General features: G+C 60.9%; 59 protein-coding genes and 1 pseudogene (1 of these 60 cut by a window edge). 42 read left to right on the top strand and 18 right to left on the bottom strand.

What is annotated here, in order from left to right; translation table 11 throughout:
- Window positions 1-209, bottom strand: partial view of a nuclear transport factor 2 family protein gene (locus ELH03_RS23960; RefSeq protein ID WP_128404260.1) — the 5' portion only. 175 nt of this gene lie to the left of the window's left edge; 209 of the gene's 384 nt are visible here — the first part of the coding sequence; the start codon lies at window positions 207-209; the stop codon falls past the left edge of the window.
- 263 nt (window positions 210-472) lie between these two features.
- Between ELH03_RS23960 and ELH03_RS23955 the strand changes: the two genes are divergently transcribed.
- The 9 genes from ELH03_RS23955 to ELH03_RS23915 all read left to right on the top strand — a co-directional run bounded on the left by ELH03_RS23955 (window position 473) and on the right by ELH03_RS23915 (window position 9041).
- Window positions 473-775 carry a hypothetical protein gene (locus ELH03_RS23955; protein ID WP_128404261.1) on the top strand — a complete coding sequence of 101 codons (303 nt, stop codon included), beginning with the start codon at window positions 473-475 and terminating at the stop codon, window positions 773-775.
- 188 nt (window positions 776-963) lie between these two features.
- Window positions 964-1722 carry a FadR/GntR family transcriptional regulator gene (locus ELH03_RS23950; protein WP_128404262.1) on the top strand — a complete coding sequence of 253 codons (759 nt, stop codon included), beginning with the start codon at window positions 964-966 and terminating at the stop codon, window positions 1720-1722.
- 23 nt (window positions 1723-1745) lie between these two features.
- On the top strand, window positions 1746-2720 hold the full coding sequence (locus ELH03_RS23945) for a sialic acid TRAP transporter substrate-binding protein SiaP (RefSeq protein WP_130806811.1): 975 nt from the start codon (window positions 1746-1748) through the stop codon (window positions 2718-2720).
- A 79-nt stretch (window positions 2721-2799) separates the two neighbouring features.
- The gene (locus ELH03_RS23940; protein WP_128404264.1) at window positions 2800-3372 is read left to right on the top strand and encodes a TRAP transporter small permease; all 573 of its coding nucleotides are present in this window, start codon (window positions 2800-2802) and stop codon (window positions 3370-3372) included.
- Between the two features lie 4 nt (window positions 3373-3376).
- Window positions 3377-4783 carry a TRAP transporter large permease gene (locus ELH03_RS23935; RefSeq protein WP_130766759.1) on the top strand — a complete coding sequence of 469 codons (1407 nt, stop codon included), beginning with the start codon at window positions 3377-3379 and terminating at the stop codon, window positions 4781-4783.
- Between the two features lie 10 nt (window positions 4784-4793).
- Window positions 4794-5828 carry an L-idonate 5-dehydrogenase gene (locus ELH03_RS23930; protein WP_130660280.1) on the top strand — a complete coding sequence of 345 codons (1035 nt, stop codon included), beginning with the start codon at window positions 4794-4796 and terminating at the stop codon, window positions 5826-5828.
- Window positions 5829-6049: 221 nt separating this feature from the next.
- Window positions 6050-6757, top strand: coding sequence for a GntR family transcriptional regulator (locus tag ELH03_RS23925; protein WP_130660279.1), 708 nt, complete (start codon window positions 6050-6052; stop codon window positions 6755-6757).
- Between the two features lie 48 nt (window positions 6758-6805).
- Window positions 6806-7693, top strand: a complete 888-nt coding sequence (locus ELH03_RS23920; RefSeq protein WP_130660278.1) for a dihydrodipicolinate synthase family protein — start codon at window positions 6806-6808, stop codon at window positions 7691-7693.
- A 1-nt stretch (window position 7694) separates the two neighbouring features.
- Complete coding sequence (locus ELH03_RS23915; RefSeq protein ID WP_130766758.1) at window positions 7695-9041, top strand: NAD(P)/FAD-dependent oxidoreductase; 1347 nt, start codon at window positions 7695-7697, stop codon at window positions 9039-9041.
- 94 nt (window positions 9042-9135) lie between these two features.
- Here ELH03_RS23915 and ELH03_RS23910 read toward each other — a convergent pair whose 3' ends face one another.
- Window positions 9136-9600, bottom strand: a complete 465-nt coding sequence (locus ELH03_RS23910) for an Lrp/AsnC family transcriptional regulator (RefSeq protein ID WP_003550368.1) — start codon at window positions 9598-9600, stop codon at window positions 9136-9138.
- Window positions 9601-9726: 126 nt separating this feature from the next.
- On the opposite strand from ELH03_RS23910, the gene alr reads away from it, so the two are divergent.
- The 3 genes from alr (at window position 9727) to ELH03_RS23895 (ending at window position 13240) form a co-directional block, all read left to right on the top strand.
- Window positions 9727-10860: an alanine racemase gene (gene alr / locus ELH03_RS23905; RefSeq protein WP_130660276.1), complete on the top strand. Its 1134-nt coding sequence runs from the start codon at window positions 9727-9729 to the stop codon at window positions 10858-10860.
- Window positions 10861-10889: 29 nt separating this feature from the next.
- On the top strand, window positions 10890-12140 hold the full coding sequence (locus tag ELH03_RS23900; protein WP_105008577.1) for a D-amino acid dehydrogenase: 1251 nt from the start codon (window positions 10890-10892) through the stop codon (window positions 12138-12140).
- A gap of 77 nt (window positions 12141-12217) precedes the next feature.
- The gene (locus ELH03_RS23895) at window positions 12218-13240 is read left to right on the top strand and encodes a helix-turn-helix transcriptional regulator (protein WP_130766955.1); all 1023 of its coding nucleotides are present in this window, start codon (window positions 12218-12220) and stop codon (window positions 13238-13240) included.
- A gap of 21 nt (window positions 13241-13261) precedes the next feature.
- On the opposite strand, the gene ELH03_RS23890 is transcribed toward ELH03_RS23895, so the two are convergent.
- Genes ELH03_RS23890 through ELH03_RS23880 form a run of 3 tightly spaced genes read right to left on the bottom strand, consistent with a single transcriptional unit; the run spans window position 13262 to window position 16874 of the window.
- On the bottom strand, window positions 13262-14422 hold the full coding sequence (locus tag ELH03_RS23890) for a M20 aminoacylase family protein (protein ID WP_130766757.1): 1161 nt from the start codon (window positions 14420-14422) through the stop codon (window positions 13262-13264).
- On the bottom strand, window positions 14419-15666 hold the full coding sequence (locus ELH03_RS23885; protein ID WP_130766756.1) for a Zn-dependent hydrolase: 1248 nt from the start codon (window positions 15664-15666) through the stop codon (window positions 14419-14421). The genes ELH03_RS23890 and ELH03_RS23885 overlap by 4 nt, the downstream gene beginning before the upstream one ends.
- Entirely contained in the window at window positions 15663-16874 is a 1212-nt protein-coding gene (locus tag ELH03_RS23880) for a diaminopropionate ammonia-lyase (RefSeq protein ID WP_130766755.1), read from the bottom strand. Before ELH03_RS23880 ends, ELH03_RS23885 begins: the two co-directional genes overlap by 4 nt.
- Before the next feature lie 105 nt (window positions 16875-16979).
- Here ELH03_RS23880 and ELH03_RS23875 point away from each other — a divergent pair, with 105 nt between their 5' ends.
- Window positions 16980-17462 (top strand): Lrp/AsnC family transcriptional regulator, encoded by a 483-nt coding sequence (locus tag ELH03_RS23875; RefSeq protein WP_033183003.1) that lies wholly within the window; start codon window positions 16980-16982, stop codon window positions 17460-17462.
- A gap of 41 nt (window positions 17463-17503) precedes the next feature.
- Here ELH03_RS23875 and aptA read toward each other — a convergent pair whose 3' ends face one another.
- A complete protein-coding gene (gene aptA / locus ELH03_RS23870) occupies window positions 17504-18838 on the bottom strand; it encodes an omega-aminotransferase AptA (protein WP_130660272.1) in 1335 nt (444 codons plus the stop codon).
- A 143-nt stretch (window positions 18839-18981) separates the two neighbouring features.
- Here aptA and ELH03_RS23865 point away from each other — a divergent pair, with 143 nt between their 5' ends.
- Window positions 18982-19530, top strand: a complete 549-nt coding sequence (locus ELH03_RS23865) for a cupin domain-containing protein (RefSeq protein WP_018245416.1) — start codon at window positions 18982-18984, stop codon at window positions 19528-19530.
- Here the strand turns inward: ELH03_RS23865 and ELH03_RS23860 are convergent.
- Both ELH03_RS23860 and ELH03_RS23855 read right to left on the bottom strand, forming a co-directional pair.
- Window positions 19527-20309: a pyrroline-5-carboxylate reductase gene (locus tag ELH03_RS23860; protein WP_130660271.1), complete on the bottom strand. Its 783-nt coding sequence runs from the start codon at window positions 20307-20309 to the stop codon at window positions 19527-19529. The two genes, ELH03_RS23865 and ELH03_RS23860, sit on opposite strands and share 4 nt — an antisense overlap.
- 4 nt (window positions 20310-20313) lie before the next feature.
- The gene (locus ELH03_RS23855; protein WP_064250419.1) at window positions 20314-21033 is read right to left on the bottom strand and encodes a GntR family transcriptional regulator; all 720 of its coding nucleotides are present in this window, start codon (window positions 21031-21033) and stop codon (window positions 20314-20316) included.
- Between the two features lie 198 nt (window positions 21034-21231).
- Here ELH03_RS23855 and ELH03_RS23850 point away from each other — a divergent pair, with 198 nt between their 5' ends.
- From ELH03_RS23850 to ELH03_RS23805, 10 genes are all read left to right on the top strand, one after another.
- Window positions 21232-22065, top strand: coding sequence for a substrate-binding periplasmic protein (locus ELH03_RS23850; protein WP_128404277.1), 834 nt, complete (start codon window positions 21232-21234; stop codon window positions 22063-22065).
- A gap of 62 nt (window positions 22066-22127) precedes the next feature.
- The gene (locus ELH03_RS23845) at window positions 22128-22910 is read left to right on the top strand and encodes an amino acid ABC transporter ATP-binding protein (protein WP_130660269.1); all 783 of its coding nucleotides are present in this window, start codon (window positions 22128-22130) and stop codon (window positions 22908-22910) included.
- A 27-nt stretch (window positions 22911-22937) separates the two neighbouring features.
- Entirely contained in the window at window positions 22938-23600 is a 663-nt protein-coding gene (locus ELH03_RS23840; RefSeq protein WP_130660268.1) for an amino acid ABC transporter permease, read from the top strand.
- A 9-nt stretch (window positions 23601-23609) separates the two neighbouring features.
- Window positions 23610-24275, top strand: coding sequence for an amino acid ABC transporter permease (locus tag ELH03_RS23835; protein WP_130660267.1), 666 nt, complete (start codon window positions 23610-23612; stop codon window positions 24273-24275).
- Window positions 24276-24306: 31 nt separating this feature from the next.
- Window positions 24307-25185 carry a 4-hydroxy-tetrahydrodipicolinate synthase gene (gene dapA, locus ELH03_RS23830; protein WP_130660266.1) on the top strand — a complete coding sequence of 293 codons (879 nt, stop codon included), beginning with the start codon at window positions 24307-24309 and terminating at the stop codon, window positions 25183-25185.
- A gap of 70 nt (window positions 25186-25255) precedes the next feature.
- Window positions 25256-26494, top strand: a complete 1239-nt coding sequence (locus ELH03_RS23825; protein ID WP_165420531.1) for an NAD(P)/FAD-dependent oxidoreductase — start codon at window positions 25256-25258, stop codon at window positions 26492-26494.
- 33 nt (window positions 26495-26527) lie between these two features.
- Entirely contained in the window at window positions 26528-28018 is a 1491-nt protein-coding gene (locus tag ELH03_RS23820) for an aldehyde dehydrogenase family protein (RefSeq protein WP_130766954.1), read from the top strand.
- On the top strand, window positions 28015-29049 hold the full coding sequence (locus ELH03_RS23815; RefSeq protein ID WP_130766753.1) for a proline racemase family protein: 1035 nt from the start codon (window positions 28015-28017) through the stop codon (window positions 29047-29049). Before ELH03_RS23820 ends, ELH03_RS23815 begins: the two co-directional genes overlap by 4 nt.
- Before the next feature lie 9 nt (window positions 29050-29058).
- Window positions 29059-29823 carry an SDR family NAD(P)-dependent oxidoreductase gene (locus tag ELH03_RS23810; RefSeq protein WP_130766752.1) on the top strand — a complete coding sequence of 255 codons (765 nt, stop codon included), beginning with the start codon at window positions 29059-29061 and terminating at the stop codon, window positions 29821-29823.
- A 71-nt stretch (window positions 29824-29894) separates the two neighbouring features.
- Complete coding sequence (locus tag ELH03_RS23805; RefSeq protein ID WP_130766751.1) at window positions 29895-30650, top strand: SDR family NAD(P)-dependent oxidoreductase; 756 nt, start codon at window positions 29895-29897, stop codon at window positions 30648-30650.
- Window positions 30651-30753: 103 nt separating this feature from the next.
- Here the strand turns inward: ELH03_RS23805 and ELH03_RS23800 are convergent, their stop codons facing one another.
- Genes ELH03_RS23800 through ELH03_RS23790 form a run of 3 tightly spaced genes read right to left on the bottom strand, consistent with a single transcriptional unit; the run spans window position 30754 to window position 33225 of the window.
- The gene (locus ELH03_RS23800) at window positions 30754-31338 is read right to left on the bottom strand and encodes a TadE/TadG family type IV pilus assembly protein (RefSeq protein WP_130766750.1); all 585 of its coding nucleotides are present in this window, start codon (window positions 31336-31338) and stop codon (window positions 30754-30756) included.
- Between the two features lies 1 nt (window position 31339).
- The gene (locus ELH03_RS23795; RefSeq protein ID WP_128404284.1) at window positions 31340-31867 is read right to left on the bottom strand and encodes a TadE/TadG family type IV pilus assembly protein; all 528 of its coding nucleotides are present in this window, start codon (window positions 31865-31867) and stop codon (window positions 31340-31342) included.
- On the bottom strand, window positions 31864-33225 hold the full coding sequence (locus ELH03_RS23790; RefSeq protein WP_128404285.1) for a TadE/TadG family type IV pilus assembly protein: 1362 nt from the start codon (window positions 33223-33225) through the stop codon (window positions 31864-31866). The genes ELH03_RS23795 and ELH03_RS23790 overlap by 4 nt, the downstream gene beginning before the upstream one ends.
- Before the next feature lie 548 nt (window positions 33226-33773).
- On the opposite strand from ELH03_RS23790, the gene ELH03_RS23780 reads away from it, so the two are divergent.
- Complete coding sequence (locus ELH03_RS23780; protein ID WP_130766748.1) at window positions 33774-34772, top strand: ABC transporter substrate-binding protein; 999 nt, start codon at window positions 33774-33776, stop codon at window positions 34770-34772.
- Window positions 34756-36531: an adenylate/guanylate cyclase domain-containing protein gene (locus tag ELH03_RS23775; protein ID WP_245504888.1), complete on the top strand. Its 1776-nt coding sequence runs from the start codon at window positions 34756-34758 to the stop codon at window positions 36529-36531. The genes ELH03_RS23780 and ELH03_RS23775 overlap by 17 nt, the downstream gene beginning before the upstream one ends.
- Before the next feature lie 175 nt (window positions 36532-36706).
- Here the strand turns inward: ELH03_RS23775 and ELH03_RS23770 are convergent, their stop codons facing one another.
- The gene (locus ELH03_RS23770; protein ID WP_128404288.1) at window positions 36707-37060 is read right to left on the bottom strand and encodes a MarR family transcriptional regulator; all 354 of its coding nucleotides are present in this window, start codon (window positions 37058-37060) and stop codon (window positions 36707-36709) included.
- 91 nt (window positions 37061-37151) lie between these two features.
- Between ELH03_RS23770 and ELH03_RS38020 the strand changes: the two genes are divergently transcribed.
- The 13 genes from ELH03_RS38020 to virB11 are packed head-to-tail and all read left to right on the top strand — an operon-like array spanning window position 37152 to window position 47251.
- Entirely contained in the window at window positions 37152-37691 is a 540-nt protein-coding gene (locus ELH03_RS38020) for a hypothetical protein (protein WP_130766747.1), read from the top strand.
- On the top strand, window positions 37691-38353 hold the full coding sequence (locus ELH03_RS23760; protein WP_130766746.1) for a lytic transglycosylase domain-containing protein: 663 nt from the start codon (window positions 37691-37693) through the stop codon (window positions 38351-38353). The genes ELH03_RS38020 and ELH03_RS23760 overlap by 1 nt, the downstream gene beginning before the upstream one ends.
- The gene (locus ELH03_RS23755; protein ID WP_130766745.1) at window positions 38350-38649 is read left to right on the top strand and encodes a TrbC/VirB2 family protein; all 300 of its coding nucleotides are present in this window, start codon (window positions 38350-38352) and stop codon (window positions 38647-38649) included. The genes ELH03_RS23760 and ELH03_RS23755 overlap by 4 nt, the downstream gene beginning before the upstream one ends.
- Window positions 38650-38654: 5 nt before the next feature.
- A complete protein-coding gene (locus ELH03_RS23750) occupies window positions 38655-38993 on the top strand; it encodes a VirB3 family type IV secretion system protein (protein WP_130766744.1) in 339 nt (112 codons plus the stop codon).
- On the top strand, window positions 38986-41352 hold the full coding sequence (locus ELH03_RS23745) for a VirB4 family type IV secretion/conjugal transfer ATPase (RefSeq protein ID WP_130766743.1): 2367 nt from the start codon (window positions 38986-38988) through the stop codon (window positions 41350-41352). Before ELH03_RS23750 ends, ELH03_RS23745 begins: the two co-directional genes overlap by 8 nt.
- Window positions 41352-42050, top strand: a complete 699-nt coding sequence (virB5, locus tag ELH03_RS23740; RefSeq protein ID WP_130766742.1) for a P-type DNA transfer protein VirB5 — start codon at window positions 41352-41354, stop codon at window positions 42048-42050. Before ELH03_RS23745 ends, virB5 begins: the two co-directional genes overlap by 1 nt.
- Window positions 42047-42280 carry an EexN family lipoprotein gene (locus ELH03_RS23735; protein WP_130666525.1) on the top strand — a complete coding sequence of 78 codons (234 nt, stop codon included), beginning with the start codon at window positions 42047-42049 and terminating at the stop codon, window positions 42278-42280. The genes virB5 and ELH03_RS23735 overlap by 4 nt, the downstream gene beginning before the upstream one ends.
- 3 nt (window positions 42281-42283) lie before the next feature.
- Window positions 42284-43204, top strand: a complete 921-nt coding sequence (locus tag ELH03_RS23730; RefSeq protein WP_130766741.1) for a TrbL/VirB6 family protein — start codon at window positions 42284-42286, stop codon at window positions 43202-43204.
- A gap of 52 nt (window positions 43205-43256) precedes the next feature.
- Window positions 43257-43541, top strand: coding sequence for a hypothetical protein (locus ELH03_RS23725; protein ID WP_130666527.1), 285 nt, complete (start codon window positions 43257-43259; stop codon window positions 43539-43541).
- 1 nt (window position 43542) lies between these two features.
- Window positions 43543-44214: a VirB8 family type IV secretion system protein gene (locus tag ELH03_RS23720; RefSeq protein ID WP_130766740.1), complete on the top strand. Its 672-nt coding sequence runs from the start codon at window positions 43543-43545 to the stop codon at window positions 44212-44214.
- Window positions 44211-45065 (top strand): P-type conjugative transfer protein VirB9, encoded by an 855-nt coding sequence (gene virB9 / locus ELH03_RS23715; protein WP_130766739.1) that lies wholly within the window; start codon window positions 44211-44213, stop codon window positions 45063-45065. Before ELH03_RS23720 ends, virB9 begins: the two co-directional genes overlap by 4 nt.
- A 9-nt stretch (window positions 45066-45074) precedes the next feature.
- Window positions 45075-46247, top strand: coding sequence for a type IV secretion system protein VirB10 (gene virB10 / locus ELH03_RS23710; RefSeq protein WP_130766738.1), 1173 nt, complete (start codon window positions 45075-45077; stop codon window positions 46245-46247).
- Window positions 46248-46255: 8 nt separating this feature from the next.
- Window positions 46256-47251 carry a P-type DNA transfer ATPase VirB11 gene (gene virB11 / locus ELH03_RS23705; RefSeq protein WP_130766737.1) on the top strand — a complete coding sequence of 332 codons (996 nt, stop codon included), beginning with the start codon at window positions 46256-46258 and terminating at the stop codon, window positions 47249-47251.
- A gap of 714 nt (window positions 47252-47965) precedes the next feature.
- Here the strand turns inward: virB11 and ELH03_RS23695 are convergent.
- Together ELH03_RS23695 and ELH03_RS23690 are read right to left on the bottom strand one after the other, a co-directional pair.
- Window positions 47966-48181, bottom strand: a complete 216-nt coding sequence (locus ELH03_RS23695) for a DUF3072 domain-containing protein (protein ID WP_130766736.1) — start codon at window positions 48179-48181, stop codon at window positions 47966-47968.
- A gap of 247 nt (window positions 48182-48428) precedes the next feature.
- Window positions 48429-48698, bottom strand: coding sequence for a LysR substrate-binding domain-containing protein (locus ELH03_RS23690; RefSeq protein ID WP_246798814.1), 270 nt, complete (start codon window positions 48696-48698; stop codon window positions 48429-48431).
- Between the two features lie 69 nt (window positions 48699-48767).
- On the opposite strand from ELH03_RS23690, the pseudogene ELH03_RS38015 reads away from it, so the two are divergent.
- A pseudogene (locus ELH03_RS38015) lies at window positions 48768-48854 on the top strand (SDR family oxidoreductase); the annotation flags it as partial.
- 219 nt (window positions 48855-49073) lie between these two features.
- On the opposite strand, the gene ELH03_RS23680 reads toward ELH03_RS38015, so the two are convergent.
- Window positions 49074-49982, bottom strand: a complete 909-nt coding sequence (locus ELH03_RS23680; protein WP_130766952.1) for a nucleotidyltransferase and HEPN domain-containing protein — start codon at window positions 49980-49982, stop codon at window positions 49074-49076.
- Between the two features lie 343 nt (window positions 49983-50325).
- Between ELH03_RS23680 and ELH03_RS23675 the strand changes: the two genes are divergently transcribed.
- Window positions 50326-50742 carry a UPF0158 family protein gene (locus tag ELH03_RS23675; RefSeq protein ID WP_130660238.1) on the top strand — a complete coding sequence of 139 codons (417 nt, stop codon included), beginning with the start codon at window positions 50326-50328 and terminating at the stop codon, window positions 50740-50742.
- 413 nt (window positions 50743-51155) lie between these two features.
- Here the strand turns inward: ELH03_RS23675 and ELH03_RS23670 are convergent, their stop codons facing one another.
- A complete protein-coding gene (locus ELH03_RS23670) occupies window positions 51156-52829 on the bottom strand; it encodes an IS66 family transposase (RefSeq protein ID WP_130766735.1) in 1674 nt (557 codons plus the stop codon).
- Between the two features lie 14 nt (window positions 52830-52843).
- Here ELH03_RS23670 and ELH03_RS23665 point away from each other — a divergent pair, with 14 nt between their 5' ends.
- Window positions 52844-53989 carry an RHE_PE00001 family protein gene (locus tag ELH03_RS23665; RefSeq protein ID WP_130766734.1) on the top strand — a complete coding sequence of 382 codons (1146 nt, stop codon included), beginning with the start codon at window positions 52844-52846 and terminating at the stop codon, window positions 53987-53989.
- Between the two features lie 215 nt (window positions 53990-54204).
- Here ELH03_RS23665 and istB read toward each other — a convergent pair whose 3' ends face one another.
- Both istB and ELH03_RS23655 read right to left on the bottom strand, forming a co-directional pair.
- Window positions 54205-55017 carry an IS21-like element helper ATPase IstB gene (gene istB / locus ELH03_RS23660; RefSeq protein WP_130660431.1) on the bottom strand — a complete coding sequence of 271 codons (813 nt, stop codon included), beginning with the start codon at window positions 55015-55017 and terminating at the stop codon, window positions 54205-54207.
- Window positions 55007-55942: Mu transposase domain-containing protein (locus ELH03_RS23655; protein ID WP_130766733.1), on the bottom strand; the 936-nt coding region annotated here is incomplete at its 5' end. The genes istB and ELH03_RS23655, both read right to left, overlap by 11 nt.

The following is a 55942-nucleotide window of genomic DNA, read 5'->3' as shown; positions in this document are numbered from 1 at the left end:
GCGAGAATGTTCACGCTTTTGATCATGCGCGCGAAGCCCTCGTGGAAGCGGCGAAACGCTTGCGTACCGCTCACTTTGCCGATCGGCGACGTGCAGATGACATCCTCGGCTGAGACTTCAAGAATAGTGTCGATGTCTTTGCTTGCGATCGCTTCGACATAGGTGCAGGCAATTGCTGTCGCGCGCCCGGTGTGTTCAGCCATGGTCATGTCCTTTCGTTGGTGATGTTTGGCTGAAACGGTCCTAGCAAGCACTGGTGACACCACATGTCAGCATTAGACGCTGCCCAGTAGAAACTAGATATCTTACCAGCAATACGTGTAATTGAAGCTGCTGCTGGCGTACTCACGCCCAGTTTGTCGCTGGTCGCGTTTGGTATCCCGCTTCGGCTATTTGTAAGCAGCAAATGCGGAACAATGACGCGCTGGCGAGGTTCTGAATGATCACGCAAAGATCCTAAGGAGGACGTCCGATGCGTATGAAACTCGTAGCAGCTTCGCTTCTCGCTATTGGCATGGCCACATCTGCTTTCGCCCAATCCAATCCGGCGCCGGCCGGGGCCACGATCGACAAGAACCACGCCGATCAGGGTGCGAAGGTCAAAACGCCGATGGGAACCGACACCACCACGACAAACTCCACGACCGGCGGCACGATGAAAACAGGCAGGACCAAGTGCCCCAACCCGGTTGACAACTCCAGCAATCTTCAAACGCAAGGCGGCACCAGCAACGCTACGCCGATGGATGAGGCCTGCGCAGCGCATAACAATTGATCACCTCTTCGCAAAGAACCCCGCTTCGGCGGGGTTTTCTGCGCCGGGCTTCGCCTATGGTCTGAACTCTCCTTCTGAGTTTATGCGGCGGATTGACGCACAACTCCAGCAATGCTATTCAGGTACTAATTGGTCAGGCCAGTTGACCAGCTGCGCGGCTTGAGGAGAAGCCGCCGGGGAGGCCCACGATGTTTTCGCCTGTTGAATCACGCCGTCTTTATAGACAGGTCGCGGATCAGATTCGCTTGATGATCGCCAGCGGTGAGCTTGCCGTCGGCCAGCGGCTGCCGGCTGAGCGCGACCTTGCGGAGCAACTGTCGGTCTCACGCCCGACCGTCCGCGAGGCGCTGATCGTCCTGGAGGTCGAAGGCCTCGTCAACATTCGCATGGGATCCGGCATCTATGTGGTGCGCCAGCATGCTGCGACCGTCACTGGGGCCGAGCGCGAGCCGGTGGAGGGGCCCTTCGAACTGCTGCAGGCGCGTGCCCTCATCGAATGCGCCATCGCCGAAGAAGCTGCCGGTCGCGCCAAGCCGGACGATATCGCTCTGCTCGATGAAGCTCTGACGCGTATGGGAGGTGTGGTCAACGATGCAATCGCAGTGCTCGATGCCGATCGCGCCTTCCACACCGGCATTGCCGCCATCATTGGGAATGCGACATTGATCCGCGTCACGGGCGAGATGTTCGACATGCGCATGACCCCTTATTTCGCAAGGCTCGCCAGCCACTTCGAGGGGCCCACGACATGGCGCAGCGCCCTGGACGAGCATCGCGCCATTCGCGACGCGATCGCCGCCGGCGATGCCGCTGGCGCCAAGGCGGCCATGCGCGCCCATCTCACAATGTCGCAGAAGAGGTTTTCCGAGAGCTTCGGGGAGGAGTTCTCGGGGGAAGAGGAGCGCGGACGCAACAAGCGGCCGTCGAAAGGAACGACCAAGACTTAACCCAAGCTCGGGAGGAGAGAGCAATGAAAAGCAGACTGGCAACGATACTTTGCACCGCGGCCGCGATCATGGCGAGCAGCGCGATCGCGTATGCCCAGACAGTGCTGAAATGGGCGCATGTCTATGAAACGTCCGAGCCGTTCCACACGGATTCCGTCTGGGCCGCAGAAGAGATCAACAAGCGCACCGACGGGCGCTACAAGATCGAGGTTTATCCGGCGTCGCAGCTTGGTAAGGAAGCCGACATCAACCAGGGCCTCAAGCTCGGGACGGTCGACATCATCATTTCGGGATCGAGCTTCGCGGCACGCGACTACAAACCGATCGGCGTGACTTATTTCCCCTATATCTTCCGCGGTCCCGATCACCTGATCGCCTACACCAAGAGCGATGTCTTCAAGCGTCTTGCCAAAGGCTATGAAGACAAGACCGGCAACCACATCGCCGCCGTCAGCTATTACGGCACGCGCCATACGACATCAAACAAGCCTATTGCCAAATGCGCCGATATGCAGGGCTTGAAGATCCGGGTGCCTGACGTTCCAGCCTATCTCGCCATGCCGCGCGCATGCGGTGCCAACACCACGCCGATCGCCTTTGCCGAAGTCTATCTCGCTTTGCAGAACGGCACGGTCGAGGCACAGGAAAACCCGCTGACGACAATCGAGGCGAAGAAGTTCTACGAAGTCCAGAAGAACATCATCCTCACCGGCCACATCGTCGATCACCTCAACACCGTGATCTCGAAGACGCGGTGGGCAAGCCTTTCCGACGAGGACAAGAAGATCTTCGGCGAGGTCATGCAGGAGGCGGCCGAGCGCACGAGCAAGACGATCGCCGGCAAGGAAAATAGCCTCATCGCGACCTTCAAGGAAAAGGGCCTGAATGTCACCGAGGTCGACAAGGCCGATTTCGAAAAGACCGTGATGGAAAAGGTCAAGTTCGAGGATTTCGGCTACGAGAAAGCCGATTGGGAAGCAATCCGCGCGATCCAGTAAACTCTGCGGCGCGGCGCTGTAACACTTTGGTTGCTGCAGACGCCGCGCTCCTTCATTCCGAACTGGAACAGGGCCGATCATGTCGCAAGAAATTCATACGCAAATCACGGCCGAAGAAATCGGTCACGAGTTCGAAGGGCACGCGCCGACCGCAAATGTCTCGGACTATGCCATCGAGGACTGGATCACGCTGCTCGTCTTCTGGCTGATGGCGGGTTGCGTCTTCCTGCAGTTCTTCACGCGCTATGTGCTGAACGACAGCTACGCATGGACCGAGGAGATCGCGATCAATTGTCTGATCGGTGTCGTCTTTCTCGGTTCAGTCATGTGCGTGCGCACGTCGCGGCATATCCAGGTGGACGTATTCTATCACTATATGCCTGCAGGCCTGGCGCGCGTGCTCGCCACTTTCGTCGATATCGTCCGCATCGGCTTCTTCGCCTATGGCTGCCATCTGATGTGGCGCTACGTCGACATCGTGGCGGACGAGCAGATGGTCACCGTCGATCTGCCGCGCAACATCGTCTTCTATGCCGTTCTCGTCGCCTTCGTGCTGATGTTGATCCGCGCGGTCGTCGTCTTCATCGCCAACATGCGCCGCGGCTACTCCGTTCTGGAGCGCCCCGAAGAATTCCAGACCATCGAGGATTGATCTGATGCTGCTGCTTCTTGGCTCGTTTCTGGTGCTGATGCTGGTCGGGGTGCCCGTTGCCATCTCTATGGCCGTCGCATCCGTGCTTTACATCGTCCTTTACGGCGTCGCGCCCGACATCATCGTCGCCCAGCGCATGATCGCCGGCGTCGAAAGCTTCCCGCTGCTCGCCGTGCCGTTCTTCATCCTCGCGGGCAACCTGATGAACTCGGCCGGTGTCACCGGCCGCATCTATTCCTTTGCTGTTGCTCTCGTCGGCTGGATGAAGGGCGGTCTCGCGCAAGTCAACATCATCGGTTCGGTGATCTTCTCCGGCATGTCGGGCACAGCGCTCGCCGACGCAGCGGGTATCGGCACGATCGAGATCAAGGCGATGAAGGATCACGGCTATCCGGTCGGGGCCGCCGTCGGCGTGACGGCGGCTTCGGCAACTCTCGGCCCGATCTTCCCGCCGTCGCTGCCTTTCGTGATCTACGGCATGATGGCGAACGTCTCGATCGGCGCCCTTTTCATGGCGGGCATCCTGCCCGGCATTGTCATGACGCTCCTGATGATGATCACCGTCGCCGCCTTTGCCTATTGGAAGCGTTGGGGCTCCGACGCGCCGTTCGATGTGAGGCAGCTGCTGTCGGCGGGGATGGAAATCGTCGTCGTCCTCGCGGTGCCGCTGACCATCTATCTGCTGATGCAGGCGGGCGTATCGATGAATGTTGCCGCGGGCATTGCCCTTGCCCTGCTTCTCGCGCTCGACTGGTATTTCCGCTTCTCCGCCGTCATGGCGCTGATGACACCGGTCATCCTGATCGGCGGCATGACGATGGGCTGGTTCACGCCGACGGAGGCCGCCGTCGCGGCCGTCCTCTGGTCTCTGTTCCTCGGTCTGGTGCGCTACCGCACGATGACGCCCTCGACGCTCGCAAAGGCAAGTTTCGATACGATCGAGACGACGGCATCCGTTCTCTTCATCGTCACCGCGGCATCGGTCTTCGCTTGGCTGCTGACGGTGAGTCAGGCGGCGCAGTTGCTGTCCGATGCGATCCTGTCGATCACCGACAATAAATGGGTTTTCCTGATCCTCGTGAACCTGCTGATGCTCTTCGTCGGCTGCTTCCTGGACACGATCGCGGCCATTACCATCCTCGTGCCGATCCTTCTGCCGATCGTCCTGAAATTCGGGATCGATCCCGTCCAGTTCGGTCTCATCATGACGCTGAACCTGATGATCGGCCTGCTGCACCCGCCGCTCGGCATGGTGCTGTTCGTGCTGTCGAGGGTCGCGAAACTCTCCGTCGAACGCACGACCATGGCGATCCTGCCCTGGCTGGTGCCGCTCTTCCTGGCGCTGATCCTGATCACCTTCGTCCCGGCGATATCGCTGTGGCTGCCGCAGCAGCTTGGACTGTTGAGATAGGATGGACACGATGCGGACACGTCTGGCACGGCTTTACAAAATGGGCGATCTCAGGATCGAGACCGATACGGTTGCGGCCCCTGGTCCCGGCGAGGTGCTTCTCAAAATGGCGGCCGCAGGTATCTGCGGTTCCGACCTGCATTACTACCAGGATGGAGGCTTCGGGCCGGTCAGGGTGCGCGAGCCGATCATACCCGGCCACGAGGCCTCGGGGACCGTCAGCCAAGTGGGCGAGGGGGTCGATCTGAAGGCCGGGACGCTAGTGGCGGTCAATCCCAGCCAACCCTGCGGGCATTGCGAATATTGTGAGAAAAACATGCCGATCCACTGCCTGGAAATGCGCTTCATGGGCAGCGCGATGCGCCTGCCGCATGAGCAGGGCATGTTCCGGGAATGGCTGGTGGTGCCGGCCAGGCAGTGCTTTGAGGTCGGAGTGGCGACAACTGCTGCAGAAGCGGCCTGCAGCGAGCCGCTATCCGTCTGCCTGCACGCGGCATCGCGCGCAGGGGATATCACAGGCAAACGCGTGCTGGTCACCGGAGCCGGCCCGATCGGCGCCCTAGCGGTTGCCGTCGCAGCTTATTATGGGGCTAGCGAGATCGTGGTGACCGATCTCGCGGATGCCGCGCTCGACAGGGCAAAAGCGATGGGCGCCACCCGCACGATCGATGTTTCCAAGCATGCCCCTGCACTTGCGGAATACGAGGCGGGAAAGGGCTATTTCGATCTCGTCTTCGAATGCTCGGCCGCCGCTCCGGCAATCCGCGGCGCAATTGCCGCTATCAGGCCACGCGGAACGATCGTGCAGGTCGGCGTCACAGGAGACGTCCCGATCCCTCTCAACGCCATCGTCGGCAAGGAGCTTCAACTCCACGGAACGCAGCGCTTCCACGAGGAGTTCGGTACCGCCGTCGACCTGATCTCCAGCCGCAAGATCGATGTGCGGCCGATCATCAGCCACAGCCTGCCGCTCGAAGAAGCCACCGCAGCCTTCATCCTCGCCGGTGACCGTACGGCGGCCTGCAAGGTGCAACTGACCTTTTAGAGCGCGTCGCCGAACTCATACCTGTTGCCCGGTGGCCCGATGGGTGATCGGAGGTCTCCGGTCGACTTGCCGACGCAGCATTCGCTGCGCCGTGCGGCAGCAACTTTTCCTGACCCGAACCTGCTTTCTCGCTGACTGGGCGAGCGGATTCGATTCCGGATCTCAAGAAATTCTTGACGTCTATCTTATGTCTACATAATGTCTTTCAAAAGGATTATGAGATGGACGATGGCATTGCCTCCGAGATCGGCAACCCCGATCGTAAAACGAATCTGAGCCTGACGCTTCGCAGACGCATCCTGACGATGGAGCTGCCGCCGGGTGCGGTGTTGGACGAAGTGGCGCTGAGCGAGGAGTTTGGACTGTCCCGTCCGCCGGTTCGCGAGCTGATGCGGCAGATGGCTGGCGAAGGTTATATCGAGCTGGAAGCCAACCGGGCGGCGCGTGTCAGTTCGATGAGTTACCAGTCGCTGCGCGACTTCTTTCTTCTTGCGCCGATGATCTACATCACCGCCAACAAGCTGGCGGCCGAGAATGGAACTCGCGGGCAGCTCGACGTGCTCAAGCGGATGCAGCAGTCATTTCGAAAGGCCGTCGACAATTGCGACGTCGAGGGGCGCGTCTTCTACAACGACCAGTTCCACCGCCAGATCGGCGAGATGGCGCACAACGTCTATCTGGTTCCGAGCCTGCGGCGCCTGCAGATCGACCACGCACGCATCGGCAAGGTCTTCTACAAGCACCCGAACACGCCTCGCATGCAGGAAGAGCTCGAACTCGCCACGCAACAACATGACGAGATGATCGACGCCATCGGGAAGCGCGATCCCGATGCAGCCGGAGAACTGGCGCGGCTTCACCTCGAGCTTTCACGACGAAACATGGCCATGTACGCGGCCCCAGAGGGTCTGGAGACGCCGACCCTCTAGGACCATTTGGCTCGACCCTTCGGCAGCGTAACGCGGGACACAAAACGAATGTCTGATTTCCAATTTGCAGGCCTAAATCTTGCCATCACGACGCCGTTCGACCATGCCGGACGCATCGACTACGGCAGGCTCGAACACAATGTCGAGCGCTACCTCGCAGCAGGCGTCAGGAGCTTCCTGTTCAGCTCTGGCACCGGCATGCACGTCTACCTTTCCAAGGACGACTCCGAGGAACTGATCCGACGCGGAGTGCGGATCGTCAATGGTCGGGCGAAGGTGATTGCACAGACTTCCGCGCTTCTGGTGGAGGACGTCGTCGAGCGTACCAGTCGCGCGCGAGACGCTGGCGCCGAAGGTGTCATGGTTCTTCCGCCCTTCTTCGAAGGGCCGACGGACGACCAAGGCATCGTCGATTTCTATAGCGAGGTTGCGAAGGCCGGTCTGCCGGTGATCGGCTACAACGTTCCCCAAGCGGTCGGCGTCGCCGTCACGCCCGAACTTCTCGACAAGCTGAGCGAAATCCCCGGCTTCTGTGCCGTGAAGGATAGCAGCGGCGATCTTGGAAAGCAGGCAGCACTTATCCGCACCGGCCGTCTCGTCATGAACGGCGCTGACCCTCTCGTTCCCTACGCGCTCTATGCCGGATGCGAGGGCCTGATCTGGGGTGGGGCGAACTTCGCTCCGAGAACCTGTGTCGCCCTCGTCGAGGCCGCCGCCAAGCACAAGTGGGACGAGGTTCGCGCGCTGTGGAAAATCTTGGAGCCGTCGATGGGGCTGATCTGGGAAGGCGATTACGTGCAGTCCGTCTATGCGGCGGCAGATCTGGTGGGCTACGGCGCCGGCGTTCCGCGAAAACCGCTGCGCGGGCTTGCCCCAGAAAAGCTTCCGGCCATCCGGCGCTCCCTCGAAACGCTCATGGAGCGTGAAGCGATCTAACGTGACCCAGGCCGCAAAAAACGTTTTCATTGCATCCAAGCATCCGAAACGCGCAGGCGTTTCGGGCTGGGTGGCCACACTTGCGCCGCGTACGCCACAGCCCGCGCTGAACGGACCGGTCATTGCGGATGTCACGATCATCGGCGGTGGTTTCGCGGGCCTTTCGGCGGCCCGGCGTATCTCACGCCTGGACCCGAACGCACGGGTCGCCGTCCTCGAAGCGGGTATCGTCGGCGAGGGGCCGGCGGGCGCGAACTCGGGCTTCATCATCGACCTCCCGCACGAGGTCTCGTCCGACGACTTCAGCGGAGAGTCGGAGGCCAAATTCAGGCAGTCCGTCCTCATACAGCGCTCGGCCATCGCTCTGGCGACCGAGATGGCGACCGAAAACGGTTGGGGCAAGGACGTGTTCGATCCCTGTGGTCGATACAGCGTCGCCATCAGCGCGGAAGGCGACAGGCACCTCGAGGACTATGCGCAGCAGCTCTCGAAAATGGGCGAAGATCATCGGCTCCTGAGCGCCAGCGAGATCGACGCCGTGACGGGGTCGCCGGTCTACACCTCCGGTCTGTTCATGCCCGGCACGGTCATCGTGCAGCCCGCCGCCTACATTCGCGGGGTCGCCGACTGCCTGAAGGAGCCGGTCACCCTTTACGAGCGGTCGCCAGCGCTCTCGTTCGAGCGCCTCGGTACGGGATGGCTCGTCAAGACGCCGCAGGGTTCCGTGCAGGCGGCAAAGATCATCATGGCAAACAACGGACATGCGGAGAGCTTCGGCTTCTTCCGTGGGCGTCTGCTCCATGTCTTCACTTATGCCTCCCTCACCGAGGAGTTCGACCCCTCGCGCCTCGGCGGAGAACGGAAGTGGGCCGCCACTCCCGCCCTGCCGATGGGAACAACTGTCCGCCGCATCAGCACCGGCGCGGGCGACCGAATCCTGGTGCGCTCGCGCTACAGCTATAATCCGAGCATCGCAGTCAGCGACGCCGCGATCCAGCGAGCCGGCCACCTCCACGACGGCAAGTTCTCCAATCGCTTTCCCACCCTTGGTGGCGTCGGGATGCAGTACCGCTGGGCCGGCGCGATGGCACTCACACGCAATCATGTTCCGGCATTCGGTGAGATCGAGCGCGGCGTATTCGCGGCATGCGGCTGCAACGGCCTTGGAGCGTCGAACTCGACAGCGTCAGGGATCGCGGCTGCGGAACTGGCGCTCGGACACGATTCCGAACTCGGCCGTGTCTACGCGCGCCTGGCTGCCCCGACGGCATTGCCGCCGCAGCCGTTCACGGCGATCGGAGCAAAGATCCACCTCGCCTATCGCGAGTGGAGTGCAGGATCCGAGTGATAGGCGGGTTCTCCAATCTGCGCCAGCGGCGCAGTTGATGATACAGCGAGGCTTGCCATGCGCGATGTGGATGGATGCGCGGGTGGTTCGCGGTTCAGCGCCTGCCCCTCGTGCGCGTCGCCAGAACATTGCGGATCGAGAAGCTGGAATGAATTCTGAGGACCCCGGGTAAGGTCGACAGTATCTCTTTGTGGATCCGCTCGAACTCGCCCGCATTGGCAACCTCCACGCGCAGCAGATAGTCGGAACCGCCCGTCATCAGAAAACATTCCCGGATCTCGGGATGCCGGCGAACCGCCGCCTCAAGGCGGTCGAGATAGTCCTCCGTTTGTCGCTCTAGGGTGATGTTGATGATCACGGCGATCATCTCATCCGCATTGCCGGTGTCGACCAGCACCGTATAGCCACGGATGACGCCTGATTTTTCCATGATCTTGATGCGCCTGAGGCAGGCCGAGGGAGAAAGACCGATCTCGGCGGCGAGCTTGGCATTGCTCATGCGGGCATCGAGGCGCAGCAGTCTCAGGATATTGCGATCGATGGCGTCGAGGGCGGGCATGAGAGATCGTTCCAAATTTTCATCGATTATGCGGATATAATACAAATCATGCAATAATAGACTACTGAATGACAGGCAATTTCGCTCATTATTTCATAAACTCCCTGAGATCGAAAAGGGGTGGACATGGATAGCGATATTTTGGTTTCCCGCACACGCACCGCTACGACCGCGCAGGGAGCCACGGGCTATCTGACGATCGATCTTGCCGCCCTCGGCCGTAACTATCGCAAGCTCGTATCTATGCTGGCATCGGTCCGCGCGGGGGCCGTCGTCAAGGCCGATGCCTATGGTCTCGGCGCCGAGCTGGTCGCGAGAACGCTTTACAGTGAAGGTTGCAGGCATTTCTTCGTCGCACAATTTGTCGAGGCCGTGAGGCTCCGACCGGCCCTTGCGCACGACGCCCAGATCTTCGTGTTGAACGGCTTACAGCCGGGAAACGAGATCGCCTGCGCCGAGATGGGCATTGTCCCGGTTCTCAATTCGCTGGCGCAGTGGCAGCAATGGTCTGCGGTTGCCCGCATTCTGAAGCGCTGCCTGCCAGCCGTCCTGCAATTCGACACCGGCATGTCGCGGCTCGGTTTTCCCAGGGAAGAGCGAGCAGAGCTGGCGGCGGCTCTTCGCGATGGCACCAATGTCGAAATCCTGTTCATCATGAGCCATCTGGCTTCGGCCGATGACATCGACAGCGAACAGAACGGCGAGCAATTTGCCGAGATGTCTCGCATTGCCAACGAATTTCCGGTCTTCGATATTTCCTTCGCCAATTCCGGCGGCGTTTTCTTGGGCGACGCCTATCACGGCGTGCTCGCCCGCCCGGGCATCGCGCTTTATGGCGGTGCTCCGAACGCCGGCGAGAAGAACCCCATGGAGCCGGTCGTCAGCCTTAATGTCGCCGTCGTGCAGACGCGCACCGTGCCGGCGGGGGCGAAGGTCGGTTATGGCGGCGCGCATGTCACGCAACGCGAAACCCGTCTAGCCACCATTGCCGCCGGCTATGCCGATGGGCTGCCGCGATGCCTGAGCGACCGCGGCGCCGTCTATTTCAAGGGCATCCGCCTGCCGATCGTCGGCCGTGTGTCGATGGACAGTGCGACCGTCGACATCACAGCCCTGCCCGAAGGCGCGCTGACCTTCGGCAGCCTTGTCGAAGTGCTTGGCCGCCATCAGACGCTCGAGGACATCGCCCGCGACGCCGGCACCATTTCTTACGAAATCCTAACCGGCCTGGGCGATCGTTACGACAGGCAATATCGCTAAGAGCCGGCGGCTCCATCATTGGGAACATCATGAAGGTCATCGTTCTAGGAGCCGGCATCGTCGGCGTCACATCCGCTTATCAACTGGCCAAGGCCGGCCATGACGTCACGGTCGTTGACCGGCAGTCGGGCCCGGCGCTGGAGACGAGCTTTGCCAATGCCGGAGAAGTCTCCTTCGGCTATTGCTCGCCATGGGCAGCGCCCGGCATTCCCATGAAGGCCATGAAGTGGCTGTTCATGAAGCACGCGCCGCTCATCCTGCGCCCGAAACTCGACATGGCCATGCTCTCCTGGATGGCAAGGATGCTGTCGAACTGCACCTCCGAGCGCTATGCGATCAACAAAAGCCGCATGCTGCGCCTTGCCGACTACAGCCGCATCGCGCTGGCCGATCTTCGCGCCGAGACCGGCATCGCCTATGACGAACGCATGCAGGGAACCCTGCAGCTGTTCCGCACGCAGCAGCAGCTCGAGTCCTCGGCAAAGGATGTCAAGGCACTGGCTGCCGACGGCATTCCCTATGAGGTGCTGGATCGGGACGGATGTGTCCGCTTCGAACCAGCATTGAGGCACGTGCGCGACAAGATTGTCGGCGGTCTGCTGACGCCGAAGGACGAAACCGGCGACTGCTTCAAGTTCACCAATGCGCTGGCGGCCAAAGCTGCGGCGCTCGGTGTCCGTTTTGCTTACGGGACGACGATCAAGGCGCTGGATGTCGAGGCCGGCCGGGTGCGCGGGGTCATCACCGATCGTGAGCGGATGAGCGCGGAGGCCGTGGTGGTCGCGCTCGGCAGCTATTCGCCACTGTTGCTCAAGCCGCTCGGCATCCGGCTGCCGGTCTATCCGGTCAAGGGCTATTCGCTCACCATCCCGATCACCGATGCGTCACGCGCGCCGGAATCGACCGTGATGGACGAGACCTACAAGATTGCGATTACCCGGCTCGGCGACCGCATTCGCGTCGGCGGCATGGCTGAAATATCAGGCTATACCAACGATCTCGGCCTGGCCCGCCGCAGCACGCTGGAACACTCGGTCACCGATCTTTTCCCCGGCGGCGATATTTCCAAGGCCTCCTTCTGGTCCGGCCTGCGGCCGATGACGCCGGATGGCACGCCGGTCATCGGCCCGACAAAGATCGCCGGCCTCTTCCTCAATACCGGTCACGGCACGCTCGGCTGGACCATGAGCACCGGTTCGGCGCGCCTCATCGGCGATCTCGTCGGCGGCCGCCAGCCGGAAATCGACGCGAGGGATCTCGCAATCAGCCGCTACGGCTGAAACACCCGGGCAAAAAGAGATGAACATGATTGCACAAATCCATTATCACTTGTGTACATCGTCTATCGAGGTCACGGATGTCCGTTAAATCTCATATACATAACAATGGCGGCCTCACCGGAAATCTGGCGGCGCAGAGCATGCTATTTCGGGAAACGGCGCACAGCGGAACAGACCCGGACGAACTCTCGGAAATATTGTCGACGCCAAACTCCCCGATCAAGGTTGCGGCGGAAGGCAATATGCCGATTGCATACCGCTGCAATTTTGTCTCCGTGGGAGAAGAGGTAACCGTAGCCGACTGCACCTACGAAGGCACAATCTTGATCAGGCGGGAGGCGCCCAGCGACAGGATGATCGTTTTTCTACCGATGGAAGGGAACGCATCCTTTGAAGGCATGCGGGAGCAAATATATTCGGTTCCCGCTCGTGGTACGATCCTTGAGGCAGGTCGTGCCGCAGGCGCCCGCCTGTTTGGGCCTCGCCGTCATTTCGGCCTGTTCGTCGATCAGGCGAAGATCGTCAGCCACCTCACGCATATGTTCGAACGAACGATCAGCGGCGACATCGATTTTCATCCTCACATCGATCTGACGACCGGTCCGGGGCTTGTATTGCAGCAACTTGTCTCGAGCCTCCATCGCGGCCTCAGCGGCAACGGACCGCTGCAACGGTCGCCGCTGGCCGCCGGGTCGCTCTGCGACGCGGCGATCTATCTGCTTCTGGAGGCCTGCCCCAATCGCTATTCGAATGAGCTTGCGCTCCCTGCTCCGACACCGGCCCCACGCCACGTGAAATGGGCGATCGACTTCATGCAGGAGCACATCGCTGAGCCGATTTCGCTCAACGATATCGCGATGGCAGCCAAGGTCAGCGTTCGGACTTTGCAACAGGGTTTCCGGCAGTTCAGGGATACGACCCCGATGGCCTATCTGCAGGAACTTCGGATGGTTGCCGCCCATCGCGATTTGCTCGAATCTGACACCAAGCAAGGCATTGCCGACGTCGCGCTGAGATGGGGCTTTACGCATCTGGGGCGATTTGCAGCCGAATACAGGAAGCGCTTCGGCCAGCTGCCGTCACAGACCTTGAAGCGCTGAGCGCTCACCGGGTCTCACAGATCAGCCTGTCTGGAGCCGTCGACGAACAATCCCTGCGTGGAAGTTTGCTCCATGCGAGAGGCCGGCGTCATTGAAGTCATAGGTCGGGTTATGGAGCGGCGGCGAGTGCTCGCCATTGCCCAGGAACACGAAACAGCCCGGCACCCGCGAGAGGAACTGCGCGAAGTCTTCGGATCCGGTCATTGGCTTGCGCGCGATGACGACATTCGAAGCACCGTAGAGATCGCGTGCCACAGTCAGGGCCTCCTCCGTCAAGACAGGGTCGTTCATGAGAGGCACGAATTCCCTGGTGTAGACGACATCGGCCTTGACGTTGTAGGTCATGGCCGTGCCCTCGGCGATCAGGCGCATCTGCTTCTCGATCGTCTCACTGATCTCCGAACGGAAGCTGCGGGCATCGCCCAGAATGCGGGCGAGGCCGGGGAGCGCATTCCTCGTGCCGTCGGTGATCAGTTCCGTGACGGACACGACGCCGATATCGGCCGGATCCAGCCGCCTGGAGACGATGGTCTGCAGGTTGGTCACGAGCGCGCAGGCCGCGACGAGCACCTCGTTGCCCCAGTGCGGTCGTGCGGCATGGCCGCCGACGCCCGTTAGCGTAATCTCGAAATTGTCCTCGGCCGACATGATCGCGTCAGGGCGCGTTTGGAAGCTGCCGACGCCGATCCCCGGCATGTTGTGGATGCCGTAGATTTCGTCGAACGGGAATCTTTCGAAGAGCCCGTCGGCGATCATCGCCAGCGCGCCTTTGCCCCATTCTTCGGCCGGTTGGAAGATGAAGCGCACGGTGCCGTCGAAACCGCCTTCACCGGCCAGGATCTTTGCTGCGCCGAGCAGCATCGTGGTGTGGCCGTCGTGACCGCAGGCATGCATGATGCCCGGATTTTGAGACCGGTGCGGGATGTTCGCCTGTTCGTTGATCCTGAGCGCGTCCATATCGGCGCGCAGGGCAACGGCGCGATTGCCGCTGCCACGCTTCAGCGTTGCGACGACTCCTGTGCCACCGACGCCCTCGACGACCTCGTCGAGCCCGAATTCCCGCAGCTTGGCGGCGACGAAGGCCGACGTCCGCTGCTCCTCGAAGCCGAACTCGGGGTGAGCGTGAAGATTGTGTCTCCACGCCGTCATTTCCGCATGAAGCGCGTGCCTGTCGATGGTCATGCCGGCAATCCTTCCGTGGCAAGCCGGCGAACGACGTCAAGCAGGATACTCGTGCCTGCGACGAGATCTTCGTCGGCGGTATATTCCTTGGGATTATGGCTGATGCCGCCGATGCTCGGCACGAAGATCATCGCCGACGGGGCGATCCTAGCGATCATCTGCGCATCGTGGCCGGCCCCGGAGGTCATCCGCCGGCAGGCGAGACCGCGGTCCCGCGCCGCCTTTTCGACCAGCCTCACGATCCTCTGATCGAACTTCACTGGCTCGAACCTGGCAAGCCTTTCCACCGATACGCCGACCTGTTCCTCGGCGGATAGCCCGGTCAGGAATGCTGCGAGCGCGGCTTCCTCTTCCTTCAGCCGCTCCTCGTCCGGGTCGCGAAGATCGACCGTGAACGTCGCCCGCGATGGGATCACGTTGATGACATCAGGTTCGAACCGCATGCAACCGACCGTCGCGACCGTCGGCGTGTTCGATGCCTGCGCCCGGTCGCGCAGGAAGGTGACGACCCGTGCGGCGGCATGGCCCGCGTCGCGGCGCATGGAGATCGGCGTCGTTCCCGCGTGATTGGCGTCCCCCGTGATGACAACCCTCTGCCAGGAAATGCCTTGCAGATGTTCCACGGCGCCGACGGGAATGCCCTCGCGCTCGAGGACCGGCCCTTGCTCGATATGCAGTTCGATATAGGCATGCGGTCTGAGGAACTCCGGTTGATGCTCGCCGGCATAGCCTATCCGCTCGAGTTCATCGCCGAGCACCGTTCCATCGGTGCCGATGGTGGCAAGCGCCGTATCGACATCCAGGCCGCCCGCATAGACCAAGGATCCCATCATATCGGGTGCGTAGCGCACGCCCTCCTCGTTCGTGAAGGCCGCAACGACGATCGGCCGGGATGGCGTCAAGCCTTCCGCCTTCAGCGTTTCGATCACTTCAAGCCCGGAAAGCGTGCTGTAGCAGCCGTCGTAAATGCCGGCGCCGATGACCGTGTCGATATGCGAGCCAAGCATGAGGGGCGCGGCGTCAACGGTACCTTCAGGCTTCCAGATGCCGAAGATATTGCCGATGCGATCGACCGCGACCTCAAGTCCTGCGCCCTCGATCCAGCCGACGAACCGGTCGCGGCCGAGCTTCTCCGTATCGGAAGCCGCCAGCCGGATCAGCCGGCCGTCGGCATCCCGGCCGATCTCGCCGAGCGTCCGGATCCGTCCGAGCAGACGCGCCGCATCGATCGATTGTCCGGTCATGTCAGCGCTCCTTCACGGTTCTTGGCAACGACTGCTGCGGGTGACAGTCCGACGATCTCTTGATATTTGCCCGGATCGGTCGCGCCTTCCGTATTCACGACGAAGATGCGGGAGCGGCCGTCGATCGACAGGGCGGCCCTGACCGCCGGGTCGGCGACGGCCTTCATGGCCCCTGCGAGGCCGACACCGCCGCTTTCGCCGGCGACGACCGCCGGATCGCCGGAGATCGGGTGGGCAAGACGCTTCATGACATCGGTTGCATCCGCCTCATCCACCGTCATGAAGGCGTCGGCGGCACGGGAAAGAATCCGCCATGCGACAAGGGAGGGTTCGTAACATTCGAGCATGGCCATGACGGTCGGTTCGCCATGGGCGATCGTGACCGGACGTCCGGCGCGCGCCGTCTCGAACAGGCATGCAGCGCGGGCGGGATCGACGACCGTGAAGAGGGGACGACTTTCGCCGAGTGCAATTGCCAGGTGGCCGGCCACCGCTGCGGCAATTCCCCCGACGCCGGACTGGATGAACACATGGGTCGGCGGCTCCGGCATCTGCCTGAGAGCTTCCCTGACGAGGGCGGTATAGCCTTGCATCACCAGACCGGGGATCCGCTCATAGCCCGGCCAGGACGTATCCGAAACGATGATCCAGCCGTTCGCCTCGGCCACGCGGGCCGCCTCCCGGACGGAGTCGTCATAGGTTCCCTGAACGCGGATCATCTCGGCACCGAGGCGGGCGATGGCGGCGACGCGTTCGTCGCTGACGCCTGAGTGTACGAAGATTGCGGCGCGCGCACCGACCAGTTGCGCGCCCTGGGCAACCGAACGGCCATGGTTGCCGTCGGTCGCACAGGCGACGGTCATCGCCTGCGCAACGGCGCGGATATCAGGTGAATGCAGCTCCGCCATGTCGACGACGCGGCCGAGCCGCTGCTCGGCCTGTTCGAGGACAAGGCGGATCACCGCATAGGCTCCTCCGAGCGCCTTGAAACTTCCAAGCCCGAGGCGATGGCCTTCGTCCTTGACATGGATCGCAGCGACGCCGATTTCGCTCGCCAATCCGGGCAAAGCCACGAGCGGCGTTACCCCATGGTCCTTCCGGAAGGCGAGGTGGCGTTCCACCTCCACGGCGGCGGAGGCGTCGAGCGTTTTCTCATCTCTCGGGTCAAGTGCCAGACCATAGTCCGCTGTGGTGTTCAAAAGAAACATCGCGCACCTTTATGTGTGGTTTCGCTGAACTCTATTGCAGCACATACGAAAAAGGCGCTGATATTTGACCGTTCATTTGCAATTTTGTTTCATTGGAGCATCGATTTGCGCAACCCCGTTCACCAGCCGCATCTCGACGATTTCGACCGGAAGATCCTCGCCATTCTCCAGCGGGACAATATGACCCCGCAGCGAACGATCGGCGATGCGGTGAACCTTTCCGCGCCGGCCGTTCAGCGACGGATCAAGCGCATGCGGGAGGAGGGGGTCATCCGGGCGGATGTTTCGATCATCGAGCCGCAGGCGGTCGGACAATCCATCACGATCTTCGTCGAGGTGGAGGTCATCAGCGAAACCGCCGAGCAGATCGAGCAGGCAAAGACTGAGTTCGCGGCCGCAGCCGAAATCCAGCAATGTTACTACGTCACCGGCGAAGCGGATTTCATTCTGGTCATCATCGTGCCGTCGATGGCCGACTACGAGGCTCTGACGCGCAGGCTGTTCTTCGGGAACAACAACGTCAAACGCTTCCGGACCTTCGTCGCGATGGATAGGGTCAAGGTCGGGCTTGGGGTGCCTGTGGGATAGGAGGATGCGGCGGCTGGTTTACCGCCGCATCGGGAGCGGGCCTATGCGGCGCGCTTCAGCGCATCACCGAGCGTTGAGACGATCGTTTCGATCTGGCTTTTCTCGATGATGAGCGGCGGCGAGAGGGCGATAATGTCGCCGGTCACCCGGATCAGCAGGCCCTTGTTGAAGCAGTCGACGAAGATTTCGTAGGCGCGGGTTCCCGGCGCGCCGTCACGAGAAGCCAGTTCGACTGCGCCGACCAGTCCGAGATTGCGGATGTCGACGACATGAGGCAGGCCTTTCAGTGAATGGAGGGCCTCCTGCCAGTACTCGGCCAAATCGGCTGCGCGGGTCAGCAGGCCTTCCTCCTCGTAGATCTCCAGAGTAGCGAGCCCGGCGGCGCAGGCGACCGGATGGCCGGAATAAGTGTAGCCATGGAAGAGTTCGATCGCGTTATCAGGTCCGACCATCAGGCCGTCATAGACCTTTCGGCTGGCAAAGACCGCGCCCATCGGGATCGTGCCGTTGGTGATGCCTTTTGCCGTAGTGATCAGGTCGGGCACGACGCCGAAGTAGTCGGTCGCGAAAGGGGTGCCGAGACGCCCGAAGCCGGTGATGACCTCGTCGAAGATTAGCAGAATCCCGTGCTTGTCGGCGGTTGCGCGAAGTTTCTCCAGATAGCCCTTCGGAGGCAGGACTACGCCTGCCGATCCCGACATCGGCTCGACGATGACGGCTGCGATGGTTTCGGCGCCGTGCAGCTGCACCAGGCGCTCGAGATCGTCCGCCAGTTCCACGCCGTGAGGGGGAAGGCCCTTTGAAAATGCATTGCGCCCGATGTCGAGCGTATGGCGCATATGGTCGGCCGGTATTTGCGGGAAGACCCGCCGGTTGTTGACGAGACCGCCGACGGAAATGCCGCCGAACCCGACGCCATGATATCCCTTCTCGCGCCCGATGATCCGTGTGCGGGTGCCCTGGCCGATCGCCCGCTGATAGGCGATGGCGATCTTGAGCGCCGTATCGACCGATTCCGAGCCTGAGCCGGTGAAGAAGATCCTGTCGAGCTTGGCTTGCGGGCCGCCCGGCGCATTCGCAGCCAATTTCGAGGCGAAGTCGAAGGCGATCGGATGCCCCATTTGAAAGGTCGGTGCATAGTCCAGTGTTGCAAGCTGTCGTTCGACGGCTTGGGCGATCTTCTTGCGGCCGTGGCCGGCATTGCAGCACCAGAGGCCGGCCGTGCCGTCAAGAACCTGATTTCCATCGATGTCGGTGTAATACATGCCCTCGGCTGCTGCGAGAAGCCGCGGCGTGGCCTTGAACTGCCGGTTCGCGGTGAACGGCATCCAGAAATTTTCGAGTACGGGCGCGTTCGTTTTGCTGAGCTGGTCCATCCTGGCCTCCTTTGGGATGGCGCCGAGAATGGCAATTTCTCTCTTTCAAACAAGTCCTTTTCTTTGTCGGTGCAAGCTATTGAAATTGAATGGGCGTGAAGGTATGATTTTAGATATTCTGGACAACACAAACGAACCGCGTCATGTCCGTCGATATCGGCAACCGCCTTCGCCATCTCCGCATCGCCCATAAGCTTTCCCAGCGTGAGCTCGCCAAGCGCACCGGAGTGCCCAATTCGACGATCTCGCTGATCGAATCGAACGCCTCCAATCCCTCGGTCGGGGCCTTGAAGCGAATTCTGGACGGCATCCCCATCGGCCTGGCGGAATTCTTCGCCTTCGAGCCCGAGCGTCCAAGGAAGGCCTTCTACGCGGCCGAGGAGCTGGTGGAGATCGGCAAGGGCGCCATCTCCTACAGGCAGGTTGGGGAAAACCTGTTCGGGCGCAGCCTGCAAATACTCAAGGAATGCTACCAGCCGGGCGCCGACACCGGAAAGGTTCCCCTTGTTCACGAGGGGGAAGAGGGCGGGATCGTGCTATCCGGAAGGCTCGAGGTGACGGTCGATGACGAGCGGCGCATCCTCGGGCCAGGTGACGCCTACTATTTCGAAAGCAGGCGCCCTCATCGCTTCCGTTGCGTCGGACCGGTGCCCTGCGAGGTCATCAGCGCCTGCACGCCGCCGACGTTCTAATTCCTGCCCTCGATGCGGGCAAGTACGCCGTCGAGTGCGGCAGTCAGCGCCGCAACGCCGCCCTTCTTCTCGAAGTCCGAGAAAACCTGCTCGTTCAGTCCGCCTTTGGTAGCGAATTCACGGCTCAGCGCGCTGAACGGTTCGTTGCCGGGGCTGTTCGCTTTCTGCGCGAGGCTTGCAAAGAGCGGGGCAATGTAGGCCTGTCCCTTCGCCTTTTCGAGGCCGCTTCTTTCCAGCCAGACGGCAACCTGCTCCATGATGCCGAAATAGGTCGACATCATTGCGCTCGCTGCCGCGAGAAGATCATATTCCTTCCTCGACTGGCATTGGACAGCCGTTCCGAGCGCATCGAAAAGCGCTGCGACGGCTGTATCGGGCGGATAGATGGCAGTGACGCCTTGCCGGCCTGCGACGAAGGGCAGGGGAATCGCCTGCACGAGATGCACGTCGGCGGCGATCCATTCGGAGAGGGCCTGGCGCTCCGTCGCCGCAACGAGGCTGACGACCATTTGGCCATCCCTGAACGATAGCGCGCGCACGACCTCCTCGGCGACCTGCGGCCGTATCGCCAGGAACACCATGTCGCTGCGCTCGACGACGTCCTGATTGTCCTTGGCAATTCTCACGGCGGCGAATTCGTCTGCCAGAGTCGCGGCGATATGAGCGCTTCGTGGAGACACGTGGATCTCGGAGGCATAGGCCGGCTCAGTGAGAATCCCGCGAACCATCGCTTCGGTAATCGCGCCGGTGCCGACGAATCCGATACTGTCGATTTTCATTTGCTTACTCCGCAGCCCGCAGCGGCCCCAGCGCGACATCCGTCGTGTAGTTCTCGCGCATGAAATTGATGAAATTGTCTTGGAACTGGCGCGTATGGGCGTGGGCGAGTTCGTCGGCGAGATCCACGTTCTTGTCCCTGACGGCATTGAGCATGAGCGTGTGTTCGTCGGTCAGGAGATAGCCCTCGTGCGTCCGCTCCAGATATTCGAAATGCAGGTGGAGCATGCGTTGCCCCTGCGACAGCAGCTTCTCGTAGAATGAGGCCAGATACTGGTTTTTTCCAGCATGGGCGATTGCCATGTGGAATTCCTTGTTGGCTTCCGACATGGCGAGGTGATTGCCGGTTTTAACCGCCGCTTCGAACGACTTCAGCCGCTTGGCGATGATCTTCAGGTCAGCCTCGGTCCTGAGCGCGGCGGCAAGCCGCGTATTCATGCGCTGCGCGATGTCGAGCGCCTCCACATATTTGGGAAATGTCGCCACTTCGATCGGCGCTACGATCGTGCTCCGGTTCGAAAGCGTGACGACCAGCTCGTCGGCGCCGAGCCGGATCAGGGCTTCGCGCACCGGCGAGCGCGACATGTCGAAGCGTTCGGCAAGCGTCATCTCATCGAGAAGCTGACCGGGCGGCAGAGTGAGCGCCAGGATCTCGTTGCGAAGCGTCTCGTAGACGTTCTTCCAGCCAGTCCCGCGGATTCGTTTCACTTCCGATTCATCAGACACTTAGGTCCCTTTCTCTCGACGCGGGTCACATTGGGCCAGAAAAGCAGCGTGTCGGCAATGTAATTTTTCCGCTTGACTTTGTCGACACGCTGTTGACATATCGTTCTCAGTCGACACGAAGCCGACAAGAAAAAAATAGAAACGGCTAGAGCCGACGAGTGGAACCGCGCGCTTCGCGCACAGCAAAGAGGAATGCCGATGCTTTCGAAGTTGATAACGTCCGCCTTGCGGGCGCTGCCCGCGCTCGCTCTCATGGGAGGTCTTTCCGCCACCGCTGCACAGGCTGAGACCGCTGAGGGATATTGGCAGGGTGTGCAGAAGGCGGGCGTGTTGCGCTGCGGCGCAGCCGTTGCTCCGCCCTATGTCATGCGCGATCCGGCGACCGGAGAATATTCCGGCTTCTTCGCCGATCTGTGCAAGGAATTTGCCGAAGTCCTGAAGGTGAAACCCGAATTCGTCGATACGACCTGGGACAATATCGTCGCCGGCCTGCAGGCCGGCAAATGGGACCTTTCGCTGGCGCTGAACCGGACGCCGACGCGCGCCATGGCCGTGCAGTTCTCGATCCCGGCGATGGAATACCAGATCTCGCTCGCCTATAACAAAAACAACCCGAAAATTACAGCCGGTGCTGCCTCGGTCGCCGATATCGACAAAGCAGGCGTGACCCTTGCCGTCATGTCCGGCACGGCGCAGGACAAGGCAATTTCCGCATCGGTGAAGAACGCCACGATCATGCGTCTTCCCGGCAACGACGAGACCCGCCTGGCGGTAACCTCGAAGCGTGCCGACATCCTGGTCGACGCCTCCGACACCAACCAGCTCTTCACCCAGTCGAACCCGGACTGGGCGGTGGCGATAAACCCGACGCCGGCGCTCGCCAAGCAGGGCGTCGCTTTCGGCATGCCGCACAATCTTTCGGCCGCTGACGTCGAAGTGGTCGATATCTTCCTCGAAGAAAAGGTCGCGACCGGTCACGTCGATGAGCTGATCAAGAAGGCGGTCGACGAAGTCCTCAAGGGCGCAAAGTAACCTCGCCGGGCCGGTGCGAGGATCGCGCCGGCCCTCTCCAGCTTCGATCATCGGAGATTGGCATGACCACGTCCTTCAGCCTTCCCCTCGTGAAAATGCAGGCGCTCCACAAAAGCTATGGCAACGGAGCCATTCAGGTGCTGAAAGGCATCGACATCGAAATGAAACCCGGCGAACGCGTCGTCGTCATCGGCCCGAGCGGCGGCGGTAAGAGCACGCTGCTGAGAGTGATGATGGGGCTGGAGCAGATCGACAGCGGGTCGGTCAATTTCGATGGAAAGCCTTATATTTCTTCCGAAGGCGCGCGGGGGAAGACCCAGATCGACACCAATGTCCGCCGTTCGATCGGCATGGTCTTCCAGCACTACACGCTGTTTCCGCATCTCAACGTCATTCAGAACCTGGTTCTCGCTCCCTGCAAGGTGCGTGGAGAAGCCAAGGCGAAGGCTGTGGCCCGAGCCCAGGCGCTGCTTGAGCGGTTCGGGCTTGGCGCCAAGTCCAATGCCTATCCGGCTCAGCTTTCCGGCGGACAGAAGCAGCGCGTCGCGATCGCCCGCGCGCTGATGCTCGACCCGAAGCTGATGCTGTTCGACGAGGTCACTTCGGCTCTGGACCCGGAACTTGTCAGCGAGGTGGAGCAGGTCATCCTGCAGCTCGCCGCCCAGGACATGCCGATGATGATCGTGACGCATGACATGTGGTTTGCCAAGAACATCGCCTCCCGCGTCATCTTCTGCGCGGGCGGCGTGGTCGTCGAGGACGGCCCTCCCGAGCAGGTGCTCGGCGCCCCACGCGAGGAGCGGACGAAGGAATTCATCGACCGCGTCTTCCACATCAAGCAGTAGGCCACATCCAGCAGCAGGGAGTGCATCGTGAACTATACGTTCGACTTCAATGCAGTATCCATCGCTCCGCTTCTGCAGGGGCTGTGGGTTTCGCTGGAGCTGACGGCTGCGGCGAACGTCATCGGCATCGTCTTCGGCTTCGTGCTCGCCCTTCTGATCATGAGCCCCTACCGGGTGGTGCGGCTGCCGTTCATGCTGTTCGTCGAATTCTTCCGCTGCACGCCGGCCATCGTCCAGATCGTCTGGATATTCTATTGCGTGCCGATGTTGTTCGACGTCTTCCTCGACCCCGTGACGATGGGCATCCTGGCGCTCGGGCTCAATCTGATGGCGTTCAACGCCGAGGCCTACCGGGCGTCCATCCAGGCGGTTCCGCGCGAACAGCTCGACGCCGGCATCGCGCTCGGCCTCAATCCGCTGCAGCGGGTACTCTACATCGTGTTCCCGACGGCGTTCCGCGCATCGATCCCCGTGCTTCTGACCAACGGTATCGTCATCTTCCAGCAGAGCGCGCTGGTTGCGATCGTGGCCATTCAGGACCTGATGTACCAGGGCAAGACGCTGGCCACCGAGACCTATCGGCCGATCGAGACCTTTACGGTCGTCGCTCTCATCTATTTCGCCGTGTCCTTCCCGATAACCCAGATCGTCGGCCTGCTCGAGCGCCGCCGTCAAATCCTTGTCAGCTAGGAGGCCAGAATGACACTCGACTTCTCGATCCTGCTGCGCTTCGAGCACGCACTTCTGCTCGGCCTGTGGATGACGATCAAGCTGACGGTCATCTGCATCGTGCTCGGATGCACTCTCGGCTTTCTCGTCGGCCTGATGAGGACGTCGCGCAACCTCGCACTTCGCGCGATCTCCAGCATCTACGTCGAATTCTTCCGCGGCACGCCGGTGCTAATCCAGCTCTTCTGGATATTCTTCTGCCTGCCGCTCATCCTTGGTGTCGAACTCTCGAACCTGGCGTCGGGGGTCATCGCACTGACGCTCTATATGGGCGCGATCACCAGCGAGACCTTCCGGGCGAGCCTCAAGTCCATCGGCCAGGAGCAGTTGGACGCCTGCGTCGCCCTCGGCCTGCCGCGCAGGAGCCAGGTGGTGAACGTCGTGCTGCCGCAGGCCGTGCTGCGCGCAATCCCGACGCTGCTGTCGAACTGCGTCAGCCTCTTCAAGGAGAGCGCCCTGGTCTCTGCCGTCGGCATGGCGGATCTGATGTTCGTCGGCCAGAACATCTCCAACAACACGGCCCGTCCCGTCGAAGTGCTGACGGTCGTCGCCCTCATTTACTTCGTGATCGCCTTTCCTCTGACGCGAGCCGTCTCGCTCGTGGAAGGCCGGATCCTGAAGAAACTCGCAATCTGAAGATAGTCGTTCCCAGACAGGAGAATTCCCCATGAAACTTTCCGGCGTCATGCCCGCGCTCATCACTCCCTTCGACGCGAATAACAAGATCGACTTCAAGGCGTTCGAAAAGCACCTGACGGCGCTGCGTGCGGCAGGCGTCACGGGCTGGGTGCCGATGGGTTCGACCGGCGAATACTTCTCCCTCTCGAACGAGGAGCGCGACCAGGTGCTCAAGTTCGTCAAGGACTTCGCCAATGACGACGAGATACTGATCGCCGGCACCAACGCGCCGGCCACCCGCGAGGTGATCGAGAACACGGCGCGCGCCAGGGAGATCGGCTATGACACGGTTCTGCTCGCCACCCCCTTCTACACACGTCCGACGCAGGACGAACTCCTCGCACACTACCGCGCCGTGCTTGACGCTACGGGTGTCAATCTCATCCTCTACAACTATCCTCCGAAGGACGGCATCGAGATCTCTTTTGACTTGATGGATGCGCTCGCCGACGATCCGCGGGTGATCGGCATCAAGGAGAGCTCGGGCGTTCTGCAGCGCGCCGTCGACATCCATTCGCGCTATAGGGGTCGCATCGACCTCGTCTCGGGTTCCGATGATATCGCGCTGGACTTCATGTTCTGGGGCGCGGATTCCTGGATCTGCGGTCCGGCCAACTGCATGGCGAAAGCGTGCTGCGACCTCGACCGGACGTTCCGTTCCGGCGACCTCGAAAAGGCCCGCGAGATGATGACGGTTCTCTACAGAGCGCTGAACATCCTCGAGAGCGGCAAGTTCGTCCAGAAGATCAAATATGGCTGCGAGCTCCAGGGCACACCGGTCGGCACCTGCCGCGCGCCGCTCGGCGAACTGACCGAGCTGGAGAAGGCCGAATTCAAGGCGGCGATGCAGCCGATCCTCAACTGGTAACAGGCCTCGAATGATAACAGTTACGGGGCGGCCAAGCCGCCCCGAACCCACTGAAATTGCGAGGTTCGCCGTGTCATCCATCGTGGTCGTCGGCGCCGGCATTATCGGCACCACAATCGCCTATGAACTGCAGCGCCGGGGAAAGACCGTCACTTTGCTCGACAAGGCGGCGCCGGGCCGCGGCGCTTCCTATGGCAACATGGCAAGCATCGCCGTCACCGAATTCATGCCGGCATCGCGTCCGGGCATCTGGGCGCAGATGCCGAAATGGCTGCTCGACCCGGAGGGCCCGGTCCGCATCCGGCCAGGCTATCTGCCGACATTGGTGCCCTGGTTCGTGCGGTTCCTGGCTGCAAGCCGCCCCTCGAAGCTGAGGGAACTGGAGGCAGCCGGCGCCGTGCTTTGCCGGCGCGTCTATGAAGACCTGGACGCGCTCCTGAAGGAAACCGGCCTCGGACACATGCTGACCGCCGAGGGGTGCCTCAGCCTCTATGCCGATGACGCCGAGTTCAAAGCCGATCGGGAGCACATCGAAATCCTGGAGCGCTTCGGCTTCAGGCACGAAATCCTGGGAGGCAACGCCCTCCGGGACCTCGAGCCTGTTTTGACGACGAAGATCGGCAAAGCGGTCCTCTTTCCCGACAACCGGTCGATTACCGATCCCTACAGGCTTGTCGTCGCGCTGTCGGAAAGGTTCGGGCGGCTCGGCGGCAGGATCGTTCAGGGTGATGTCGTCGATTTCGAGCAGGGCGACGCCGGCATTTCAGCGCTTCGATTGGCAGATGGGCGCACCATTGCGGCCGACGAGGTGGTGCTTGCGGCCGGCGCCTTCACCGCAAGGCTTTCCGCCCTGTTGCGGGAGCATATCCCGCTCGAAACCGAACGCGGCTACCACACGCAGATCATGGAGCCTGGCATTTCGATGCACCATTCGATCATCTGGCCGGCGCGCGCCTTTATGGTCACGCCGACGGCGGGCGGCATCCGCGTCGGCGGCACGGTCGAGATGGCCGGTCTCGACGCGCCACCCGATTATCGGCGCGCGAAGATCTTGGTGAAGCGGGCTCAGGAGGCATTGCCGGATCTGAAGGTCCGGCAGGTGACGGAGTGGATGGGACATCGCCCGGCGCTGCCCGACACCGTCCCGGTCATGGGGCCTTCCGCCAAGCGTCGCAACGTCTGGTACGTGACCGGCCACGGGCATCTCGGCCTCACCTATGCGGCGACGACCGGCCGCCTGATGGCCGATCTCATCACGGGCGTCGAACCGCCCGTAGACATGAAACCCTATCGCGTCGACCGCTTCTGAGAGCGGCGTCGGCGCAAGGCGAAGGGAGTGACTATGCGAAGCGAACTCTATATCGACGGACAATGGGTGAAGCCGGTCAAGGGCGGAACCTGCGAGGTGATCAATCCGGCGACCGAAGAGGTGATCCACAGGATCGCCGCCGCAACGGCCGAAGACGTCGACCTCGCTGTGAAGGCCGCGCGCCGCGCCTTTGACAAGGACGGCTGGCCGAAGCTGACCGGAGCCCGGCGCGCCGGATATCTCCGGGCCATTGCGGCCGGCATCCGCGCCCGCCAGGCCGAGATCGCCCGCCTCGAAGTCCTCGACAACGGCAAGCCGTTTCCGGAGGCCGACTGGGACGTCGCCGATGCGGCGGGCTGTTTCGATTTCTATGCGGGTCTGGCCGAACAGCTCGACAACAATCCCGAGGAGGCGATCGCGCTTCCCGATGCGCGGTTCACGTCCAAGGCGGTTCGCGAGCCGATCGGTGTGGCGGGCGCGATCATTCCCTGGAACTATCCGTTGCTGATGGCGGCATGGAAGGTCGCCCCGGCGCTCGCCGCCGGCTGCACCGTCGTGCTCAAGCCCGCCGAACTGACATCGCTGACGGCGCTCGAGCTCGCGGCAATCGCAGACGAAGCCGGGCTGCCTCCAGGCGTCCTCAATATCGTAACGGGCGCTGGCTCGGTCGCCGGACAGGCAATCATCGATCACGGCCAAGTCGACAAGCTCGCATTTACCGGCTCCGGACCGGTCGGCTCGAAGATCATGGCTGCGGCTGCCCGTGACATCAAGCGCGTCAGCCTGGAGCTTGGCGGCAAGTCGCCCTTCGTCGTCTTCGAGGACGCCGATATCGACAAGGCCGTCGAGTGGATCATGTTCGGGATCTTCTGGAACCAGGGCCAGGTCTGCTCGGCGACTTCAAGAGTCCTCGTGCAGGACACCCTCTACGAACGGTTGCTCGCGCGTCTGATCGAGGAAACGAAAAAGATCAAAATCGGCAACGGCCTGGACGAGGGCGTCCTCCTGGGGCCGCTGGTTTCTAAGCGCCAGCACGAGCAGGTCGTTGCGGCGATCGAAAAGGCCCAGCAAGCCGGCGCTACGGTCGCCTGCGGCGGAGTGCGCCCTGAAGGATTCGACAAGGGCTACTACCTTCAGCCGACCGTTCTGACCGACGTTCCGCTCGACAGCGCCGCCTGGGTGGAGGAGATCTTCGGGCCTGTCGTCTGCATCCGGCCCTTCAAGACCGAAGAGGATGCGGTCGAGCTCGCCAATGACTCCCGCTTCGGCCTGGCCGCTGCCGTGATGTCGAAGGACGAGGCCCGCGCCGAACGGGTGGCAGCGGCCTTCCGCGCCGGCATCGTCTGGATCAACTGCTCGCAGCCGACATTCACCGAAGCGCCCTGGGGCGGCTACAAGGAATCCGGCATCGGCCGCGAACTCGGACGCTGGGGCCTCGACAACTATCTCGAGACCAAGCAGATCACCCGCTTCGCCAGCGAAGATTCCTGGGGCTGGTACATCAAGCCGGAGGCGGCCAAATGAACTGGAACCGGACCCTCGATCTGCTGCAGGTCCACTGCCAGGGTGAGATCGGCAAGATCATCGTGGCAGGAGCGCCTGAAATACCTGGCGCGACGATGCTGGACAAAATGAACCACCTCAACACGGTCGACGACAGTCTGCGCCGCTTCGTCACCTTCGAGCCACGCGCCAACGTCGCCATGTCCGTGAACCTGCTGGTCGCGCCGACCCGCAGCGATGCAGATGCAGGCTTCATCGTCCTCCAGGCCGACCGTGCCCACCCGATGTCCGGCAGCAACTGCATCTGCGTGGTCACAGCACTTCTCGAGAGCGGGCGGGTGCCGATGTCGGAGCCGGAGACGGTCGTCCGCCTGGACACGCCCGCAGGCCTCATCGTCGCGCGTGCCGCCTGCCGCGACGGCCAGTGCCTGTCCGTCAGCCTCGACAACGTGCCGAGCTTTGCCGAAGCGCTGGACAAGGAGGTGGAAACGCCAAAATGGGGCCGCATCAAGATCGACGTCGCCTTCGGCGGCGTCTATTACGCGCTCGTGGACGTCGGGCAGATCGGCCTCGATATTGCGCCTGCCAATGCCCGGCTGCTCGCGGAAGCCGGTATCGAGCTGAAGTCGCTTCTCGCTGGGCAGGTCTCGGTCGCCCATCCCGTGCTTGGCGGTATCGATGAGATCGCTTACGTGATGTTTCGCGGATACGAGGCCGATGGCGCGGTAAGGACCTGCACGACCCTGCAGCCCGGCCGTGTCGACCGCTCGCCGTGCGGGACCGGCAGCTCGGCGAACCTTGCCGCGCTCTATGCCCGTGGTCAGATCTCCGTCGGAGGCCGCAGGACGTCGCGGTCGATCATCGGCGGCGAGTTTCTCGCCGAGGTGATCGGCGAGACCGAGGTGGGCGGCCGCCGCGCCGTGCTGCCGAGGATAACCGGCCGCGCCTTCGTCTATGGCCGGGAGCAACTGCGCATCTCCGACGACGATCCCTTCGCTGCAGGATTCGCTCTATCCGACACCTGGGGACCCCAGGTCGGCCTGCTTGGTTAGGAGCTCAACATGTCTCTCGTTCAACCACTCACCGGTCAGACCGTCCTCGTCACCGGAGCGTCGGGCGGTATCGGCGCAGCCATCGCCGAGCGCCTGTCTGCCGAAGGAGCCCGACCCATCATCCATTACGGGCGCGACAGGCAGCGCGCAGAAGCTTTGCTTCGTAAGCTCGGCGGAAACGGCCTGATCGTCCAGGCCGATCTTTCCCGTCCGGACGGCGCCTTCGCGCTATGGCGCGAAGCGCTCGCGGCAGCGGGGCGCATCCATGCCGTCGTCAACAATGCCGGCATCCGCAGCGAGATTTCGATCGACGCTGATCCGTCCGAATGGCGGACCGCCTGGCAGAAGGAGTTCCAGGTGAACTTCTTTGCGGCGGCGGATCTCTGCAAGGAAGCGCTCTTGCATTTCAGGCAGAATGGTGGCGGGCGGATCGTCAATATGGCAAGCCGCGCCGGCCAGCGCGGCTATGCGGCCGACGCCATGCCATACGGCGCGACGAAGGCGGCACTGATCAATCTCACAAAGTCGATTGCGCGCAGCTTCGGGCGCGACGGCGTCGTCGCCGTCTCCATTGCGCCGGGCTGGGTGCGGACCGATATGGCCGAGGACTTCGTGGTGAGGCACGGAAAGGATGCGGCAGTAGGCGACATTCCGATCGGCGAGATGGCCGAGACGGGGGAGATCGCCGAGCTGGTGGGGTTCCTGCTTCGCCCTTCGCAGGCCTCGGTCAACGGGGCGACCTTCGACGTGAACGGCGGCAGCTACATCAGATAGAGCATTCCAGCAAAAGCGCGCAGCGATTTTGCGTCCGGAATTGTGTGAAGACAAAGGGAAGAGGTTCCGAGATGAAAAGATTTCTGAGCAGGGTCGCCGTCGTGACGGGCGGCGGAGGCGGCATCGGGTCGGCCATCTGCAAGCGACTGGCCGATGAGGGCGCTTTCGTCGTGGTGACGGATGCGAACGCGCAGGCGGCGAGCGAGGTTGCCTCCGGCATAGAGGCAGTCGGCGGATCGGCAACCGCCATCGGAGCCGATATCTCCCGGAAGCCGGAATGCGTCGACCTCATCGAGAAAGCCTTTGCGATCAAGGGCCGGCTGGACGTCCTGGTCAACAATGCCGGCATAAACCGGCGCGGAAACCTGCTGTCGCTCACGGATGAAGACTGGCAGACGAGCTTCGCGGTCAATCTGGATTCGATGTTCCATCTCTGCCGCGCGGCGCTGCCGCATATGATCGCTGCCGGCGGCGGTGCGATCGTCAATACCGCCTCGCAATGGGGACTTTACCCCGCGCCGAACCACATCGCCTACAACACGACCAAGGCGGCGGTTGCCGCCTTCACCCAGAACCTCGCCCGCGACTATGCGCCCGACAAGGTCCGGGTCAATGCCGTCTGCCCCGGCGAAATCCATACGCCGATGCTCGAAGCAGGCGTTACGCGCGCCGGCCGGACGATCGCCGATCTCGACAAGCTCGTCCCCTACGGTCGTATTGGCAAGCCGGAGGAGGTGGCGGCGCTCGTTGCGTTCCTCGCATCGGATGAAGCGGCCTTCATGTGCGGCTCGCTCGTGGAAATCACTGGCGCGCAACCCGTGGCTTGAAAGCGCCGGTCGAGCTCGGTGACGGCATGTCGGACGCACAATCCTGCGTTCGTTTCGGATTTCATCCGTTTACGAGGCGAGAAGGCTGTGAACGATCTCCGGCTTACTTGTAAGTTATCGTGTCGCCGACCCGCGGGCGATTGAAGTAATGGCGATCGAAGCTATAGCCATTCTGCCCGGTGAAGTTTGAAAAGAATGCCGAGACCGGCGTCGTCAATGTGTACTGCACCCTGGTCAGCACCACCTGCACGCCGTCATCCTGGATCTCCGAAGGGACCTCGATTGTGCTCGCCGCGCCGGAGTTAAGTGCGGAGGTGTTGAGTGCTGCAGACCAGTTGACCGTGGCACTGCCGCTTTTGGCGATATCGTCCACCGCGACGGTGATCGTCAGCCCTGTCGTCTCATAGGGCTGCAGGATGAAGCTGGCGCCGGAGAGAAGCTTGGCGACATCGGACTTCGTCCAGGAGCCCTGCTGTGAAATCATGTCGCCTGTGGAAGAGGCGATCTCGTCGATCTTTCTGCTGACCGTGAGCGCATGGCCGAGATCGACCGTGCCGAACAGGAGCATCACCAGGATCGGCAAGACCAGCGCGAATTCCACGCCCGAAGCCGCCGACCGGTCGCGCATGAGATGACGGGCGCGGGATCGGGCAAAGCGGAAGAAGGACAGGCTCCGTTTCGTGATCATGTCAGAAAGGCTCGTTGCGGAACAGAACGGAAGATCCGAGCAGGTAGCGGCCGTCGGAAAGCTTGGCGCTCGACAGGCTGAAGAAATTGACGACGGCTGTCCATGGCAGGAACGTCTGAACCAGGATGTAGTCGCTGCCCTTGCCGATATCATAGGTTTCGGTGACCGTGAGATTGCCGCTGTCATCGATGGGGTCGGTGCTGGCGGCGGACGAGAGGTCGGAAAGCACGATCACCTTGACCAGGAGATCGCTGGAGCAGCTGAACGAGAGAAGCATGTCGCTGCAAATTCTGGCCTTGAAATCGGCCAGCGTGACCTTGGAGGACGCAACCTCGCCGGTGCGGATCATCCGGGAGATCTTGTGTACCGAAGCATCCAGCGCCGAGTTGACGAAGAACATCAGCGACACTTCGATAATGCCGAATATCATGATGAAGAGCGGCAGGGCCAGGATCGCAAATTCGATCGCGGCGACCCCTGTGCGATCGCCAAGCAGGCGGTGCAATGCTGTGTGTTTGCCTCGCCTCATTGGGTCAGCCGGACGGATGCGAGATATTGGGTGAACAGCGCCGACAGGCCTGCCGTGATCTCGGCCGACGACGAGGCTGATAGGAACAAGCTCTTGGACGATGCACAGTCGGAAAGCGCATAGGGGATGTAGTCGCGCCTTGTGATGCTGGTCGACACGCCACTTTGCATGGTGCCACCATAGGTGCCTTTCCAGTTGGCGCTGGCCATGGTCGAACCGACGGTCGCGTTGTAGCCCCAATCCGACGTGAGCGGCAGGTATTCGGTATAGAGAACCGCCATGGTGGCGGACTGGTTTTTGACGTAGGCGCACCAATCCGGATTAAGCGGCGCGACTTTGTTCCAGTATGTCCCATACGTCGCCTGCCCGTTCTTCCATGTCACCTTGTCGGTCACCCATTCGCGCTGCGACTGGACGCCGTCCGTCAGCAAGAGAACCAGCTTGAGCGGCGAGTTCGAGGAGGTTCCGTCCCCGCCGGTGCCGACTTTCTGCTTGAGCGTCGCAAGCGACACGTCAAAATAAGTGGCTGCCTTCGAGGTGGCGCTGGTGAGGCCGTAGCTTGAGTTTGTCAGGCGGTTGCGCGCCGTGTCCGTGCTCAGCGTCGGGGCCAGGACTTCCGTGAGGGTATCGCCGAGACTATATAATCCGACCTTGATGCGTTGATGATTGCTGTCTGAGGTGTCGATCAGGGCAAGCACGTCCTTGACGGCGTCGCCGGCGACATCGGCGCGCAGCTTTATGCTCTTGGCCGTGCTGTATTCATAGTTGTTATTATATGTCTTGTTGCCAATTTTGTGCGCATCGCCCGTGTGGCAGGCGAACTGGCAGCCGATGCCGGAATACATGGTCGACTGGCCGGCCGTTGTTGCCGCCAGAAGCATCGACGGCGACGTGTCGATGACGATATAGACGTTAAGATAGGAGGTGGCCGGCCCCTTGACGGCGCTTGCCACGCTCACGGGAACGGTGTCGATGTTGGCGATCTTCATCAAAGTCGTCGGAACCGTGCCGCTCGCCGTCGCCGTGATCTTATGGTTTGAAGTATCGATGTCGATGTCGCCAAGCGTATAGCTGTTTTCCACCTGCGCGTGGAACCAGTCGGAAACCTTTTGCTTGAGAGCGACGGCGTCGTCGGTATCAATCTCTTTGACTGCCGCGATCAGGGCTGTGTCGAGGTCGCTCTGCATCCTTTGGCGGACATTGTACGTACGAATATAGTCGAAGCTTGCGCCAACTGCGACGATCATCGGCACCAGGGTAAGGGCAACGACGATCGCGACATTGCCGCCCCTGTCCCTTCCGAGACGGCGAAGGGTTTTTAAGACCCGATCAAGTGAATATGAAAGACCCGAGCGCAAAAAACACCACCGTCAATAAGTCATACTAATGTGCAAGAAGTATCCAAATTGCTTAAGTCTTTGTTAATTCCTGCGTTTTCCGATAGAATGCGGGCCGCCGACGAATGGATTCCTGCGCAAATTGTATATGTTTGCGAATTATGGATATCCGCGAGATAATATATCCAAGGTGGCTGAACCTGCTTGGCTGGCAAATGTTGTCCGGTCTGTCTGCGTTCGCGGAGGGGCCCGCTAACGCGGCGATCAGCGCATCGATCGGCCGCTGGAGCGGTCACCCTTACACAAATTGCCCACAGGCAGCCGCATCTCCATTTGCTCTTATCGCAATCAGAGCCAACAGATCTTACGGAATTCCAGCAACCGCCGACCAGGCTGCCCGTGCTACCAATCCGCGCCAATTTCGACTATACTTTGGTCCACCGAATATGTTGGCTTGTTCGTCGGTCGTTCCTTCGGGAGAAGGGCGCTTCGAAATGTGAGTTTGCAGCAATTAGCCGGATCTCATCATCCCACCCGTTATGTGCCGTGGGTCAGCGAGGGGTGTTCGGATGAAACCGAAACGACGTCCCTTCCTCAAACTTGCAGTCGCGCTGGCGATGAGCTTTCCTGCTATCGCCGCCGCGCAGCAGACGTCGGCCAAGACGCCACGGATCGGCCTTCTCGCCTGGTGGCCTTGCGGTATGCCGTATGCGAGCAAAACCAGTGAGTTCGGCATGTTCATGCAAGGGCTTCACGACCTGGGCTACACGCTGCACGAACTCAGCTTCGAATGCCGGAGCGCGAGTAAGCAAGACAGTCGCCTTGCGGCCGCGGCGAGGGACCTGGTGCAACTGCCCGTGGATGTGATCGTGACGTCGTCTCAGCCGGCGGCGCATGCTGCCCAAGGAGCGACCGATGCGATTCCAATCGTGACCATCATCAGCGGTGACCCAGTTGCGGCAGGCTTGGCGAGAAGCCTCGCAAAACCTGGGGGCAATCTCACGGGCGTCACTTATTACGCCACCGAACTAGCCGCCAAACGGCTGCAGCTTTTGATGGAGGCCATACCGGGGCTTGCCACTGTCGGCGTGCTTGCAGACCCGGTGGTGTCATATCTCCCATTCGAAACGGACACCAAGCAAGCTGCTCGCCACCTCGGAGTGGCTTTGAGCCTCCAGCAAGTCAGCGAGCCGGGCGAACTCGATGCTGCGTTCTCGCGCATGAAGGCCGATGGCGCTCAAGCTGCCTTGGTGCTTCCAGACCTCATGCTGGCCGACCAGTCGTCGCGAATCGCCGCCTTGGCGATCGAGCATCACCTGCCGATCATGGCTTGGGGCTCGTGGTACGTCGCAGACGGCTGCCTGATGGCCTATTCGGCGGACTATGGTGTAATGCAACATCGGCTCGCCTATTATGTCGATCGCATTTTGAAAGGAACCAAGCCAGGGGAGTTGCCGATCGAGCAGCCGACGAAGTTCGACTTGTCGGTCAATCTGAAGACGGCAAATGCACTCGGGATCGAGCTGCCGCAGACGGTTTTGCTGATGGCTGATGAAGTCATCGAGTGAGGATGGTGTGCGGCGTTCGCTCCAGCTTCAAGCCGCCCCGATGCGCCGATCGCTGTTCCGGAAGTACTTCCTCGCCTTCTTCGCTGCGGTCATTGTTCCGCTGGCTGTTAGCGGCATCGGCGACGCCTGGTTCGGCTATCGCGACCAGCGTGCAATGCTCAGCGCTCTATTGCGGGTGGAGGCCACATCGGCGGCCGGCAAAATTCAGAGCTTTCTCGACGGCATCAAGGATCAACTGGGTTGGACGGTTCAACAAGCCTGGACCGCTGATGCCGAGGGACACCATCGGCTCGATGCACTGCGGGTGATGCGCCAAGCCCCGGCGATCGTCAGCATCACCCTTGTTGACGATGCCGGCGTCGAACGGCTGCATGTCTCCCGTATCGACTTGAACAGGATGGAAGGCGGATCGGATCGCTCTGGCGATCCTGCTGTCGTGGGAGTTCGTTCGAATGGCACATGGTTTGGGCCGGTCACTTTTCGCGACGGCTCCGAACCGTTCATGACCATGGCCATGGCCGGAAACCGCAAGGCAAGTGGCATCGTCGTCGCCGAAATCAACCTGAAGCTTGTCTGGACGGTTGTTTCGGAAATTCGCGTCGGTAGTCGTGGCCGGGCGTTTGTTCTCGATCGGACCGGCCGGCTCATCGCCCACCCGGACATCAGCAAGGTGTTGCAGGGCACGGACGAGAAGACAGCGGCGGCCCTCACCAGATTGCGGGACGAGATCGCCGCCGCAGGGGGAGAGGCGACCACGGCCAGCAACTTCGAGAACGAACCGGTCGTGACCGCCATGGCGGCGATCCCCAATCTCGGTTGGACCGTGTTCGTGGAGCAGGCGCAGGCCGAGGCTTTCGCACCGCTGTATGCGTCGTTGTGGCGGACGGGTGGCCTGCTGCTCGCCGCCGCCGTCTTCGCATCGGCGCTTGCCTACTGGCTTGCCAGGCGGATGACCGGACCAATCCGCCTGCTGGAGGAAGGCACCGAAAAAATCGGTGCTGGACAGTTCGAGCACCGGATCGACATCGCCACAGGAGACGAATTCGAACGGCTGGCGGACCGGTTCAACGAAATGGCGCAAGAACTCGCCGTATCGCGGGATCGTTCAGAGCGAATTGCACGGCTGAAGCGTTTTCTGGCGCCCCAGGTCGCGGAACTCGTCGAAAAGTCCGGCGACGAGAGTGTGCTGGCCGGACAGCGCGCAGAAGTCGTCGCTGTATTCTGCGATTTACGTGGCTTCACGGCTTTTTCGGCGCACGCCGAACCCGAGGAGATCATGCAGGTCTTGCGCGAGTACTATGAGGCGCTCGGCACGATCATCACACGCTACGGGGCCACGCTGACCAACTTCGCGGCAGACGGTTTGATGGTGCTCGTCAACGCCCCGGTACCGTGCGCAGACCCGGCACTTCGTGCTGTTGAGATGGCGATCGACATGCAGGACGCCATCCAGCGCCTGATCGCCGAATGGCGTCTGCGCAGTCATGCGATTGGCTTCGGCATTGGACTGGCAATGGGATGGGCGACAGTTGGCCGAATTGGTTACGAAGCCCGTGTTGACTACACCGCGATCGGACATGTCGTGAACCTGGCATCGCGACTCTGTTCGTCCGCCGATGATCGGCAAATCCTCGTGGATCACGCCGTGGCGCAATCCGTGCTTGGAAAAATTCTATTGGTCGCTCTCGGCCCGCGGCAGCTCAAAGGTTTCGACGAGCAAATACCTGCGTGGAAGGTCGGAACGCGCCAGGGAGAGTGACCACAGCGATCTTTCCGGTTTCTTGTTGGGCCGGCGAAATGGCGATCGAGCGCCCCAATGTGCCCGGCACGCGTCTCACCCTTCGCCCTGGATGCCGTGCCCTGGATTGGGGATGTCAACCAACTCGCGCCCTTGATGATTGATAGGCAATTAAAATCGTCACTTAAAACCGTTGTCATCCGGCTCCGAACGAGGTCAGTTTCTCCAGAAGCGCTTCCGAAATCTCGAACTGGCGCGCTGTTCCGCGCCCCATCGAGTTCTTGACGATCGTCTCGTCCAACATTCCTCGTCTCACCAGAAGATCCACCGTCTCCTTGACGCCAGTGCGCGTCAGAGCGGTAATTTCCATAATGCTGGAAAGGGTTAGCTTCTGGTGCGCCTGGTTCATGCTGTATAGGATCGTCATCATGCCGACCTGCTTCAGCCTTGCCTGAGGCGTCTCGTCTTCAAGGGGATGATCGAGGATCTCATGCAGGATGAGACCTGAGAAAGCCAGATTCCGCCATTGGGTCGTGAGTGCTCTTGTCATGTTATTTTACTGTGTTATATAATTCAGTATAAGTTGGTCTACAGACAAACCACCTCTTCCGCAATGGGATGTCCGTTGAAGGGTCGTGCTCATGAAAAACCTTCTGTTCAACTCAGTCGTGGCGGCCAGCTGCATGTTGCCACCCTACCTTACTTCACCTGGCAGGGCGCAAGCAAATGATTGGGGTTGCGAGGTTATCCTGTGCCTCTCCAACCCTGGAGGCCCGACGCAGTTCGCGGAATGCAGACCGCCGATCCAAAAACTGTGGCGGGAGCTTGCCGAGGGGCATTCGTTCCCGACATGCAGGGGCGCTACCTTCCACAGTTCGCGTCCGGGCTATGAGCCGTATTACTGCGAAACCGGATACCGGCTGGAAAGCGATTATGGTCCGCGCGGGCAGGAAACAACCTGCGTGTCGACAGCCCTCCAGCCGGTGAGCGATGCATTCTGCCCTCATGTTGGGGACGGGTATAATTTCAGCAACGGTTCGGTTCAGTCCCCGCGATGGCAGCTGCTGGATGGACGGCGCCAATGCATGGGCTACCCGACCGCCCGCCCGAACGTCAGATCGCAGCCCCACTATGTCGACGTCACAATCGACGGGGCGGCGACGCAGCGGGTCTGGTACTGATGGTCGTCGCTTTCATGGACCTCGCCCAGAGCTGCGCACCCATGGTGGACGTCAGGACGCTCGCCGCCGTCATCAGTCTCGAGAGCGGTTTCAGCCCCTTCGCCATTCGTATCAACAGCGGCCCACCGCTTGAGCGCCAAGCCGCGTCGAAGGCCGAAGCGATCGAACTGGCGACCGCCCTTGTTGCGGATCGGCAGGACATCCAGATCGGGCTCGGCGGCGTCGGCGAGGCGGAGTTGCGCAGGCTCAAGCTTTCGATTTCGGATGCGTTCGATCCCTGCCTGAACCTCAAGGCGACGGCTACCCTGCTCGACGGCTATTATCGCCTGGCCCTGCGCGCCGGCGCCGATGCGAAGCAGGCCGAAAAGGTGATGCTTCAGTCCTACTACGGGCGTGACGATCCGTCTGTTGGCGAAATGATCAAATATGACGAGCAGGTTCGCCAGGAAATGGTCCGCCTGCCTTCCGACCTGGCATCTCTCGCTATCGCCGAGCCTCGTGAAGATGCCCCTCGCGCGGACCAGCCAGCCAGCCGGGAGACAACCCCGGCCGAACACTTCCCTCCGCAATTCAGTGAAGCCCCATCGTGGGACGTCTTCAACGCTCGGCGCTCATCCCGGGTTCTCGTGTTTCAGAATGATCAATCGGAGCAAAGTGAATGATCCCAAAAATAAACCTTCGCCCTGTCGCGGCCTCTCTCCTGATGGCAGCAGCCATCATCGCCTGCCTGGTGGAGCCGGCTTTCGCCCAGGCAGCCGGGATCGAAACCGTCCTGCAGAACATCGTCGACATGCTGACCGGCAACATCGCCCGGCTGCTCGCGGTCATCGCCGTCATCATCATCTGCATTGCCTGGATGTTCGGCTACATGGATCTGCGCCGCGCCGGCTTCTGGATCATCGGCATCGGCGGGATTTTCGGCGCGACGGAACTCGTCAATACGATCGTTGGAAGCTGATCATCATGCCGACAGCCGTCGCTATCGAGGAAGAAATCCTGTTCCTTGCCTGCACCCGCCCGGCGATGATCGCCGGCGTGACGATGGAGGCGATGGGCGTGAACGTCATGCTGACGACGATCCTCTACATCACCGCGGGATCAATCGCCTACGCGCTGGTCGGCGTGGTGTTCCACTTCATATTCCGCACGCTCGTCAAACACGACCATAACATGTTCCGGATCCTGATTGCCTGGATCGAGACGCGCGGCCGGTCGCGTAACGCCGCCTATTGGGGTGGGGCCACACTCTCACCCTTGATCCTCATCCGGCGCTTTGACGAAAGGGATTTGAGCCTTGCCTAGCATCGCAACGCTTCGCTTGCGTGAACTCGGGCCGGAAACCTTCATTCCGCACGTCCGTCACGTCGACGAGACAACGATCGCGCTCGAATCCAGGGCGCTGATGATGATGCTCGCGCTCGATGGCATATCCTTCGAGACCGCCGATGTCCTGGATCTCAACAGTCTGCACCGCGACCTCAATACGCTCTACCGCAACATCGCCGATGAGCGCCTGGCGCTCTGGACACATGTCATTCGCCGCCGCGACAACGACTATCCGGACGGAGAGTTCGCCAATCGTTTCTCGCAGGGGCTGAATGCAAGATACCGCGACCGCATGATCGGAGAGGATCTGTTTCGAAACGATCTGTACCTCTCTCTTGTCTGGCATCCGGGCCGGGACCCCGCCGAAAAAGCGGCCAACCTTCTTTCACGCCTGCGCAAGGCGCGCCGCACCGGCGTCGAAGTCGACGAGGATGCCCTGAAGCACCTGCAGGACAAAGTATCCGACGTGACCGCCGGGCTGAAACGCTTCGAGCCTCGGGTGCTCTCCCTCTACGAGCAGGACGACATCATCTTCTCCGAACCGAGCGAGGTCCTGCATCAGATCGTCGGCGGCCGGCGGGAGCGCATTCCGCTGACGGAGGGCAGGATCTCCTCGGCGATCTACTCGGATCGGGTGATCTTCGGGCGCGAGACCATCGAGATCCGTCATGAGGCCGAAAGCCGCTATGCCGGCATATTCGGGTTCAAGGAATATCCGGCGACCACCCGCAGCGGCATGCTCGACGGCATTTTGACGGCGCCGTTCGAGCTCATCCTGACGCAGTCTTTCTCCTTCGTCTCGAAAGCCGATGCGCGCACGATCATGGGACGCAAACAGAACCAGATGGTAAGCGCCGGCGACAAGGCGGCGTCGCAGATCGAAGAACTCGGCGATGCCATGGACGACCTGGAATCGAACCGCTTTGTGCTTGGAGAGCACCATCTGGCGCTGTCGGTCTTTGCGCCCTCGGTGAAGGAACTGACCGACCATATGGCGAAAGCACGGGCCTCTCTCACCAACGGTGGCGCGGTCGTTGCCCGCGAGGATCTCGGGCTCGAGGCGGCCTGGTGGGGGCAGGTGCCGGGCAATTTTCGCTATCGCGCAAGATCGGGCGCCATCACCTCGCGAAATTTTGCAGCACTCGCCCCCTATCATTCCTATCCCACCGGTAAAAAGGACGGCAATGAATGGGGACCGGCCGTCGCCATGCTGAAGACTGCCTCCGGCTCGCCCTTCTATTTCAATTTCCATCACAGCGACCTTGGCAACACCTTCGTCTGCGGCCCGTCTGGCACCGGCAAGACGGTGCTCCTCAACTTCATGCTCTCCCAGCTCGAAAAGCATGATCCCCACATGGTCTTCTTCGACAAGGATCGCGGAGCCGACCTGTTCGTCCGGGCGGCGGGCGGCACTTACCTGCCGCTTCGAAACGGTGTTGCCACCGGCTGCGCGCCGTTGAAGGCACTTGAACTCACCCCGGAGAACAAGGTGTTCCTCGCCCGCTGGGTCGGTCAGCTGGTCGGATCGGCAAAGCGCGAGCTGACCGTCTTGGAACTGCGCGACATCGCCTCGGCCATCGATGGCCTGGCCGACCTCCCGGTCGAAAGACGTTCGATCGGCGCCTTGCGCACCTTCCTCAACAACACCGACCCCGAAGGCATCGCCTCGCGGCTCAGGCGGTGGGAGAGGGGAGGGCCGCTCGGCTGGGTGTTCGACAACGAGACCGACGACATCGGGATTGGCGCCAAGTTCATCGGATACGACATGACCGACTTCCTCGACAATGAGGAAATCCGCACCCCGTTGATGGCCTACCTGTTCTTTCGCATCGAGCAGCTGATCGACGGGCGGCGCATCATCATCGTGATCGACGAGTTCTGGAAGGCCTTGCAGGACGAAGGCTTTCGCGACCTCGCGCAGAACAAGCTGAAGACGATACGCAAACAGAATGGGCTGATGTTGTTTGCGGCCCAAAGCCCGCGCGACGCGATCGTCTCGCCGATCGCTCACACGATCATCGAGCAGTGCCCGACGCAGATCTTCCTTCCCAATCCGCGCGGCGACCATGCCGATTACGTCGACGGGTTCAAACTGACGGAGCGCGAGTTCGAACTGCTCTCGCGCGAGCTTTCGGTCGAGAGCCGACGCTTCATCGTCAAGCAGGGTCACAACAGCGTTGTCGCCGAATTGAACCTCAGGGGTTTCGATGACGAGCTCGACATCCTGTCCGGCCGCACCGCGAACGTCGAACTTGCCGAGGCGATCCGGGCGGAGGTCGGCGACCGGCTCGAAGACTGGCTACCCGTGTTTCAGCAAAGAAGGAGAACGGATTGATGGAAAGGGTCAGAATAGTGTTTGCGCTGGCGATGATGGCTGCGCTGTCGCCCGCAGGAACGGCATTCGCACAGGGCATTCCGGTCATCGATGAGACGGCGATCGCCAAGCAGATCGAGAGCATTACCCAGCTAAAATCGCAGCTCGACACGCTCAATCAACAGCTTCAGCAGGCACAACAGCTTTACGCATCGCTGAACAAGATCACCAACATGGCCGATGTCGCCGGTGTGCTGAACGATCCGTCGATCCGCAAGGCATTGCCGCAGGATTTCAAGGACATCGAAGGGCTGTTCAAAGGAGCAGGCACCGGTGTCTTCGGTAGCTCCGCCTCGCAATTCCTCGAACAGAATTCGACCTATCGCACAGATGCCAATGATTTCTATGCGCAGGAACTGGCCCGCGCCCAGAACCAGAATGCCGGCCAGATGAGCCTCGGCCAGCAGATCTACGATGCCGCCACCAAGCGCATCGACGGCATCGATCAGTTGCGCCAGCAGATCTCAGGTGCCGCGGATGCCAAGGATATCGCCGACCTTCAGGCTCGCCTCCAGGCCGAAACCGCCTTCCTGCAAACCGATGTGCTGCGCATGCAGGCCCTGCAGATGGTCCAGCAGGCTGAGGTTCAGGTCGACGACCAGCGCAAGGCCGAGGATTGGCGCAAGCGCCTCGATGCCATGGGAGAGGCCCTCAAATGAAACATCTCCTGCTTGGCATTGTCATGCTCACCCTTTCTGGCTGCTTCGGCGAGGAAGACAGGATCTACACTGTCGACGAGCTGATGGCTGATGAGGTCCTGCTGGCGAAGATCACAAGTGAATGCCGCAACAACCCCGGCGCCTTGCGTCAGACGCCCAATTGCCAAAACGCCGAGGCGGCGGACTGGCGGGTTCGGCTTCATCTCCCGCGTAAATCGCCAGGAGGCTGAGTGATGTACCAGGTCTTCAGCTTCGTCGACGGCCAGTTCAAGGCACCGCTGGATAATTTCATCTCGTCGGGCACCTCGAACATCGCCAGCTGGATCGGCGGCCCGCTCACCGCGGCGCTGACGCTCTACGTCGTGCTCTATGGCTACCTTGTCCTGCGGGGCTCGGTCCAGGAGCCCATTCTCGAATTCGCGTTCCGGGCGATGAAGCTTGCCATCATCGTCATGCTGGTGCGCAACGCCAGCGACTATCAGACCTACGTCACCAACATCTTCTTCGAGACGCTGCCGCGCGAGATCTCGCAGGCGTTGAACTCGGGGACGGCACCCAGCGCTTCCACCTTCGACAGCCTCCTCGACAAGGGCCAGGAATGCGCGCGCGAAATCTGGGCGCGGGCGACTTGGCCCGCCGACATCGTCACCGGCATTGGCGGAATGATGGCCATCGGCGCGAGCTTCACCGTGGCGGCGATCGGCTATATCGTCTCGCTCTATGCCCGGCTGGCGCTCGCTATCGTGCTGGCGATCGGCCCGATCTTCGTCGCGCTCGCGATGTTCCAGTCCACCCGTCGTTTCACCGAATCCTGGATCGGTCAGCTCGCCAATTTCGTCATTCTCCAGGTCCTGGTCGTTGCGATCGGTTCATTGCTGATCAGCTGTATCGACACGACCTTCACGGCAATCGAAAGCTATACCGACGTCATGATGCGTCCGGTCGCTCTTTGCGCCATCTGCCTCGCCGCCCTTTACGTCTTCTACCAGCTGCCCGGCATTGCCTCCGCCCTTGCGGCGGGCGGAGCATCGCTGACCTACGGCTATAGTGCCAGCCGAGACGCCCATGAAAGCACGCTTGCCTGGGCCGCCTCGCATGGCACCAGAGCGGTTGGGCGAGGCGCCCGTTTCGTCAGCCGCCGCCTCAGAACTTGAGGGGCCGGACGATGCCTTCTCCACAAAAAACGTTTCGGAGGTTTGCGTTCAAATGATCCGCATCATCGTCTCGCTTCTCCTTGCCATGGACCTCACCGGTTGTGCTTCGATGTCCCACCCTTTGCCCAAATGCGACGGCTATTCGCGCCGGCCGCTCAACCGCTCCATGTGGCAATGGGAGGACAACAAGCCCACCGGGCAGGACGGTTCCGACGCTGTCCAGCCGACGGCGACCGGCCATGTGTCTTCCTATGGCGAAGAGCCGTTGGCGGAGGAGCCGGCCGCCTTTTCGCATTTCGATGCCGTGGGTTCCTATCGGCCGTGCCAGGAGGGGTGAGATGGTGAATACGGACAGTATGAAGGGCTATTTCGAAAGAGCGCGCCGCTTCGATCAGGATCGGCTGGTCCAGGTGGAACGGTCGGCGCGCATCGCCTGGTTCATCGCGATCGCCGCGAGCGTGCTTGCCGCCGCCTCGATCGTCGCCGTTGCCGGCCTCACGCCTTTGAAAACGGTCGAACCTTTCGTCGTTCGGGTCGACAATTCGACCGGCATCGTCGACGTCGTCTCGGCGCTGACCTCGACCGCCGGCAGCTATGACGAGGCGGTGACCAAGTATTTTGCCGCCAAATATGTGCGTGCGCGGGAAGGCTACGTCTGGAGCGAGGCCGAGGAGAATTTTCGCACCGTCGCCCTGCTGTCGACCCAGCCGGAGCAGACGCGTTTTGCGGCGATCTATCGGGGCGGTAATCCGGACTCTCCCCAGAATATCTACGGTCGCGGTGCAACGTCGCGGATCAACGTCGTCTCGATCTCCCTGATCAACGCCAATGTCGTATCGGTACGCTATACGAGGACCGTCACCCGCGGTGACGACGTCAGGACCACCCACTGGGTGGCGACGCTCACCTTCTCCTATGTCAACGCGCCGATGTCATCGACCGACCGGCTGACCAATCCGCTTGGTTTCGCCGTCAGCGAATATCGCGCCGATCCGGAGGCCATCAATTGAAGCAGACTGTCCTGATCGCCCTCCTTGTTGCCGGCCTCTCCACGACAGCGTCAGCGCTTGATATTCCGCGCGGCGCATCGCAAGATAGCCGTATCCGTTTCGTCGACTATCAGCCCTATAACATCACGAAGATCGTCGGCACCTTGCGGTCCTCGGTGCAGATCGAGTTTGCAGCCGACGAGGAAATCGCCCACGTCGCGCTCGGTAACAGCGTCGCATGGGAAGTGGCGCCGGCCGGCAATATCCTGTTCCTGAAGCCCCGCGAAAACCAGCCCGTAACCAACATCTCGGTCGTCACGACCAGGCGGGACGGCTCCACACGCAGCTATCAGATGGAACTCACGGTTCGCGACGGCACCGTCGAGGCCGGGCAGAACACCTACTTCTATGTGAAGTATCGCTATCCTGCCGACGAAGCCGAACGCCGGAGGCTCGATGCCGCTGCTCGTGCGCAGGCGGCCCAGGCCGGCGAAGCGGACAAGGTTCTTGCTCTTCACGAAGCCTATGGCCCGCGCAACTGGCGCTATTCGGCGCAAGGGTCAGCGTCACTTGAACCGCAGGCAGTCTACGACAACGGCAAGGTCACCACCTTCGTCTTTGCCGGCAACCAGGAAATGCCGGCGATCTACATGGAAAATTCCGACGGCAGTGAGAGCCTGGTGCCGAAGTCCGTCGAGAACAACCTGGTGCTCGTGCACGCGATCAGCCGCAAGTTTATCCTGCGCAGGGGAGGCGACGTCCTCTGCGTCTTCAACGAGGCCTATGATCGTATCGGCATCAATCCCGATACGAACACCACCTCACCCTCAGTCGAGCGCGTCGTGAAGACGCAGGCAGCGAGTGGACAATAGGAGGACGTCATGGCCGAGGAAGACAGCACCCACATTCCGGGTGAGCGCGCCGAGACGACGACCCGCCGCGGTCTCGACAACAATCCGACGGTGAGACGTGGCGCGGTGGCGCTGGCAATCATCGCCTTCGTCGGTTTTGCGCTCTGGTCGATGCGCGGCCAGGAGAAGCCAGCCGACGGGGTCCAGCCAGAACGCGTCGTCATCCGTCAGACATCGGATTTCGAGCCGGCGAAGGAGCCGGCCCAACCGGTCGCCACGCCGCCGGAAACCATCCTGCCGACGCCCGGACTGCCCGAGCAGGCGGGCGAGGATGAGAAGCTTCTCGACGCTGCCCGCCGCGCGCCGGTCATCGCCTATGGTGGTGAAAAGTCCCGCCAGCCTCATGCTCGAGACCAGAATGCCAGCGTCGATGTCGCGTCGAATTATGTTCCGCTCGCAAACAGGCCGGGCGGCCTCAGTGCCGAGGCGGAAAACGAGGACCAGCGCTTCAATCGCATGCTGGCGCCGACACAGCTGCAGGGCTCGCGTGCAGGAACTCTTGGAAATCGCGACTTCATCGTCGCCATGGGGACCTCCATTCCATGCGTCCTGGAGACGGCGCTGTCCTCCGACCAACCCGGCTTCACCAGCTGTGTCATCAACCGCGACGTCCTGTCGGACAACGGCCGCGTCGTGCTGATGGACAAGGGCACGCAGGTCGTCGGCGAATATCGTGGCGGCCTTCGCCGCGGCCAGAAACGCCTGTTTGTGCTCTGGAACCGCGCAAAGACACCGACTGGCGTGATCATCACCCTGGCGTCACCGGCAACCGATGCCCTTGGGCGTGCCGGTGTCGACGGTTACGTCGATACCCATTGGTGGGAGCGTTTCGGCAGCGCGATCCTGTTGTCGATCGTCGGCGATGCGAGCTCCTATGCCAACAGCCAGCTGCAGGATAGCGATGTCGAGGCAGACAACACGACGAGTGCCGGAAAGCAGGCGGCGACCATCGCCGTCGAGCAGTCGATCAACATTCCGCCGACCCTGTTGAAACATCAAGGAGAGCTGGTCTCGATCTTCGTGGCGCGTGATCTCGATTTCTCTAGCGTCTATCGGCTTCGCGTGAGCGAACCGCGTAACCGCATTTACGATCGGGCGGTACTTGGCGATTTCGGTCCAGCCTCGACCCTGGTCACGAAATAGGCCCACTCATGAAGGAGGGAGCCGACTCCGGCGTCGTGCGCGAGCTGCTGGTACCGCTGTCGCCCTTTCTGAGTGACAAGTCTCTCTATGAGATCATCATCAACTGGCCAACCCAGGTGGTCACCGAGGGCACGGCCGGGTGGCAAACCCACGATCTGCCGGAGCTGTCGTTCGACAAGCTGATGCGTCTCGCGCGGGCTGTCGCCAGCTATTCCAACCAGGCAATCGACGAAACCCGGCCCATCCTCTCGGCCACGCTGCCGGGCGACGAGCGGATCCAGATCGTCATCCCGCCGGCGACGACAAAGGGAACCGTCAGCATCACGATCAGAAAGCCGTCGTCGGTGTCTCTGAGCCTGAACGATCTTGATCAAGGCGGCTTGTTCGCCGAGGTGGCAAGGGAAGAGGCGGACGTCTCTGCAATCGACCGTACGCTCCTGGACCTCCATCGAACCGGGTCATACCAGGCATTTCTTCGAGAGGCTGTCCATGCGCGCAAGAACATCATCATCTCCGGGGCGACAGGATCCGGCAAGACGACGCTTTCGAAGGCGTTGATCCGCCATATTCCTTCCAGCGAACGCATCATCTCCATCGAAGACACGCCCGAGCTCGTCATCCCGCAGCCGAACCATGTCCGCCTCTTCTACTCCAAAGGCGACCAGGGACTGGCAAAGGTCGGGGCGAAGGATCTGCTCGAATCCTGTCTGCGCATGCGACCCGATCGCATTCTTCTGCAGGAGCTGCGCGACGGCACAGCGTTCTACTACATTCGCAATGTGAACTCAGGTCATCCGGGTTCGATCACCACCGTGCATGCCGACTCGGCCAGGCTTGCCTTCGAACAACTGACACTGCTGGTGAAGGAATCCGAAGGCGGGCGGGACCTGGAGCGAAACGACATACGCGAGATGCTGAAGATAGCGATCGACGTCATCGTCCAATGCAAACGCATCGATGGTCGGTTTCGGGTGACCGAAATCTATTATCGGGCCGCCGCGTAGAGGGCGTTAGCCAGCTCGGTATGGCTTCAGCGACGGTGAGCGACGACAAATCCGGCGCACAGGCAATCCGGTAGATCTCCTCGCGATAGACGCGTGACTTTAACTTTCCGTCGCCGTTCCAGATCTATGGTCTAACTGCCGAGATGCGCAAAGATCGAGCGGTTGAAGTAGCGCTCTATATGGTCGCGGCCGACGAAGCGGCCGGAGGATTATGAGGTGTTGGCATTTGTCACCTTCGCACTACAGATTGGACGGATATGTATCGCGAAGCTTACAATTGTTCCAGAGGGAGACGTTCCGCGGCCTAGTCGAATTGTATCGTCGTGCCACTATTGTGGCATTGAATCCGACGGTTTAGTTTGCAGCGACAACGCCTCAACTAGAGTAAGTCGGTGCGTGATCGGCAGCACAACCTAATCGATGGTGCGGCACGGCTTCCATGCAATCCCAGCGGCTACCAGAGCGAGCGGTCCGGCGGCACCGACCGCGTTTAACATCGGGCCGCTACGGGAACTAGGACCGTCGATGTTGCTCGCAGCGATCAGCACGCAGGCTAAAAGCCCAAGTCCTTTGCGCCAAAACTTATGCGGACGTGGTTGGTTGAGTTGCAGGTCTGACATGGTCTCGTCCTTCCGCCGCTGCGCGATCAAACTGTTGCGGGCGCAAAAGTTCTGCCTTCGGCTCCGAACAAAGTTGTTATTGCAAGGCCGCCGCTCATTCCAAATCGAGCGACTGCTTCAGTTCGTCGATCCTCTTGGACGCTTCCGCCTTGGTCAGATCCTCGGCATAGGCATCGGGCTTGTGCGCCTGTTCGGACAAGGTTTTCAGATAGGACCGCTGCGCGCCGGTCATCGGTTCGTCGCCGCTCACCCAATCGTCAGGGTCCTTCTGTGTGTTGGACGATGTCTTGGTTTTCGGATTGTCACTCATAGCGGGCTCCTGACTGCGTTCTCTAAACGTTCCAAGCGATGCCTCGGTTCCAGCCCGTATGTCGATCGTCGCGTTGGTCTCTGTCGTCGGCCCTTCGTTCGGACGTAAATGCCGCACACCGTGGAGCGGAGGAGGGAAGTCTGCTCAATGCAATAGTCGCTCGGTCAATGCGGAAAACGGTGCCCGATCGATTTGCCCGAGAAAGCAGCGCTGACCCGACACCCGTCGGCTGAGATGCGCCAAGCCTCTAGGAATGAAGATCTTCCCGCCGTTCGGATGTCGCGCCGAATTCTGAAATGGCAAACGAGATGATGCTGCGCAGGCGCGGCGTCATGCGGCGGTCGCGGTGATAGATAAGTGACATCGGCCGTTCACGGAGATGCCAGTCTGGAAAGAGTTGAACGAGCAGGCCTGCCTCGACATCCGAACGCAGCAGAATAGATGGCTGCATGATTACTCCGAGGCCAGCGCGTGCAGCCATGCGGACGGCCTGACCGCTGTTGACGGTGATCGACATTTGCGGAACGACTTCGACCCTATCGTCACCTTTCGCCAGCTTCCATGGCGACCGTGCCGCCGGGGCCACTGGTTGCTTTCAGACGACGCCAGTTTCGTTACCGGGCAGGAGATAACCGTTGACGGTGGTTTCACAATAGGCGGCATACGGCTCTAGTCCGGGCAATCTCTCCATCAGGGAAATGACCGCAACACCTCGCAAAGCCGGCTCGTAGGCCGAGCTTTGCGGGGTCCTCGGCGTAGGTCCGCTCGGGCCGATGGAAGCCATTGTTAAAGCTTGCTGATCAAGCCGCGTTTCTTCCACCTGTCACGATCCGGGTCATCCTGGGGGCTAACGACTGCAGCGATTGAGTAGCCCGGCCCGTTGCGCCCGCTCCTAGTGGCTGTCGTGTTTGAGCTTTTCGAGATGCTCGGAGCAAACGGCTCTGACCAATTCAAGCAGCACGGTCGTCCGCTCGCCGAGCCAGGTGAGAGCCTCCTCGCTAATCTCATAATGCTTTGAATAGCGTGCCTTCACATATGCTTCGTTCAACGTGTTGAACCAGGCCCGTTCCCGGTGCTGATCACGCGGAAACGCCTCGGCCAGCCGGCGGTCCTGCTCCTCGGCGAGCGAGCGAAGGAACTTGATGTTGTGCGATGGTGGGCCGTAATTGGTGAGTGTGAGCAGAATGCAGGAATAAGCTTGCTCGAGGGATTGATGCATCAAGAATGCCGCCTCGTTTATCATGCTGCTCTGCTTCGCAGATTTTGCAAGGGCATTCAGATTTTGTGCTGTCGTATATCTATGCCTAAAGTGATCCGTCGCTAACCTCAACCGATCCTCAAGGGTGAGTGGTTCGGGCTCGGCCAGCGGCTCATCGTCCAGTTCGTAAAGAACAATACCTTCCTTGCGGATGTCGGAGAAGAAATACTGCCCTTCCTTGAGGTAGGTGTTCACCTCACGTCTGGAGTGTACGATGAAGCTCACCGGCGTCTCGATCGACGCTTCGTGGATCAGCCGGTCGGCGGCCTTGTACCAATATTCGGCGAACTCGCAGAGCTTGCGATTGTTAACGATGATCAAGAGATCGAAATCCGAGCGATAGCCCTTCATGGTGAATGGCTCATCGACCCACCCGCCCTTGGCGTAGGAGCCGAACAGGATGATCTTCAGGATCCTGCCGCGCTTCTTGAAATCGGCGGTGCCCTCTTTCAACGCGTCCTCGAATTCCTCGTGCAGGATTTCGAGAACCCGGCCGAGTTCTCGCTGCTTGCGAAGCGGCATATGTTCAAGCGACGATTTCATAAGCAATCGATAGGCGAAAGATTTTAAATCGTCTACTCGCAGTTTTGAGAGGGAATCTACAGGAAAGTAATCCACATCTGAGGTAGCGTCCTTTCGAGGATCGCGTTGATCGAAGATGACCTTGAATGCCGATCCCTGGGCACGTCGACGCAAACGCCCGTCACCCGAGGTGACCCTGGCGGACGGCGGCGTCGCTGTCGCTTTACCTCCCGATTTCAATTTCGTCGCTCGTGAGCGCAAGCAGCCTCCCATTGCAAGTGCAGGAAGCGCCCACATTTATTTGCGCCCGATTTGGGACCGAGTTATATCTTGCAACGACAGGCTGGTGAGCGGCAGGACGGGAATGACTGTGGACTTCAGCGAGCTTCTGGACGCGTTCGAATTCGTGAGCTCCGTCGGAATCGGAGAAAACACGGCTTTTCTGTGCAAGGAGACAGGCAAGATCTACTGGCATTCGGACTGGGCGGACGATGTTGAAGAAATACCTGACATCGAGGACAGCGAAGAATACATCCGCATTCCGGAGAAGAAAGAACTCGATCTTGGCAAGCCGTTGGTGCTGAAGTTCGCTCGCCACCACTTGCCCGACGATAGCGATAAAGTTCTGGAGATCTTCAGTCGGGAGGGTGCCTATGCCCGCTTCAAGGACCTGTTGGAGCACAGGCACGCCATCGATCGGTGGTACGCATTCGAGAGGAAGGCCACGGAAGACGCTTTGAGGACCTGGTGCGACGATAACGACATCGAAGTCAGTGGTTGACGTTTGCTCAGGATCTGACTGGCCCCTAGGGAATAGTAGCCTGAGCTGTTTCCCGCACAGTTTTCTGCGTCACGTGGCCTGAATCGAGCGTCGTGTGACGCGGAAATGTCTACTGGTCTTTAAGTCACCTATCGACGCTGAGCAAATACAAATTGCTGAATTTACCAGTATAACCATCGATAACCAGTACTTATCGATGGTTAGCTCGGCAACTATTGATCATACGATGTGAGGAACCGGAATATCCATATAGAGTTTCTTTAGCGAATCATTTACCATAAAATCAATGGTTTACGATCTCGCGAAAATCAGCATGACAGCCCTGATGCGGCGTAAGCGGGGCTGATTTGGTGGCGATGCCGAGACAATCAGCATGTCTGACGCAAAGCTGGGTGCTCGAAGGCCGAGAGCGTTCAGGCGCGTGCTGCAACCATCGAGGCGAGGGGTGGCATAAGATGATCTTCGTCACCGATCCCCAGCCGATCGCCAAGATAGTGCCAGAACGACAGGCCGAGCTTTTGGCAGGTCTTCATCAGGCCGAGCATGCTGTCACGCGCCTGCCGACCGTTGCGACTGACCGTGCCGCCGGAGATTTTTCGCTTGATGACAAGTCCGCGCAGATCTCTTTCCGATGCATTGGTATGGAGCGGGGTTTCAGGCCGCTCCAGAACCCGCAGCAGTTCGTCCTTGCGGCGACCCAGTCGAAACAGCAGTTTGTCGAGGTCGCCATAGCCGGTGCGGATGGAAAAAATCCGATCGAACCGGGCCTGAATGCCCCGGGCTGCACGCGGATCAGGTCTTCGCTGATAGGCTTTCAGGGCCCTGTAAAAGCGCCAGATGAGATCCCGCAGGGTTTCGACATGCCGTACTTGGCCGGGTGTCGCCGGCATCAGTTTGTGCAGCAAACGCTCTGCGTGGACCCAGCACAGCGCATGGGTGCCGACGCGGAATTGTCCGGCATCGTCGGACACGATCATCGCATTGCCGACCAGACCATGATGGCGGATGGCGCCCCAGATGCCGGCCTCGGCAAACGGGCGGATTATTTCTTTGTCGAAGATGTCGATACCATTGGCGGCCAGATACTCGAGAAACGGAACCTGATTGGCAAACCGCCGCGGTTCACATGTCTTCAAATGCGCCAGAAGGGCGGGATCCACCTGACGGTTTTCCAGAAAGGTGAAGGCCGCATCGTTGAGAACATAGTCCTGATAGTTGCCGCGCAGCAGGGCCAGAAAGTTCAGCCGCGACTTCGACGGCGTCGTGCGGAAGGCGGTGAAATGTTCGCCGCCGATCTGTGTCGTATGGAAATTGCGATTGGCATGGCGGGCGCCTGTGTCGTCGACCGTGACAAAGGGAGCCGAGACCAGGCCGGCATGCAGCACGGCGGCATCCTCGGCATGAAAGCCATCCAGCCGCTCTGTCAAAAACCGGATGACCTGGCGTTTGGAAATCTCGACACCGACATCGTTCAGCAAGGTCGTCAATCGCTGCGTCGTGACCTGTCCATGGCTATGAAGCATCAGGCAGAAGCGACGCAGACTGGCGCCGTAGCCGCCCTTTATCCCTGCTGGCAGCGGCGCAATGATCGTGCGTCCTTCCGGTGTCAGCCAGCATTCGCGGCGATAGCGCACCACTTCGGCCCGCACGACCAGATCCCGGACCACGCAATCCTTGTAGCCTTTAAACCGCGATCCAGGTGGGGCTCTGGCAGGCAGCACCTCTTCGCGCGTGGCGCTCCCCGTGTCGCCCTTCGGCCCGCGACGCCGCGCAGGCTTTCGGCTGCCGGCAACCGCCTTGTCGCTGGTTGCCTGGTCCATGCCCGATGGACTGAACGGTGGGCGTGGCGGCAGGTTTTTAAGCCGCGCAATCTCATCGCGCAGAAGCTGGTTGTCGACCTTCAGCCGCGTGTTCTCGATCCTCAGCTGATCGTTTTCTTCTCGAAGCTTTCGGTTGTCAGCCTCGAGCGCCTCAATCCGGATTTCTGCCCGATCGGCCCGCGCCACAAGTCCCGTCACCAATTCCCGCAGCGCCTTCAGCGACAGCGTGTCAGCATGCTCGACCATGGGGAGGCGGCGCTTCGTCATAAAGGAAGTGAATCATGATTCACAAAAAATCGGAATCCCCCGTGCCTCCAGATCTGCTCCAGTTACTGATGCGGCCGGCATTTGACGCCGGTATCGCGCTGACGCGTCTGGACGAGCGCGTCGCTCGCTCACCGGTCGGCCAGGGATGGATCGAACGATCCCATTTCTCTGATGCCTGCGCCTCGCTGTGGATCGACGGTGAACTCGTCCATCTCGAAGACCTCGTCCTCCACGACGCCACGAAGGATATTCGCACGCCCACCCATGAGCTGACAATCGCCCGCGACGTCCTGCGCATCCGCAGGCGTATTGCCACACAGCTACCCGGTTGGGCACTGTCACTCGATGGCATTCGGACGCTGCGAAAGACCGCGGAGATCACGTCGACCGACACGGGGGAGGGGGCGGCCGCCGAGGCCATTCGGCGCGCGGTCGGAAGCGACCCAGAAGGGGAGGGCGACGACGTCGACGACATCGATACTCTCCCCGGTGTCGACTATGCCGCCATCGATGCGGTGCTCGCCCGATCGGAGGCTGCGATCGAAAACGTAACACGACCTGGCCGTGCCGGCGCGGCGGAAAAAGATCCGCTGGTTTATGATCTCGACTGGGACGAAGACGCGCGGCTGGATGAATGGCGTACCGTCTTGCGGCAGGTCCAGGATTTTCCGGCGGTGCTGCAGGCGGTGGTCTCCCTCGATGCCTGGAACGAATTGTCTGTCCTTCAGCACGCCCCCTGGCTCGGCCGGCTGCTTTGCGCGTCGATCCTGCGGCAGGCCGGCATCACCACCGGCGCCAATCTGGCCGCCATCAATCTCGGCCTCAAAACCATTCCCGTCGATCGGCGCCGGAATCGTGATCGGGAGACCCGGCTGCTCGCCATCGCCCACGGATTTTTGGCGGCCGCCGAGATCGGCATGAAAGAGCATGACCGGCTGGCACTGGCCCGGCAAATGATGGAGCGTAAATTGTCGGGAAGACGAACGTCTTCGAAACTGCCGGAGCTGGTCGAGCTGGTGATGGCAAAGCCGTTGGTGTCGGCCGGGATGGTGGCCAAGACGCTGGATGTGACGCCGCAGGCGGCGCGGCGGATTGTCGGCGAGCTTGGGCTCAGGGAGATGACGGGCAGGGGGAGGTTTCGCGCGTGGGGGATAATCTAGCCTTGACCGTTTCTGGAACGACCAGATCCTCTATCGCCTGTAATTCGCTAAGTACGCGCAATCGCTTTAACATTAGAGTGTTCTAGCTGGCGCGAAAGTGCGTAGCGAGGCATGAAAAGGCAGGGGGTGGCACATGTTTACGCGCCACCTGCGCGCCAGTATGTTGATTTCCACTGAGAGCTGACCCGGCGTTTCCACCGAGAAGTGACCCGCCTTTAGGTATCGTTTGTGTTGGTCGTGGTGGTCAAGTTCCTTCGTTTCTCCTTCGTTGTTTTGGGCTCATGCGCCGAGCTGTTCTTGAAGCGGAAGCTGTCGTTTCCGGTTTCCAGGATGTGGCAGTGGTGGGTAAGCCGGTCGAGCAGCGCGGTCGTCATCTTGGCGTCGCCGAACACGCTGGCCCATTCACTGAAGCTCAGGTTGGTGGTGATGATGACGCTGGTGCGCTCGTAGAGTTTGCTCAGCAGATGGAAGAGCAATGCACCGCCTGAGGCGCTGAACGGCAGGTATCCCAGCTCGTCGAGAATGACGAGATCGGAATGGACGAGTCGATTAGCGATCTGCCCAGACCGACCCTGCGCCTTCTCTTGCTCGAGAGCGTTGACCAGTTCGACCGTTGAGAAGAACCGGACCCGTTTATGGTGATGCTCGATGGCCTGGACACCGATCGCGGTGGCAATGTGTGTCTTGCCCGTGCCGGGACCGCCGACCAGAACGATGTTGTTGGCGTCGTCGAGGAAGTCGCAGCGATGAAGCTGTTGCACGAGCGCCTCGTTGATCTCGCTGCTGGCGAAGTCGAAGCCGTTCAGATCACGGTAAGCCGGGAAGCGTGCGGTTTTGAGCTGATATGCGGTCGATCGGACCTCTCGTTCCGCAGTCTCCGCCTTGAGAAGCTGGGACAGGATCGGAATGGCAGCCTCAAACGCCGGCGATCCCTGCTCGGTCAGATCACCGACGGCGTGGGCCATGCCGTGCATCTTCAGTTGCCGTAGCATGATGACGATCGCGCCGCTTGCCGGATTATGACGCATGGCGAACCTCCGTCTTTCTCAAGGTATCGTATCGTTCGACATTGGCCTTGGGCTCATTGGTGAGCGTCAGTGCCTGAGGTGCGTCGAGGGTCGGCGGCGTGAAGGATTTGCCGTCGACCAGGCGATGCAGCAGGTTCAACACATGCGTCTTGGTCGGAACGCCGGACTTCAGCGCCATGTCGACGGCCGAGAGCACTGCCTGTTCGTCGTGCTGGAGAACAAGTGCCAGGATATCGACCATCTCGCGGTCGCCACCTGGCTTCTTGAGCAGATATTGTTGCAAGGTCCGGAATGCGTCTGGAAGCTCGGCGAACGGTGCGCCGTTGCGAAGAGCGCCGGGCTTTCGCTGCACCACCGCCAGATAATGCCGCCAGTCATAGATGGTCTGCCCCGGTCGATCATGGGAACGATCGATGACGCGACGGTGCTCGCAAACGATCTGACCTTCTGCCGCGACGACGACACGATCCGGGTAGACTCGAAGGCTCACCGGTCGATTGGCAAAGGATGCCGGAACGCTGTAGCGGTTGCGCTCCAGATGCACGAGGCAGGTTGGCGTGACCCGCTTCGTGTATTCGACAAACCCGTCGAACGGCCTGGAAACGGGCATCAAAGCTGGTGTTTCCTCTGCCCAGATGTCGGCGATGGTGCCACGCATCTGACCATGCGGGGTCTGTGCCCAGAACTCCTTGCAACGCTGCTCAAGCCAGTCATTCAGGGCTTCCAGTGATGGAAAGCGCGGGACCGGTTGGAAGAAGCGATGACGCGCATCCTGAACGTTCTTCTCGACCTGTCCTTTCTCCCAGCCGGAGGCCGGATTGCAGAACTCGGGCTCGAACACGTAGTGGCTGGCCATTGCCATGAAGCGGACGTTGACGTCGCGCTCCTTGCCACGGCCGACCTTGTCGATTGCAGTCTTCATATT

The sequence above is a fragment of the Rhizobium beringeri genome, from assembly GCF_004306515.1.
GTDB lineage: Bacteria > Pseudomonadota > Alphaproteobacteria > Rhizobiales > Rhizobiaceae > Rhizobium > Rhizobium beringeri.
Note: the sequence above shows the minus strand (reverse complement) of the source record. Positions and strands in the feature narration are given on the sequence as shown.

Coding starts and splice junctions, on each gene's coding strand:
- virB5 (WP_130766742.1), top strand. CDS start 41,352: ATGGAAAGGGTCAGAATAGTGTTTGCGCTGGCGATGATGGCTGCGCTG.
- ELH03_RS23900 (WP_105008577.1), top strand. CDS start 10,890: ATGAAGGTCATCGTTCTAGGAGCCGGCATCGTCGGCGTCACATCCGCT.
- ELH03_RS23930 (WP_130660280.1), top strand. CDS start 4,794: ATGCGGACACGTCTGGCACGGCTTTACAAAATGGGCGATCTCAGGATC.
- ELH03_RS23950 (WP_128404262.1), top strand. CDS start 964: ATGTTTTCGCCTGTTGAATCACGCCGTCTTTATAGACAGGTCGCGGAT.
- ELH03_RS23695 (WP_130766736.1), bottom strand. CDS start 48,181: ATGAGTGACAATCCGAAAACCAAGACATCGTCCAACACACAGAAGGAC.
- ELH03_RS38020 (WP_130766747.1), top strand. CDS start 37,152: ATGAAAAACCTTCTGTTCAACTCAGTCGTGGCGGCCAGCTGCATGTTG.
- dapA (WP_130660266.1), top strand. CDS start 24,307: ATGAAACTTTCCGGCGTCATGCCCGCGCTCATCACTCCCTTCGACGCG.
- ELH03_RS23945 (WP_130806811.1), top strand. CDS start 1,746: ATGAAAAGCAGACTGGCAACGATACTTTGCACCGCGGCCGCGATCATG.
- ELH03_RS23735 (WP_130666525.1), top strand. CDS start 42,047: ATGAAACATCTCCTGCTTGGCATTGTCATGCTCACCCTTTCTGGCTGC.
- ELH03_RS23675 (WP_130660238.1), top strand. CDS start 50,326: ATGACTGTGGACTTCAGCGAGCTTCTGGACGCGTTCGAATTCGTGAGC.
- aptA (WP_130660272.1), bottom strand. CDS start 18,838: ATGGACCAGCTCAGCAAAACGAACGCGCCCGTACTCGAAAATTTCTGG.
- ELH03_RS23810 (WP_130766752.1), top strand. CDS start 29,059: ATGTCTCTCGTTCAACCACTCACCGGTCAGACCGTCCTCGTCACCGGA.
- ELH03_RS23760 (WP_130766746.1), top strand. CDS start 37,691: ATGGTCGTCGCTTTCATGGACCTCGCCCAGAGCTGCGCACCCATGGTG.
- ELH03_RS23725 (WP_130666527.1), top strand. CDS start 43,257: ATGATCCGCATCATCGTCTCGCTTCTCCTTGCCATGGACCTCACCGGT.
- ELH03_RS23755 (WP_130766745.1), top strand. CDS start 38,350: ATGATCCCAAAAATAAACCTTCGCCCTGTCGCGGCCTCTCTCCTGATG.
- ELH03_RS23690 (WP_246798814.1), bottom strand. CDS start 48,698: ATGTCGATCACCGTCAACAGCGGTCAGGCCGTCCGCATGGCTGCACGC.
- ELH03_RS23820 (WP_130766954.1), top strand. CDS start 26,528: ATGCGAAGCGAACTCTATATCGACGGACAATGGGTGAAGCCGGTCAAG.
- ELH03_RS23940 (WP_128404264.1), top strand. CDS start 2,800: ATGTCGCAAGAAATTCATACGCAAATCACGGCCGAAGAAATCGGTCAC.
- ELH03_RS23895 (WP_130766955.1), top strand. CDS start 12,218: ATGTCCGTTAAATCTCATATACATAACAATGGCGGCCTCACCGGAAAT.
- alr (WP_130660276.1), top strand. CDS start 9,727: ATGGATAGCGATATTTTGGTTTCCCGCACACGCACCGCTACGACCGCG.
- ELH03_RS23845 (WP_130660269.1), top strand. CDS start 22,128: ATGACCACGTCCTTCAGCCTTCCCCTCGTGAAAATGCAGGCGCTCCAC.
- ELH03_RS23775 (WP_245504888.1), top strand. CDS start 34,756: ATGAAGTCATCGAGTGAGGATGGTGTGCGGCGTTCGCTCCAGCTTCAA.
- ELH03_RS23865 (WP_018245416.1), top strand. CDS start 18,982: ATGTCCGTCGATATCGGCAACCGCCTTCGCCATCTCCGCATCGCCCAT.
- istB (WP_130660431.1), bottom strand. CDS start 55,017: ATGCGTCATAATCCGGCAAGCGGCGCGATCGTCATCATGCTACGGCAA.
- ELH03_RS23935 (WP_130766759.1), top strand. CDS start 3,377: ATGCTGCTGCTTCTTGGCTCGTTTCTGGTGCTGATGCTGGTCGGGGTG.
- ELH03_RS23750 (WP_130766744.1), top strand. CDS start 38,655: ATGCCGACAGCCGTCGCTATCGAGGAAGAAATCCTGTTCCTTGCCTGC.
- ELH03_RS23850 (WP_128404277.1), top strand. CDS start 21,232: ATGCTTTCGAAGTTGATAACGTCCGCCTTGCGGGCGCTGCCCGCGCTC.
- ELH03_RS23670 (WP_130766735.1), bottom strand. CDS start 52,829: ATGACGAAGCGCCGCCTCCCCATGGTCGAGCATGCTGACACGCTGTCG.
- ELH03_RS23730 (WP_130766741.1), top strand. CDS start 42,284: ATGTACCAGGTCTTCAGCTTCGTCGACGGCCAGTTCAAGGCACCGCTG.
- ELH03_RS23665 (WP_130766734.1), top strand. CDS start 52,844: ATGATTCACAAAAAATCGGAATCCCCCGTGCCTCCAGATCTGCTCCAG.
- virB11 (WP_130766737.1), top strand. CDS start 46,256: ATGAAGGAGGGAGCCGACTCCGGCGTCGTGCGCGAGCTGCTGGTACCG.
- ELH03_RS23885 (WP_130766756.1), bottom strand. CDS start 15,666: ATGACCGGACAATCGATCGATGCGGCGCGTCTGCTCGGACGGATCCGG.
- ELH03_RS23805 (WP_130766751.1), top strand. CDS start 29,895: ATGAAAAGATTTCTGAGCAGGGTCGCCGTCGTGACGGGCGGCGGAGGC.
- ELH03_RS23800 (WP_130766750.1), bottom strand. CDS start 31,338: ATGATCACGAAACGGAGCCTGTCCTTCTTCCGCTTTGCCCGATCCCGC.
- ELH03_RS23770 (WP_128404288.1), bottom strand. CDS start 37,060: ATGACAAGAGCACTCACGACCCAATGGCGGAATCTGGCTTTCTCAGGT.
- ELH03_RS23835 (WP_130660267.1), top strand. CDS start 23,610: ATGACACTCGACTTCTCGATCCTGCTGCGCTTCGAGCACGCACTTCTG.
- virB10 (WP_130766738.1), top strand. CDS start 45,075: ATGGCCGAGGAAGACAGCACCCACATTCCGGGTGAGCGCGCCGAGACG.
- ELH03_RS23680 (WP_130766952.1), bottom strand. CDS start 49,982: ATGAAATCGTCGCTTGAACATATGCCGCTTCGCAAGCAGCGAGAACTC.
- ELH03_RS23890 (WP_130766757.1), bottom strand. CDS start 14,422: ATGACCATCGACAGGCACGCGCTTCATGCGGAAATGACGGCGTGGAGA.
- ELH03_RS23795 (WP_128404284.1), bottom strand. CDS start 31,867: ATGAGGCGAGGCAAACACACAGCATTGCACCGCCTGCTTGGCGATCGC.
- ELH03_RS23925 (WP_130660279.1), top strand. CDS start 6,050: ATGGACGATGGCATTGCCTCCGAGATCGGCAACCCCGATCGTAAAACG.
- ELH03_RS23780 (WP_130766748.1), top strand. CDS start 33,774: ATGAAACCGAAACGACGTCCCTTCCTCAAACTTGCAGTCGCGCTGGCG.
- ELH03_RS23860 (WP_130660271.1), bottom strand. CDS start 20,309: ATGAAAATCGACAGTATCGGATTCGTCGGCACCGGCGCGATTACCGAA.
- ELH03_RS23815 (WP_130766753.1), top strand. CDS start 28,015: ATGAACTGGAACCGGACCCTCGATCTGCTGCAGGTCCACTGCCAGGGT.
- ELH03_RS23910 (WP_003550368.1), bottom strand. CDS start 9,600: ATGCCCGCCCTCGACGCCATCGATCGCAATATCCTGAGACTGCTGCGC.
- ELH03_RS23720 (WP_130766740.1), top strand. CDS start 43,543: ATGGTGAATACGGACAGTATGAAGGGCTATTTCGAAAGAGCGCGCCGC.
- ELH03_RS23880 (WP_130766755.1), bottom strand. CDS start 16,874: ATGTTTCTTTTGAACACCACAGCGGACTATGGTCTGGCACTTGACCCG.
- ELH03_RS23920 (WP_130660278.1), top strand. CDS start 6,806: ATGTCTGATTTCCAATTTGCAGGCCTAAATCTTGCCATCACGACGCCG.
- ELH03_RS23955 (WP_128404261.1), top strand. CDS start 473: ATGCGTATGAAACTCGTAGCAGCTTCGCTTCTCGCTATTGGCATGGCC.